We start from the raw sequence: 56,593 nt of genomic DNA, 5'->3' as shown, positions 1-56,593 counted from the left end.
ATGCCGTCGATGATGGCCTGCACCGCTTCGGGCGTCGAGCGTTCCACGTCCGTATCCTCAATGCGCAGCACGAAGGTGCCGCCGAAGTGGCGCGCGAAGGCCCAGGAATACAGCGCCGTGCGGGCGCCGCCCAGGTGGAGGAAGCCGGTCGGGCTGGGCGCGAACCGGGTGCGGACGGGGGTGGCTGGTGCAGTGGTCATCTCGGTATGAAGCAATAGGGATAAAGGGCTTATTTTACCCGCAACTGGCTTATACTCGAATCGACAACAACAAAGGAGCCCCGCCTTGACCACCCGCCCTTCCTTGCCCGTTCCACTGTCCGCTGCCCTCCTCTGCCTTGCTTCCCTCACGCTTGCCCTGCCCGCGTCCGCCGCCGACGACCCTGCCCTGGCGCGCCGCATCGCCGCCGTCGAGCGGGGCCTGCTGCCGGCCGTGTCGATCGCCGGCGCGCCGCCCGCCAGGCGCGTGCTGGCCGAGGAAATGGCGCGCCTGGGCGTGCCCGGCGCCAGCATCGCCGTGATCCACGCGGGGGAGATCGAATGGGCACGGGGCTTCGGCGTGGTGACGCCGGGCGGCGCGCCGGTGACGCCGGCGACCTTGTTCCAGGCCGCGTCGATCAGCAAACCCGTGACGGCGATGGCGGCCCTGAAGATGGTGGAGAGCGGCCAGCTGGCGCTGGACCGCGACATCAACGGCTACACCACCTTGTGGAAGCTGCCGAAGGACATGGACAATTCGCCCGTAACCTTGCGCCAGCTGCTGTCGCACACGGCCGGCACCACGGTGCACGGCTTCCCCGGCTATGCCGCCGGCAGCAAGGTACCGACGCTGGTGCAGTTGCTGAACGGGGCCAAGCCGGCCAACACGCGCGGCGTGCATGTTTCCACGCGCCCCGGCACCAAATGGCGCTATTCCGGCGGCGGCTACCAGGTGGTGCAATACGTGATGACGGAGCGGGCTAAAACGCCCTTCCCGCAACTGCTGCAGGACTCCGTCCTGAAGCCATTGGGCATGAACGACAGCAGTTTCGCGCAGCCGCTGCCGCCGGCCCTGCTGTCCCGGGCCGCGCTGCCGCACGACGACCATGGCAAGCCGATAGCGGGCGGCCCGCACACCTATCCGGAGCTGGCGGCGGCGGGCCTGTGGACGACACCGTCGGACCTGGCCAGGTTCGCCATCGAGATCAAGCGCTCGGCGGCGGGCCAGTCGAACAAGGTGCTGTCGCAGTCGATGACGCAGCTGATGCTCACACCCGTGATGGACAACTATGGCCTGGGCCTGGGCATCGACGGCGAAGGCCAGGCACAAAGCTTCAGCCACGGCGGCAGCAATGCGGGCTACCAGAACACGATGGTGGCCTACACGGAACGGGGCGACGGCGTGGTGGTGATGACGAACGGCGACCGGGGCGGCGAACTGGCCAGCCAGCTGGTGCGCGCCGTGGCGGCCGAATACAAATGGCCGACGATGCAGGGCAAGGAGCGCGCCGCAGTGCCGGTCACGCCGGCGGCGCTGGCGGCCCTTCCGGGCAAGTACACGGTCGGCAACCTGGGCGACTTCACCGTCGAGCGCAGCGGCGAAGGCCTGAAGGTGGCGCTGCGTGGCGACGCCTTCGAGCCCCTGTACGCGGGCGCCGACGGCAGCTATTTCGTCACGTCGCGGGAAGCGGAGCTGCGCTTCACGGGCCGCGATGGCGGCGGGCGCCTGAAAGCCGGGTCGCTGGACGTGGAATTTGCCCGCGCAAAATAGGCAGTACCGAATAAACGGACAGACAAGAAAATGGCGGCCCGCGGGCCGCCATCGTCATTTGTTGCAAGGCCTACTTGCCCAGCTGCGGCCCCGCATATTTCAGGATCAGGCCCTTCGGCCCCACCGCCCATCCCGCCGTCGGCGACGCGAAGCCCACCGTGTTGACGGGGGTGCGGTCCAGCACCTTCCACGTCCTGCCCGCATCGAGCGAATAGCCGGAACCGGCCAGACCGGCCGCGACGAACGAATCCGGCGCGCCCGTGACGGGCACCACCACCGACATATACCCCACCGGCAGTACCTGCTGCGGCGCCCACGTGGCGCCGCCGTCCTCGCTGCGGGCACCATTGAGCGTTGCCAGGTGGCGGTCCGAATAGTCGCCGCCCACGGCCAGGCCCACCTGGCTGTCGCGGAAGCCCACCGAGAACACGCCCTTGGCGCCGGCGCCGGCGGGAATCGGCGTGTCGCTGGCCTGCCACGTGCGGCCACGGTCGGCCGAGTGGAACACGCGGGCCCTGGCGCCGCCACCGGTGGCGAACCAGGCGTCATCCGTGCCGGCCACGGAAAGGCAGGTGCCGCTGGCAGCAAACGCCGCCTCGTTCGGCAAGGCCTTCAGGCCATCCGGGTCGACGGCGGCCTGCCACGTGGCGCCGCCGTCGCCCGTGGTCAGGATCTGGTAGGCGCCGTCGACCGGATCGCCGAAGACGATGCCGTTGTCGCGGTCCCAGAAGGCCAGGCAGTCCCAGAAGCCGTTGGCGTCCGGATTGGTGACCTGCAGGGCCCAGCTGGCGCCGCCGTCAGCGGTGCGGTAGATGCGCGACGCATCGCCCGGCCCGATGGACAAGGCCACGGCGGTGTCGGCGTCGAAGGCGTGGATGTCGCGCAGGTCCAGCGCCTCGGCGCCCGGCACCGTGAAGCGCTTCCACGTCCTGCCGTCCACGGTACGCAGCACGGTGCCCTTGGCGCCGCTGGCCCAGGCCACGGTGGGGCTGACGACGGACAGGCCGCGCAGCTGGTTCTCCGTGCCGCTGGCCTGGCGCTGCCAGGGCCTGGCCGCCGTTTCCGGCTTCGGTGTGCGGGGCGTATCCCCCCATGCCGCCATGCTCGGCGGTACTGCCAATAAAGCTGCCAGCGCGGCCAGGGCGGCCGTCACCTTACGTCTTTGCATCGTCAGCGGGGGCATAGCACTCCTCAATGGTTCATGGTTAGTCGTTCTTGATCACGATGGAAGGGAACTTGCTGCTCATGTCCTTGGCCTTTTCGGCCACCTTGATGGCCACCTTCCGCGCGATCTCCTTGTACAACACGGCAATCGGGCCGTCCGGATCCGCCACCACGGTCGGCCGGCCGGAATCGGCCTGCTCGCGGATCGCCATCTTCAGGGGCAGCTTGCCCAGGAAGTCGACGCCGAAGTCCGCGCACATCTTCTCGCCGCCGCCGGCCCCGAAGATTTCCTCCGTGTGGCCGCAGTTCGAGCAGATATGGGTGCTCATGTTCTCCACCACGCCCAGGATGGGGATGCCCACCTTCTCGAACATCTTCAGGCCCTTGCGCGCGTCCAGCAGGGCGATGTCCTGCGGCGTCGTGACGATGACGGCGCCCGTGACGGGCACCTTCTGCGACAGGGTCAGCTGGATGTCGCCGGTACCGGGCGGCATGTCGACGATCAGGTAGTCCAGGTCGCGCCAGTTGGTCTGGTCCAGCAGTTGCTGGAGCGCCTGCGTGACCATCGGGCCGCGCCACACCATCGGCTCGTCCGGATCGATCAGGAAGCCGATCGACGAGACCTGGATGCCATGGCCTTCCATCGGTTCCATCGTCTTGCCGTCCTTCGACAGGGGCCGTCCCGTGACGCCCAGCATGGTCGGCTGCGACGGGCCGTAGATGTCCGCGTCCAGCACGCCCACGGTGGCGCCTTCGGCGGCCAGCGCCAGCGCCAGGTTGACGGCCGTGGTGGATTTGCCGACGCCGCCCTTGCCCGAGGCAACGGCGATGATGTTCTTCACGTTCGGCAGCGGCTTCAGGCCCCGCTGCACCGTGTGCGCGATGATCTTGCTGGTGATGGCCAGGTTGACCTTCAGGCCGAAGGGCTGCAGTGCGGCCAGCACGCTGGCGCGGATCGGCTCGATCTGGCTGTTGGCCGGGTAGCCCAGCTCGATCTCGAGGGCGATTTCGCCGTTCTCGATTTTCAGGTTGCGCACGGACTTGGTGGTGACGAAGTCCTTCGTGGTGTTCGGATCGACCACCTGGGACAGCGCGGCCTTGACGTCTTCGACTGTGATGCTCATTTGATTCTCCGTTGGTGATGCCGCAGTCTAGCGCAAAATGGCAATATTGAGGCCGATGCATGGCCGGCCCCGCATTACTTGCGGCGAGCCGGCCTGCGCGGTGGCGCCCGGCGCTGTTAAAATGCTTCTTTTACCTAACCTCGCGCTGACCATGACTCGCAAGCTGTTCGTCACCACTGCCCTGCCCTACGCTAATGCCGCCTTCCATATTGGCCACATGATGGAATACATCCAGGCCGACATCTGGGTTCGTTACCAGCGAATGCAAAGCGAAGGTGGCGTGCCGCGCGAAGTGCATTTCGTCGGCGCCGACGACACCCACGGCACGCCGATCATGATCGCGGCCGAAAAGGAAGGCATCACGCCGCAGGAATTCGTCGCCAAGATCGCCGCCGGCCGCGCCCAATACCTGGACGGTTTCCATATCGCCTTTGACAACTGGTATTCCACGGATTCGCCGGAAAACGTCGAGCTGTCGCAAGGCATCTACCGCCGCCTGCGCGACGTCGGCCTGATCCAGACGAAAACCGTCGACCGCTTCTTCGACCCCGTCAAGGGCATGTTCCTGGCCGACCGCAATATCAAGGGCGAGTGCCCGAAGTGCGGCGCCAAGGACCAGTACGGCGACAATTGCGAGGTGTGCGGCGCGGCCTACCAGCCGACCGACCTGGTCAACCCGTATTCCGTGTTCACCAACGCGACGCCCATCCTGAAGCCTTCGGAACAGTATTTCTTCAAGCTGTCGGACCCGCGCTGCTTTGAATTCCTGCGCGACTGGCTCAACACCCCGGGCCGCCTGCAGCCGGAAATGGTCAACAAGGTTTCCGAATGGCTGGGCGAGGCGGGCGAAAAGCTGGCCGACTGGGATATTTCGCGCGACGCGCCGTATTTCGGCATTCCCATTCCGGACGCGCCGGGCAAGTTCTTCTATGTGTGGCTCGACGCCCCCGTGGGCTACCTGGCTTCGCTGAAGAACTATTTCAGCAAGAAGAATATCGATTTCGACGCCTTCCTGAACGACCCGGCCGCCGAACAGATCCACTTTATCGGCAAGGACATCGTCTCCTTCCACCTGCTGTTCTGGCCCGCCATGCTCAAATTCGCCGGCCACCCGGTGATCGAGAAGCTGAAGGTCAATGTGCACGGCCACCTGACCGTCAACAACGAAAAGATGTCGAAATCGCGCGGCACGGGCATTTCGCCCCTGCGCTACCTGAACCTGGGCATGAACCCGGAATGGCTGCGCTATTACATCGCCTTCAAACTGAACTCGAAAGTCGAGGACCTCGATTTCACGGGCGAGGATTTCGTCGCCCGCGTCAATTCGGACCTGATCGGCAAATACGTCAATATCGCCAGCCGCTGCGCCGGCTTTATCGCCAAGAAGTTCGACGGCAAGCTGGCCCCGCAACTGTCGGCCACGGCGCTGGACTGGATCAGGAAGGCGCTGACGGACGCCGACGGCGCCGAGCGCCAGGCATCCATTGCGCAAAGCTTCGAGAACCGCGAGTTCGGCAAGGCCCTGCGCGAAATCATGGAAATCGCCGACGTGACGAACCAGTACGTCGACGAAAACAAGCCATGGCTGCTGGCCAAGGATGCGGACAAGACGGCCGCACTGCATGAAGTGTGCACGACGGCCCTGATCCTGTTCCGCCAGCTGACGATCCTGATGTCGCCCGTGCTGCCCGGCGTGGCCGCCAATGTACGCACCTTCCTGAACGACGAGCGCTTCACGTGGGCCGATACGGCCGTGGAAGCGGCCAGCAGCGCCATGCTGGGACGCACCATCGGCGCCTACAGCCACCTGATGACGCGGGTCGACGCCAAGATGATCGAGGAACTGTTCGACGCGCCGAAGGCAGCCCCTGCCCCTGCCGCCGCGCCGGCAGCCGTTGCCGCACCCGTGGCGGCCGCCGCGCCCGTCGACGGCATCGAGGCGCTGGCGCCGGAAATCAAGATCGACGACTTCGTCAAGATCGACCTGCGCATCGCCAGGATCGTCAACTGCGAGCATGTCGACGGTTCCGACAAGCTGCTCCGGCTGACCCTGGACGTGGGCGAAGGGCGCCACCGCAATGTGTTCTCCGGCATCAAGTCGATGTATCAGCCGGAAGACCTGGTGGGTAAACTCACGGTGCTGGTCGCCAACCTGGCGCCCCGCAAGATGAAGTTCGGCGTCTCCGAAGGCATGGTGCTGGCCGCATCCAGCGCGGACGAGAAGGCCAACCCCGGCATCTATATCCTGAACCCGTGGCCGGGCGCCGAGCCGGGCATGCGCATTCGCTAAGGATAGCGGCGCGCCGATGGCCACCTTCGCAGTCCGTCCGGCCGACGACGACGACGCTTCGTTGATCGCCGGCCTGACGCGCCGCGCCTGGGCCGGCAAGGTCAGCGTCACCTCCAGCGGACACCGGGAAACCGCTGTCCTGGTCGCGGAACATCTGCGCCAGGGCGGCGGTTTTATTTTATTCGACGGCGATACGCCCATCGGCGCCGTCCGCTGGCTGCCCCACGACACGGAGCCCGGCGTGTGGGAGATATTAAGAATGGGCGTCCTGCCCGAATACCGGGGCAATAACCTTTCCCAGCATTTACTCGAAGCCGTGATTCACCACGGCCAGGAATCAGGCATTCGCGAACTGCGCCTGGCGGTACGAAGCGACCAGCCGAAACTGATCGATTTTTATGCGGCCTATGAATTCGACCTGGCCGCCGAACTCGAATATTCCCACGCCAATCCCCTGGAACCGGCGCCGCTTGTAATGCGGCGGCAACTGCGCTGATTGCCTTTGGGCGTCAGCCGCATTGTCCCGTCGCCGACAGACCAATCCATGGCGTGATCGCGCCAAACCTTGGCTTAAACGGCACGATTGCTGCCCCCCCGTTGCCCGGTGTGCGGGCTATTTCCTCGCGTCTACTCGCACTTCAGGTGGCGGACTGCACAGCACCCGCAATGGGCTTCGGCGGCTTCGGCGGTGCATTATCGCAAGCGGCCAGGGCTAATATCGCCGCCATACCCAACAATAAACATTTACGCATGACCATTCTCCCGCTGAGTAATATCCCACGCTAGCAGAACACACCACCGCGCGGCGCGGTGTTGATTTGCCGCACTAGCCACACCTTTCCCAAGATAGCGGAACAAGCCTCCATGCGGGGCCGGATGCCGAACGCGGTGCAATCGCAGGGTACGCACACGGCAAGCTATTCCTCTGCCCCGGTGGCAGACATGGTTTAGAGAAACACTGCGAACGGATCAGGTGTCCGACGTTGAATTCGCCGGCGGTCCGGATAATGATGGGTCAGCTGGGTCGTCGGGAGGAAACGATAATGCCGCCGACGATCAGCAGGAAGGCGATACCGTGATAAAGGTGGGGCAACTCGCCCAGAAACGCGGAGGACAGCAGTGCCGCGAACAGCGGTGTCAGGTTGCTGAAGAAGGCGGCGATGGCGGGGCCGGCGCGCCGGACACCCTCGCCCCAGCAACGGAAGGCGACGACTGCGGGGCCGATGGCGACGTAGGCCAGTACGGCAGCGAGCGTCCAGTTCCAGTGGACGGTGGCGTCCGACAAAGTCCACTCCCCTGCCGCGAACAATCCTGACCACAGCACGCCGAAACCCACCTGGGCCAGCAGGAAGCCGGCCCAGTCGGCCCGCAGCCCGGCCGGCTCGTGGGTGCGCGTCAGCAGCCAGCTGTACAGCGACCAGGCAATCGTCGCCAGGATCATGAACAGGTCGCCCGCCACCAGCCGCAGCGCCAGCAGGTGGGCGACGTCGCCCCGGGCCAGCACGAGCAGCACGCCGGCGATCGACAGCACGGCGCCGACGACTTGCCGGCGCGTGACGCCGACGCCGAAGAACAGCCAGCCCGTCAGAATCATCCACACGGGCATGCCCGCCGCGACGAGGGTGACGTTGATGGGCGTGCTGCTTTGCAGCGCGAGATACTGCAGTGCGTTATACAGGCCCACGCCAAGCAGGCCCAGCAGCGCAAAGCGGCGCCAATGCCGCCACAATTCGCTGTCGCGGCGGAACACGGGGCCGGCCAGCGGCAGCAGGATGGCGAAGGCCAGGCTCCAGCGCAGCAGGTTCAGCAGGATAGGCGGCACCATCTCGTGGACGAGGCGGCCGGCGATGGCGTTGCCCGCCCACAGGATCGGCGGCAAGGTCAGCAGGAAGACCGTGTGGGGGGTCAGTCGTGTATTCATGGCAATAGAGCATACCCGAAGCGGGGCGCTGTCGCTGGGCAGCGACGGAAATTCCCTGTGGCATGCCGCAGCGCGGTAGAATAGCCGTTGGCTTTCAACTCAGCTATCAAACCTATGAAACTCCTGTTCAAGCAGCACCGCGGTTACGAATCCGATCACACCCAGTTCATCAAGAGCCTGAAGGAAAAGAATCCGGCCATCGAGCAAGGCCAGCAGCAGGGCCGTGCCCTGCTGTGGGACAAGGCGCCGCAGTCGCTGGACGAGCGCGCACGCCAGCGCGATTCCGCCATTGCCCAGCAAGCCTACGTCTATCAGAACAAACTGACGGACTGAATGCAGGGCTAGCTCGGGAACGCCAGACATGCTTCCCGCGGACGACCCGGCCGGCGCAGCAGTTGCAGCGCCGGACCCGCAGTCGACAGGCAGCGCCGTGGCACCAGCCGACGGCGCTGCTTTTGCACGCCTGTACGGCGAGCCCCTGCTGCACCTGCCCACGGACCTGTACATCCCGCCGGATGCGCTGGAAATCTTTCTCGACGCCTTCGAAGGCCCGCTCGACCTGCTGCTGTACCTGATCCGGCGACAGAACTTCAATATCCTCGACATCCCGATGGCGCAGGTCACGCTGCAATACCTGAAGTATGTGGACCAGATCCGCCTGTCGAACCTGGAGCTGGCCGCCGAATACCTGTTGATGGCGGCCATGCTGATCGAGATCAAGTCGCGCATGCTGCTGCCGCAGCGCCAGCATGAGCTGGAAGTCGATGGGGACGATCCCCGCGCGGAACTGGTGCGCCGCCTGCTCGAATACGAGCAGATCAAGCTGGCCGCCGTCGACATCAATGCCATTCCCCAGCTGGACCGGGATTTCGTGCGCAGCCAGATCTTCATCGAGCAGAGCCTGGTGCCCGTGTGGCCGGACGTGACACCCGGGGACCTGCAAGCGGCCTGGCGCGACCTGCTCAAGCGCGCCACCCTGAAGCAGCACCACAAGATCAGCCGCGAGGAACTGTCGGTGCGCGAGCACATGACGGCCATCCTGCGCCGGCTGCAATCGCAGCGTTTCGTCGAGTTCGCCGACCTGTTCGATGTGAGCGGCGGCGTACCCGTGCTGGTTGTAAATTTTGTCGCCATGCTGGAACTGGCGAAAGAAACCCTGATCGAAATAACCCAGGCCGAACCGTTCGCGCCCATTTACGTGCGCCTCGCCTATTCGCCTGCCTGAACCACCGGCCATTAGAAAAACATGAAAATCATTTCCTCCATTGAAGAGCTGCGCGACCAACTGAGCGGCCAGCTGCGTACCGCCTTCGTGCCCACCATGGGCAACCTGCACGAAGGCCACCTGTCGCTGATGCGCATCGCGCGCCGGCATGGCGACCCCGTGGTGGCGTCGATCTTCGTCAACCGCCTGCAGTTCGGCCCGAACGAGGATTTCGACAAATACCCCCGCACCTTCCAGGCCGACGTGGAAAAGCTGGAAAAAGAAGGCGTCTACGTGCTGTTCGCACCCACCGAGAAGGACCTGTATCCGGAGCCGCAGGAGTACCGCGTGCAGCCACCTGACGGCCTGGGCAATACGCTGGAGGGCGAGTTCCGTCCCGGCTTCTTCAACGGCGTATGCACCGTCGTGACGAAACTGTTCTCGTGCGTGCAACCGCGCGTGGCCGTCTTCGGCAAGAAGGACTACCAGCAGCTGATGATCGTGCGAAACATGGCGCGCCAGTTCGCGCTGCCGACGGAAATCATCGGCGCCGAAACCTACCGGGCCGAAGACGGCCTGGCGCTGTCCTCGCGCAATATGTACCTGTCCGAGCAGGAACGGGCCGAAGCACCGGCCTTGTACCAGTCGCTCAACTTCGTCGCCAGCGAAATGCGCGCCGGCCACCTGGACATCTTCCAGCTGGAACACAAGGCCATGGACGACCTCGCCAAACGAGGCTGGAAGCCGGACTACATCAGTATCCGCAAGCGCAGCGACCTGCAACCGCCCAACGCGGGCGACCTGGCCCAGGGCGCCCCGCTCGTCGTCCTCGCCGCCGCCAAGCTGGGCACCACGCGCCTGATCGACAACTTGGAAATCTGAGCCACCGCCGCTACGGCCGGGTCCGTGTCCACCGTGGGGTCAGACCCCGACATGGACACGGACTGAGCTATGTTTGCAGTCGAGCTCGTGTCTGTGTCGGGGTCTGACCCCAAGGTGGACACGGACTGAGCAATGTAGCGGTCGAGCTCGTGTCTATGTCGGGGTCTGACCCCAAGGTGGACAGAAACCCCGGCTACGCCCCCAAGGTGGACACAGGCTCGGCAGTTTGGGTGGCCGATCAGCCGGTGACGTTTTGCGTCCACGCCAGCGCGGACAGGTGGGCCTTGTTGACGTCTAGCGGGGTCAGGTTCAGCGAGGCGGCCAGCGAGGCGACGAGCGTTGAGTTCAGCTCACACGCTTCGGCCAGGGCCAGGTAGGGGCCGTAGCGCCCACCCCGCTCCAGCAGGGCTTTGACGACCTCGTCGGACAGCTGGATGGTTGCCAGCACTTCCTTCATCGGCACGCCCAGCAGCCGGTCCAGCAGCGAGAACATGCCGGCGACGAAAATGTTTTCCGCTTCCACCTTGCCCAGCGCCGTCACGCCCAGCAGTTCGGCCAGGCGGCCACGGACGACGGCCGTTTCCAGCAGCACGGGCGAAAAGCCCGTCGTGCTGGCCGTGGCCAGCAGCAGGGTCAGCCAGCGGTACAGGGGCTGGTAGCCCAGCAGGCCGATGGCCTGCTTCAGGGACTGGATCTCGCGACCCATGCCGAAACCGGCCGAGTTAATGTAGCGCAGCAGCTTGTACGACAGGGCCGCGTCGCGCTTGAGCACGCTTTCCAGCTTCGGCACGTCGGCATTGGCGCTGACCATCTGCATCAGTTGCAGGATCATCGTCTGGGCCGGATTCATGCCCTTCATTTCCAGGCCCGGCCGGGGCGTCAGGTGCAGCTTGCCGACGAAGGCATCGATGCCCAGCGCGGCGCAGGCGTCGAAATCGGCCCAGGTCGTCACGGGCCGCCCCACCATGCGCACTGTCGACTGCTTCAGCGCGGCATAGGTGCGCGCCTGCGAGGCCACGTCGGCGCCGGAGAAACGCACTTCCACATACGAACAGATGCTGGGCAGGCGGTTGCCGGCGCGGGCGATGTCGCAGTTGCGCAGCAGGATGCCGACGTCGCCGGCCCGCAGCGCGCGCACGGCCGCCAGGGTATCAGGATTGGCCAGCTCGCGCGTGGCGATCGACAGCACCGTGTGCTGCGGCGGCAGGTTGTACAGGGCGTCCGTCGACAGCATCGCCGGCACGGCTTCCAGGAACAGGGTCTTGTCGCGCAGCAGCCAGCCACGTTCGGGGTCGTTGACCTGGCCGGCGACGAAGCCGACCAGGTCCTCCAGCGCCGCCTGGGTGGGGGCGTCGCCGGCATTGTGTTGCCACGTCAGCTCATAGCCGACCACGCGCTGTTGCGGGTCAAGCAAGGGCTCGCGCACGAGGAAATGGGTCTGATGCATTGGCCGATGTGAGTGAAACGAAGCGCGCCCCGGGGCGGTAGCGCGGTCATGCAGTGGCGCGGATCGGGCGGGCCGGTGCCCGCCTCCGGTCAGAAGCCCAGGCTGTCCAGCAGGTCGTCGACCTGGCCCTGGTCGGCCACGATGCCTTCGGCGCTGGTGTCGATCTGGGGACCGTTCAACAGGCCCGTATCGATTTCCTTCTTCAGTTCTTCCGGCGCGAAGTCGATCAAGGTCTGCACCAGTTGCTTTTCCAGGTTCTGGGCGATCGACGTGACGCGCTTGATGACCTGGCCCGTCAGGTCCTGGAAATCCTGCGCCATCATGATGTCCATCAGGTGGCCCTTCGTGGCGCTCGTCGCGGCCGTGGCCGAACCGAGCGCGACGATGGTGCGCTGGGCCAGCTCGCGCCAGTCGGCTTCGCCGCCCTGGCCGTCGAGCAGGGCCTGCCACGAACTGGACAGTTCCTTCGCATCCTTGCTGATGCCGTCCTGCAGCGGGCCGGCCTCGTCGGTGGCGTTGAGCACCTTCTGGGCGGCGTCCTCGGACAGGCGGGCCACATAGTCGAGCCGGTCGCGGGCGTCGGGAATGTCGGTGGCGGCCTTTTCGATCAGCTTGTCCAGGCCCAGGCCGCGCAGGTTCTCGTGCAACGCACGGGTCATGTGCCCGATGCGCGACAGGAATTCCTCGTTGGGGTCCGTCGGGGCCGCGCTACCAGCTGCAGCTGCTTGCTCGACCATGGATCAGGCTCCGAGTTTTTCGAAAATCTTGTTCAGCTTCTCGTCCAGGGTGGCGGCCGTGAATGGCTTGACGACATAGCCGTTGGCGCCGGCCTGGGCCGCGGCAATGATGTTTTCCTTTTTCGCTTCGGCGGTGACCATCAGCACGGGCAGCTTGGCCAGCGCGGGATCGGCACGAATATTCTGCAGCATGGTCAGGCCGTCCATATTCGGCATGTTCCAGTCCGACACGACGAAGTCGAAGGATTCGGCACGCAGCTTGGCCAGCGCCATCACGCCGTCTTCCGCTTCGTCCACATTGGCATAACCCAGTTCTTTCAACAGATTCCGGACGATGCGACGCATCGTCGAGAAGTCGTCAACAACTAAAAATTTCATCTTTGGATCAGCCATGAATTACTCCGTTGATTCTTATGTAACGCGGTTATTTAAATTTGTGCTCTGCAGCTTGTACTCGATGCGCGCGCTCGATTGCGCTCCGTCAGCAAGTTGTAGGATAGCATTATCGTTACCCATAGGGAACAGAACACCTCGTCACTTACGGTAAAAAAACAGTTACCGTATCAATCGTACCCTCAGAACGTATCGATCGCGCGACGTTCTTGCCGCATTCTTCGTCCCGCGCCCGCGCCGGCCCGGCCGGCGCGCCGGGATCACACCCGCAGCGAGCGCATGCCGTGCTGCGCCAGGTAGCCCAGCACCATGCCGGGCAGCGCCTGCAACGCGCCCACCTCGTGGGTGGCGCCGACGGCGATCGCCTCGCGCGGCATGCCGAAGACAACGCAGCTGGCTTCATCCTGGGCAAAATTATACGCCCCGGCCGTTTTCATCTCCAGCATACCAGCAGCGCCGTCCTTCCCCATGCCCGTCAGGATGACGCCGACGGCATTCTTGCCGGCGAACTGCGCCGCCGAGCGGAACAGCACATCGACGGACGGACGGTGGCGGTTGACGGGCTCGCCCTGGTCCAGCTTCGTCATGTAGTTCGCACCCGAGCGGGTCAACAGCAGATGCGAGTGGCCTGGCGCGATATACGCGTGGCCCGGCAGCACCCGCTCGTTGCCCGCCGCTTCCTGCACCGAGATCTTGCACAGCGAGTCCAGGCGTTTCGCGAACGAGCGCGTGAAGCCTTCCGGCATGTGCTGCGTGATCAGGATGCCCGGACAGTCGGACGGCATTTGCATCAGGAATTCCCGGATCGCTTCGGTACCGCCCGTGGAAGCACCCACGATAATCAGTTTTTCGGATGACATCAGCGGATTGCGTAATTGTGGCAGGGGCGCGCTGCCTTCGGCGCCCGCTTGCGGCAGCGTGCGGGCGCGGATGCGGGCTTTCGAGGCTGCGCGGATCTTGTCGGCGATCAATTCGGTATATTCGCGCATGCCCGTCTGGATCGAGATCTTCGGCTTCGTGACGAAGTCGACGGCGCCCAGCTCCAGCGCGCGCATCGTGATTTCCGAGCCCCGCTCGGTCAGCGACGACACCATCACCACCGGCATCGGCCGCAGCCGCATCAGCTTTTCCAGGAAATCGAGGCCGTCCATCTTCGGCATCTCGACGTCCAGGGTCAGCACGTCCGGATTGGTCTGCTTGATCAGTTCGCGCGCGACCAGCGGGTCCGGCGCCACGCCCACGACGGTCATGTCGGGCTGGCTGTTGATAATTTCGGTCATGACGCTGCGGATCAGCGCGGAGTCATCGACCACAAGTACTTTGATAGTCATCGGGGCCTCTTAGAACAGCTCGATTTCACCAGCCACGGGCTGGACTTTCAGGCGGCTGGCGTATTCGATCTCGCGCTTGGCCAGCGTATCGTTGTGCGACTGCATCAGCTTCTTCACGAGCACCTTGCCGGTGCGGGGGAAGAAGTAGACCTTGCGCGGGTGAATGTCGTTCAGGTCCTCCGCCACGACGCGGATGCGTTCGTTGCGCAGGAAGGTCTGCACGAAGGCGGCGTTGCGTTCGCCCACGTTCATGGCCGTGAAGCCCTTCAGCACGGCGCCGCCGCCGAAGACCTTGGCCTCCAGGTTGTCGCGCCGGGCGCCGGATTTCAGCAGGCTGTTGATCAGGATCTCCATCGCGAAGGTGCCGTAGCGGGCCGACGCGGAAACAGGGCTGTCCTTGTCGGCGCCGCCGTCGGGCAGCATGAAGTGATTCATGCCCCCCAGGCCGGTCACCCTGTCACGGATGCAGGCCGACACGCAGGAGCCCAGCACGGTGACGATCAGCATGTCCTTGGCCGTGTAATAGTATTCCCCAGGCAGGATCTTGGCCGCCTGGGTATCGAACGTCCGGTCGTAGTAGACGTTCGTTGCGAGATGTTCGTTTTCCATGGTATTCGTCTCAGGCTCGTTGCGGCGCGATCCTGGCCGCGCCTGGGCGCTCGTCCAGTTCATAGACCGTTTTCCCGCGCAGTTTCAGCGAATCCGACACGTACAGGAAATTCTCGGAATGCCCCGCGAACAGCAGCGCATCCGGTTTCATCATGGGCACGAAGCGCGACAGGATCTTGCGCTGCGTGGGTTTGTCGAAATAGATCATCACGTTGCGGCAGAAGATCACGTCGAACGGGCCACGGATATCCCATTTGTCGTCCAGCAGGTTCAGCTGGCGGTACGTGATCAGCTGGCGCAGCTCGGGCCGGGCCCGCGCCATGCCGGCCTTGTCGCCCTTCCCTTTCAGGAAGAAGCGGCGCTGCTGCTCGGCCGACAGCTTGTCGATCCGTTCAAGCGGATACACGCCGTTGGCGGCCGTCGCCAGCACATTGGTGTCGATGTCGGTGGCGATGATATGGACCGGCGGGGTCAGCGAATTGAATGCCTCGCACACCGTCATCGCGATCGAATACGGCTCCTCGCCGGTGGAACTGGCGGAACACCAGATATTGAGCTGCTCGCCGCGGTGTTTCTTGACGTGTTCAGCCAGCAGGGGGAAGTGATGCGCCTCGCGGAAGAACGACGTCAGGTTGGTGGTCAGTGCGTTGGTAAACGATTCCCACTCATTGCCCAGGCGACCCGCTTCGAGGTCGTCCAGGTACTTGACGAAGGATGAAATTCCGATGGCGCGCAGGCGGCGCGCCAGCCGGCTGTACACCATCTCCTGCTTGCTGTCGGCCAGCGCGATGCCGGCCCGTTTGTAGATCATTTCGCGCACTCTCTCGAAGTCGCGCGAGTTGAAATCAAACTCCTTGACGGTGTCTTTGGACATTATGCCTATCCTTGCGTTACCGGGCACCCGGCGCGCGCGGAGCGCGGCCGGGTTATCGTCACGGGGGCCAACGGCCCGGGGGTTGCCCCGCTGACGTCAGGCTTGCGCCCTGCAGTTCGTCAGAACTCTTCCCAGTCGTCGCCAGCCGGTGCGCTGACCACTTTCTTCGACGAGGTCGACGTGGAAGCAGCAGCGGCGGCGGCAGGCTTGGCGGCCGGTGCTGGCCGCACCGTCACGGCACGCGTCGTGCTCGCGGCGCGGGCCGCCAGCGGCTTGGCCGCGGCCTTGGCCGGTGCCTTGGCCACGACAGGACGCGATACCGCCGTCGCTTCGCCGCCCAGCTTGAAGATGCTGACGGCTTCGCCCAGGCGCTGGGCCTGTTCCTGCATGCTTTCCGCGGCGGCGGCGGCTTCCTCGACGAGGGCCGCGTTACGCTGGGTCATTTCGTCCATCGTCGTGATGGCCTGGTTGACTTCCTCGATGCCGCTGCTCTGTTCCTGGGTTGCCGCCGTGATTTCGCCCATGATGTCGGCGACCTGCTTGATCGACGTGACGATCAGGCCCATGGTCTGGCCCGCTTCGTCCACCAGCTTGCCGCCGGCATCGACCTTCGTCACGGAATCGTCGATCAGCGCCTTGATTTCCTTGGCGGCGCTGGCCGAACGCTGGGCCAGGTTGCGCACTTCGGAAGCGACGACGGCGAAGCCCCGACCCTGCTCGCCTGCACGGGCCGCTTCCACGGCCGCGTTCAGGGCCAGGATATTGGTCTGGAAGGCGATGCCGTCGATGACGCCGATGATGTCGACGATCTTGCCCGAGCTTTCCTTGATCGAACCCATCGTGTCGACCACCTGCGACACCACGGTGCCGCCCTTTTCCGCCACCGACGACGCCGACACGGCCAGCTGGTTGGCCTGGCGGGCATTGTCCGCGTTCTGCTTGACGGTCGACGTCAGCTCTTCCATCGAGCTGGCCGTTTCTTCCAGCGAGCTGGCCTGCGCCTCGGTACGGGCCGACAGGTCGGCATTGCCGGAAGCGATTTCCTGCGACGCCTGCGTGATCGTCTCGGTACTGCCACGCACCTGGCTGACGGTGCGCACCAGGCTGTCGTTCATGTCCTTCAGCGCCTGCAGCAGTTCGCTCGTTTCATCCTTGCCTTCGACGCGGACCTGCGAGGTCAGTTCGCCGGCGGCGACGCGCTGCGCCACTTCGACGGCACCGGCCAGCGGCACGGTGATCGAACGGGTCGTGAAGAAGGCGCAGACCACGCCGATGGCCACGCCCAGCGCGCCCAGCACGAGGGTGAGCACCATCACGCGGCTGTCGTCCTGCAGCGAGCGTTCCTGGAAGGCCTTGGCGGCCGCGTGCTCCAGGTCGCCCAGGCGGTTCAGCGCCGCCAGGGTACGGGTATTGAGCGGATCGATGCGGCCGGCGATGATCTTCGTCGCGCCTTCGGCGTTGAACGCCAGCACCTGGGCCATCGCGTCCTTGAAGGCCGCGTCGACGTCCTTGTCCAGCGCAGCCAGTTCGGACAGCACCTTCTTCTCGCTGTCGTCCAGGCCCAGCGTTTCGAGCTTGCCGCGCGCCGCTTCGTACCGCTGGCGCTGCACCTTGACCTTCTCTTCTTCCTTCTGCATCAATTCGACGTCGGACTGCAGGCCGATATTGCGCATGGCGATACCGGACTCCAGCATTGCACTTTTCATCGTGCTGGCGTGCATGCTCTTGGCATTGGTCAGCTCCAGGCCTTCCATCAGCTTCGACTTGTTACGATAGTTCAGGCTGTTGGAAGACAGTACCAGTGCGACCAGGATCAGCAGGATGATGCCGAAGCCGAAGCCCAGTCTGGTACCGATTTTGTAATTGCGAACACTCATGATGAGTCCCCTACCTTAAAAAGATGATGAAGCAACGGCTCGCCTTCTGCGAGGCGATTGCCTCTTGTTAGTACAAAGATTTTTTTTTTGCTGCACCGCGTTTCTTGGGCGGTAATCGGTTCGATCGCCGCCGGGAAAAACCGGGGACAGTCCCCTGTTTTAAGGCAAGCTTTCTTCAAAACCAGGGTCTGTCCCCGGTTTTCTTAACGAGTGTCAGGCGGCCATCTGTTCGATCAGGCCCATTTCTGGCGAGGACATCAGCTTGTTGATGTCCACCAGGATCAGCATGCGCTCGTCGATCGTGCCCAGGCCGATCATGTATTCGGACGAGAACGCCGTGCCCATTTCCGGCGCCGGCTTGATCTGCTCCGGTTCCAGGGTCGTCACGTCCGACACGCTGTCGACCACCATGCCGACGACGCGGCCGTTGATGTTCAGGATGATGACGACGGTGAACTGGTCGTACACGGGCTCGCCCAGGTTGAACTTGATGCGCATGTCCACCACGGGAATGATGATGCCGCGCAGGTTGATCACGCCCTTGATGAACTCGGGGGCGTTGGCGATGCGGGTCACCGCTTCGTAGCCGCGGATTTCCTGCACTTTCAGGATATCGATGCCGTATTCTTCCGCGCCCAGTTTGAAGGCGAGAAATTCGTGTCCGGCGATGTCGGCATTCTGGTCTGCCATGGTCTTTCCTTATCAGCTAAGCGTATTAAAAATGGTTTCGTCGGCCAGCTGGCGCGAAGAACGGATCAGCGCCGCCACGTCCAGGATCAGCGACACGCCGCCATCGCCCAGGATGGTGGCGCCGGAGATGCCGGCCACCTTGCGGTAATTCGATTCCAGGTTCTTCACGACCACCTGCTGCTGCCCCACCAGTTCGTCCACGAACAGGCAGGCCTTGCGTCCTTCCGTTTCCAGGATCACCAGGATGCCTTCGGACGGATCGGTAAAGCGCGGCTCGATGTCGAACATCTGGTACAGGGGGATCAGGGGCAGGTATTCGCCGCGCACCTTGACCACCTTGCCCTTGCCGGTGATTTCCTTGACGTCCTCGGGGCTGGGCTGCATCGACTCGATGACGAAGCCCAGCGGCAGGATGTACACCTCCTCGCCGACCCGGATCGACATGCCGTCCAGGATCGCCAGGGTCAGCGGCAGCGAGATCGACATCGTCGTGCCGAAGCCCTTGGCCGAACGGATGTCGACGGTTCCGCCCATGGCCGTGATGTTGCGCTTGACGACATCCATGCCGACGCCGCGGCCCGACACGTCCGTCACCTGCTCGGCCGTCGAGAAGCCCGGCGCGAAGATCAGCTGCCACACGTCCGCGTCCGGCATGTTGTCGGAAACGGGCAGGCCGCTCTGGCGCGCCTTGGCCAGGATCTTGTCGCGGTTCAGGCCACCGCCGTCGTCCGACACCTCGATGATGATGTTGCCGCCCTGGTGCGTGGCCGACAGGAACAGGCGCCCCGTTTCCGTCTTGCCCGCGGCGCGGCGCACGTCCGGCATCTCGATGCCATGGTCGATGCTGTTGCGCACCAGGTGCGTCAGCGGGTCGACGATGCGCTCGATCAGGCCCTTGTCCAGTTCCGTCGCCGCGCCGTTGGTGATGAAGTCGACCTTCTTGCCCAGTTTGCCGGCCAGGTCGCGCACCATGCGCGGGAAGCGCGAGAACACGAAGTCCATCGGCATCATGCGGATCGACATCACCGCTTCCTGCAGATCGCGGGTATTGCGCGTCAGCTGGCTGACCGACGCCAGCAGGCGCTCGTGCACCATGGCGTCGAGCGTGTCGACGCGCTGCTCGATCATGGCCTGCGTGATCACCAGCTCGCCCACCAGGTTGATCAGCTGGTCGACCTTTTCGATCGACACGCGGATCGACGACGATTCGGCGCCGTGCGCGGGGGCCTTGTCGCCTTCCCGGCGCTGCGGCTTTTTCTCTTCCTCGACCACGGCGACCTTCTCGGCCGGCGTTGCTTCCTTGATGCCGGCGGCGGCGCGAATCTGCTCGACCGGCTGGAAGAAGCCGTAGCCGCGCGCGGCGTCGCTGTCCGAGCCGGCCGCATTGGCGCGGATTTCGTCCAGCGGCTGGAAGAAGCCGTAGCCCTGGCCTTCGCTGCCGGCCAGGCTGGCGGCCGTCTTGCCCGTTTCCGATTTCGGCAGCGGGTCGAAGAAGCCGTAGCCCAGGTCTTCCTCGACCTTGCTGCGCGCGGCCTGTTCCAGCGCGGCCTGTTGGGGCGTCAGCACGGGCAGTTCCGTCACCGCCATCTCGTCCGTGTTGAGCACGAACGAGCAGATGGCGATGATGTCGTCCAGGCTTTCATGGGTGGTGACGACCATCGCGTTGCGCTCGTTGTCGAGCGGCGTGACGATCACGTGGGCCAGCAGGCCCAGTTCGGCGGCCAGTGCCGTCACCTCGCGGTGTGCCATCTTCGGCAGCTCGAGACGGTAGCGGCGTCCGCCGCTGTGATCGACCGTCTCCTCGTCGCTGCTTGACGTCTGGAAGGCCGGCGCCACGTGGGCGATCGCGGCCAGCGGCACGTCCTGGGCCAGGTGCTGCAGCATCATGCGCACGTCGCCCACGGCGTCCTGGTCGACGGCACTGCCGAGGCGGTGGCCGTCCAGCTGCATCTTCAGCGCGTCCTTGGCCGCCAGGAAGGCGTCCACGTGGTCGAGCGTCAGCGCCATCTCGCCCTTGCGGATGCGGTCCAGCAGCGTTTCCAGGATGTGCGTCACTTCCGTCATGTCGGTCAGGCCGAACGTGCCCGCGCCCCCCTTCACGGAGTGCGCGGTGCGGAAGATCGCATTCAGATCCTCCTCGTCCGGCGCGCTGACGTCGACGGCAAGCAGCAGCCTTTCCATTTCAGCCAGCAGTTCCTCGGCCTCGTCGAAAAAGACCTGGAAAAACTGGCTTATGTCGATGGTCATGGCAAGACTCCGTCAAATAAGCTCAGAGAACACATGTTCAGCCGATGACCTTTTTTACGACCTCGATCAGGCGCTGCGGGTCGAACGGCTTGACCAGCCAGCCATTGGCGCCGGCGGCGCGGCCCTTGGCCTTCATCTCGTCGGACGACTCGGTGGTCAGCATCAGGATCGGGGTCTTGGCGTAGGCGGGCAGTTCGCGCAGGTGCTTGATCAGCTGCAGGCCGTCCATCTTCGGCATGTTCTGGTCCGTCAGCACCAGGTCCACGGTCTGCAGCTTGGCCTTTTCCAGGCCGTCCTGGCCGTCGACCGCTTCCACCACCTGATAGCCGGCGGCCTTCAGGGAAAACGCCACCATCTGGCGCAGGGAGCTGGAATCGTCAACTGCTAGAATCGTTTTAGCCATTTTTTTTATCTCACTTAAAAGTTTCGGGCCGCTCGCGTGTGGCCCACAGTGTTATTCGGTGTATCCGCGCCGAGCTCAGAACAGCTCGATGTCGCCGCTTTCCAGGTGCTTCTGGCTGACCGCCTTGCGCAGCACGCTGCGCAGCTCCAGGCTCTGGATCGCCAGCGCCATGCTGACCTTGCCCAGCAGCTCGACGATGGCCTCGCTGTCGCTCTCGGGGTCCATGTCGGCGCCGTAGGTGCCCAGGGTGGCGAGGAACTCGCGCAGCCCCGTCACCCGCTTCAGTGTGCGGTCGATCAGCTGGCTCGTCATGTCCTGGAACTGCATGCTCGTAATGGCCGCGTTCACATAAGTGCTGACCTGCTCGTTCATTGCTTCCAGCCGGGCCTTGTCGTCGGCCGACGGCGTGCCGCCGTCCAGCAGCAGGCGGATCGTGGCCTGCTGGGCGCTGACGGCCTCGTGGATCGCCATGAAGTTGCGCGACAGTTTCTCGATCGCCTCTTCCAGCAGCAGGTTGGTCTGCAGCAGGTCGGTCTCCACCTCGGTCAGGTGCTTCCGGCCGTGGTCCGAGACGCCGGACAGCATGCGCTTGACGTGGGAGCCGAGGATTTTTTTTCTGTTCATAACAATCTCGTCTTGGGTACTTTACTTGGGTGCCGCCGCGGGGTGCTCCGCCTGCGCCACCGCTTCCATGGTCGCTGCCGTCCCGGTGCCCACTTCCAGCTTGCCGGCGTCGCGCATCAACCCTTCTTCCGTCTTCTTGTTCATCACGATGATGCTGATGCGCCGGTTGATCGGGTTGAACGGGTCCTTGCGGTCCAGGTTGGCGGCCGATGCCAGGCCGACCACGCGAATGATCTTGCTGTCCTGCAGGCCGCCCTGCACCAGTGCCCGGCGCGAGGCATTGGCACGGTCGGCCGACAATTCCCAGTTACTGTAGCCCGTCTCGCTGAAATACGGCGTCGAATCCGTGTGGCCCGTCAGGCCGATGCGGTTCGGCACGTCGTTCAGCACCGGGCCGATCTCCTGCAGGATCTCGCGCGTGTACTGCTGCAGGTCCGCCTTCCCCGCGGGGAACATGGGGCGGTTCTGCTCGTCCACGATCTGGATGCGCAGGCCTTCGCTGGTGAAGTCGAGCAACAACTGCTCCTTGAACTTCTTCAGCGCGGGCGAATTCTCGATCTTGCTCTGGATCTTTTCCTTCAGCTGCGTCAGGCGCTGTTGCTCTTCCTTTTCCAGCGCCGCCTTGACGGCCGACAGGTTGTACGACTTCTTCACGGTATCGCTGCCGCCCGCGTTGACCTGGCCGTCCTGCCGCGTCAGGTCCTTGCCGCCCCCCTTGATGACGGAGGAGCTGTCGCCGCTGCCCGAGCCGCCCTGCATGGCCACCTTCAGCGGCGTCTTGAAGAATTCGGAGATGCCGTTCAGGTCGCCCTTGCTGGTCGAGCCCAGCAGCCACATCAGCAGGAAGAAGGCCATCATCGCCGTCACGAAGTCGGCATAGGCGATCTTCCACGCGCCGCCATGGTGGCCGGCGGCGTACTTCTTGATGCGCTTGACGACGATGGGCTTGGCGTCATCCATGCTTGGCTCCCGGCATCACTTCGACTTGGCCTTCTTGATATGGTCTTCCAGCTCGGCGAAGGTGGGGCGTTCCGTCGAGTACAGCACCTTGCGGCCGAACTCCACGGCCAGCGCCGGCGCGTAGCCGTTCAGGCTGGCCAGCAGGGTCACCTTAACGCACTGGAACATCTTGCTCGACTCCTCCAGCTTCTGTTCCAACAGGCTCGACAGCGGACCGACGAAGCCGTAGGCCAGCAGGATGCCCAGGAAGGTACCGACCAGCGCGTGCGCGATCAGCATGCCCAGCTCGGAAGGCGGCAGGCCCACCGATTCCATCGTGTGTACCACGCCCATCACGGCCGCGACGATGCCGAAGGCCGGCAGACCGTCGCCCAGCTTGGCGATCACGTGGGCCGGCACGGCACCCTCATGGTGGTGAGTTTCCAGTTCGTTGTCCATCAGGTTCTCGATCTGGAACGCGTCCATGTTGCCGGACACCATCAGGCGCAGGTAATCCGTCATGAATTCGACGATATGGTGGTCTTCCAGCACGGTGGGGTACTTTGAGAACAGGGGGCTTTCCGCCGGCGATTCGATATCGCCCTCGATCGACATCAGGCCTTCCTTGCGCACCTTGGACAGGACGTCGAACAGCAGCGACATCAGCTCCATGTACAGCTCTTTCGTGTAGCGCGAGCCCTGCAGCAGGGTCGGCAGCGCTGCGATCGTGGCCTTGATGGACTTGGCGTTATTGCCGACGAAGAAGGCGCCCAGCGCGCCGCCGCCGATCATCAGCAGTTCCAGCGGCTGGAACAGGGCCGCCAGGTGGCCGCCCGCCATCGCGAAGCCGCCGAACACGCAAACACACGTGACCACATAACCGATTATGACTAGCACTGACGAGCCTCAAAGAAAAATGCCGTACCGAAATAGATTCCACAAGGAACTACAATAACGTGAGAACGCCGTGCGGGCAAGGGAAGGACGCCTAAAAGCGCCATAAATAGAGGGGCGGAGCGCCCTCTGTGGTAAGTATGGTCTTGTCGGGAATATAAGGCGGGATGGAAAACTCGTAACTTACTAATAAACTGCCAACCTTCATTTCGCGCTTCGCCTTGTCGTATAAGGCTTGCATGGCCGCCGGAGAAAGATAGGCGAACACCAGGTCATACTCGCCGAAATGGAGTTTTTCATAATCGCCCCGAATAAACCGGGCCGGGGCGCGCAGCAGTTTTGCGCGCAGCAAGGAATAAAGCCAGGGCAACGGCGCCAGTTCAATTCCGGTACAGGCGATATCGGGGCGCAGGCGCGCCAGGTGCAGGGTCATGCCGCCCAGGCCGCTGCCGACATCGATCACGCGCAGGCCTGCACGTGCCGGCAACTGCGCCGCCACCGCATCCCACACGGGCCGGCTCGACGGAAAATACGGCACCTGGGTGCGAAAGGTCGACCAGTACCAGCCCAGCATGCCGAGGAACACGAGCAGGAACAGCACGGGCGGCAATTGCAGGGCACTGGCGGCCAGCAAGGCCAGGGGGAACAGCAACTGGATGGGGCGCCACCACGGGGCCAGCCCGACCCGCCACGTAATCAGCATGGCCAGGACACCTTGCAGGAGGACAGCCTGGAACAGCGTCAGGCCGTGGCCCGATGCGTCGGCCAGCAGCGCCAGCGCCGCACACGGCAGCACGGCCGCCAGCTGCGCCAGCAGCGCGCGCACGGCGGGCAGGCGCAACAGCGAACTCAGGAACGGCAACAGCCGGGACGGCATCACTGGCCGGCCCGGCTTGACATGGAAAGCGTCGGGGAGCGCAACGGCGGCAGGCTCAGGCCGCGGCCGCGTCTTCTTTCGCCTTGCGCGTCTTGCCGGCGCGCGAAGGCATGTGGCACAGGCCGCAATGGTAGTCGCCGTTCAGGTCCATGCCGTTAACGACGTACTTGCCCTGGCACTTGGCGCAGGTCTTCAGTTCCAGCATCTTGCTGCTGAAGAAACGCACCAGGGTCCACGCGCGCGTCAGCGACAGCAGCGGCTCCTCGCCCGGCGCGGGCGGCATCTGTTCGAGGTACAGCTTGTAGGCCTTCATGACGGCCTGGATGCCCGTGGCACCGGCGTGCTCGACGAGAAAATTGTGAATATTGATAAACAGCGAGGAGTGGATATTCGGCTGCCACGTGAGGAACCAGTCCGTCGAGAACGGCAGCATGCCTTTCGGCGGGGACACCCCCTTCAACTCCTTGTACAGCTTGAGCAGGCGCTCGCGCGACAGCGACACTTCCGATTCGAGCAGTTGCAGGCGCGCGCCGAGATTGATCAGCTCGATCGCCAGCTGGATTTCCTGGGCTTCGCTCACGACACTTTTCTTGCTCATCATCCGCTCCTTCAGTCCGCCTCGTTCGCTTTACTATACTGCTTAAGCGATTTCTTCGACGCCCTGTCCGGCCATCAGGATGGCGGCATGGGACTGGGCCAGCGAGCGGTCCTTGTTGTGGTTCGTCAGCATGCCCAGGATGGCGCTGTCGTCGAAGCGGAAACGGGCCAGCATCATGTTGCCGCCCGCCAGTTTCAGGATCTGGGCGTTGCTCATGCCTTCGATCAGGTCGGCGATATCGGCCGAGATACCCAGGCGGAAGATGGCGGTGACCTTGTCGGCGCGGATCATCTGTTGAGCCAGCATCAGGTAGCTCAGATTTGCATCGCGAATTTCAGCCATCATGTCGTTTGCGGTCATGTGAATCTCCTCGTTTGAATTCGTTTGGAAGCGAATTGCGTTTCCGTTGAGATACATAATGCTGTACGGCACGATTCACGAGAAGAGGTGAACTTCTGTATTTGGGATAGGGGAATGCACGGGTCGCCCTGTCGGCGTTTGTCTGACAAGCGCAGGGCGATCATAGGGGCGCACCAGTGTTGGTGCAGGTCGGCGGGTAGTGTGTCCACGTGGAAAATGGTGCTCCACGGAACGAAAATAACGGGTCGATGCGTAGTTGCAGTGCTGCATTTTTACGACATCTGAGACAGGTAACGTCACAGTTCGCCGGAACTTTAGGGTCAACCGCAAAAAAGTTTAAAGTTTTTTTGCCCCAACCAAAGCGTCGAACAGAGACGGTTTCCCGCGCTTCTGGAACTGGTAACGGCAGGGCCGGCGGGAACTTGAGGGCTTTTCGCAAAAAAATTTGAAAATTGTCGAAAAAACCGCGAAAGCGAGCATTCGTGCGGGTTTGCGGGTCCCCTCTCCCTGGCTGGCCCACGGCTACCCTTGCCAATTCGGCATTTCCCCCATGGTACACTCACGGTTTCGCTTGAAGCCTCAAACATTTTCGACCCAGATCGCAGGAACCGCATGACCATGACCCGTGACGATTGCCTGGCGCGCGACGCCGCCGACCCGCTGGCGCCGCTGCGCGGCCAGTTCGACCTGCCGCCCGGCGTGATTTACCTGGATGGCAACTCGCTGGGCGCCCGCCCACGCGCGGCCCTGGCCCGCGCCCAGAACGTCATCGCCCGCGAATGGGGCATCGACCTGATCAAGAGCTGGAACACGGCCGGCTGGTTCGAGCTGCCGCGCCGGCTGGGCGACCGCCTGGCCCCGCTGATCGGCGCCGCCGCCGGCGAAGTCGTCGTCACCGACAGCACTTCCGTCAACCTGTTCAAGGCGCTGGCCGGGGCCCTGCACGTGCAGGCCGCCCACGCCGAACGCAAGGTCATCGTCACGGAGCGCAGCAACTTCCCCACCGATATCTATATGGCCCAGGGCCTGTCGGGCTGGCTGGAGCGGGGCTACCAGGTGCGCCTGGTCGACCGGGTCGAGGACATTGCCGACGCAGTCGGGCCCGACACGGCCGTGCTGATGCTGACCCACGTGAACTACCGTACCGGCTACCAGCACGATATGGCCGCCCTGTCGGCGCTGGCCCGCGAGCGCGGTGCCGTCACCGTCTGGGACCTGGCCCACTCGGCCGGCGCCGTGCCGGTGGCGCTGGCGCGCGACGGCGCCGACTTCGCCGTCGGCTGCACCTACAAATACCTGAACGGCGGCCCCGGCGCGCCCGCCTTCATCTGGGTGCCCCGGCGCCACCAGGCGCAGTTCGTCCAGCCCCTGTCGGGCTGGTGGGGCCACGCGGCGCCGTTCGACATGGCGCCCCACTTCGCGCCTTGCGACGGCATCGGCCGGGCCCTGTGCGGCACCCAGCCCATCGTGTCGCTGGCCATGGTCGAATGCGGTCTGGACGTCTTCGCCCAGACCGACATGGCCGCCATCCGCGCCAAGTCGCTGGCCTTGACGTCGCTGTTCATCGACCTGGTCGAGACGCGCTGCGCCGGCCACCCGCTGGAACTGGTGACGCCACGCGAGCCGGCCCGGCGCGGCAGCCAGGTCAGCTTCACCCATCCGCACGGCTTTGCCGTCATGCAGGCCCTGATCGGGCGCGGCGTCATCGGCGACTACCGCGAGCCGGCCATCATGCGCTTCGGCTTCACCCCCTTGTATACGAGCTTCGCCGACGTGTGGGATGCGGTGGCGATCCTGAAGGACATCCTGGACCGGGAAGACTACGACGTGGCCGCCCGGCGCGGCGTCGTCACTTGAAACAGGCAGACATATGAGTATCGAAGACAAGAAGGACGGCCAGTGGCATGGCGCCCAGATGGATTTTTCCAAATCCATGAGCTATGGCGACTACCTGGGCCTGGAGCAGATCCTGAACGCCCAGCACCCGCGCTCGCCGAACCACAACGAGATGCTGTTCATCGTCCAGCACCAGACCAGCGAGCTGTGGATGAAGCTGATGCTGCACGAGATGCACGCCGTGCGCGCCCACCTGCAGGGCGACGACCTGGCGCCGGCCTTCAAGATGCTGGCCCGCGTGGCCCGCATCATGGACCAGCTGGTGCATGCGTGGGACGTGCTGGCCACGTTGACGCCGCCGGAGTACACGGCGATCCGCCCCTACCTGGGCGCCTCGTCGGGCTTCCAGTCGCACCAGTATCGCGAGATCGAATTCATCCTGGGGAACAAGAACGCGAACCTGCTGGCCGTGCACGAGGTGCGCCCCGACGTGCACGCCATCCTGCACCGGGCCCTGCACGAGCCCTCGGTCTATGACGAGGCGATCCGCGTGCTGGCCCGCGCCGGCCTGCCCGTCTCGCCGGCACGCCTGGCGGTCGACCCGACCCTGCCGACGGTGGCCGACGACTCCGTCAAGGCGGCCTGGCTGGCCGTCTACCGCGACCCTTCCCGCCATTGGGCCCTGTACGAGCTGGCCGAGAAGCTGGTGGACCTGGAGACGGCGTTCCGCTTCTGGCGCTTCCGCCACGTAACAACGGTGGAACGGGTGATCGGCTTCAAGACGGGCACCGGCGGCACGGCGGGCGTAAGCTACCTGAAAAAAATGCTGGATGTGGTGCTGTTCCCGGAATTGTTCGCGCTGAGGACCGAGCTGTAGGGAAGCGCGGGGGGCCGCCGCATTGCCGGATCGTCCCGCATGGCTTACCCTAGCGGGACTTTTCGCCGACAGGACAATGCCATGACCTTGAAGACCCGCCCATTGAACCGGAAAACACTGGTACTGCTGCCCCTGCTGGCGGCCGCCCTGCTGTGCGGCCCTGCCGAAGCGCGCAAGAAGAAGGCCGCGTCCGAGCCGGGGCAGTTCGACTACTACGCGCTGGCCATGAGCTGGTCGCCCCAGTACTGCGCCGGCAGCGGCAACCGCGATCCGCAGCAGTGCGCCGTCGGCCGCCAGCTGGGCTTCGTGCTGCACGGCCTGTGGCCCCAGTTCGAGAAGGGCTGGCCGCAGGACTGCTCGAACGAGGCGCTGCCCGACGCGGTGCGGGTCAAGTATGAAAAAATGTTCGCTTCGCCCAAGCTGATCGGCCACGAGTGGTCCAAGCACGGCACCTGCTCCGGCCTGTCCGCCGAGGACTACATGGCCCTGTCGGCCCGGCTGAAGGAAGGGCTGGCCATTCCCGCCGCCTACCGCAAGCCGGCCGAGCCGATCCGCGTGACGGCGAGCCAGTTCAAGGAGCAGTTCCGCAAGGCCAATCCGGCCCTGGCCGACGAATCCGTGCTGCCCTTCTGCACGGGCGGCGGGCGCTTCCTGCGCGAGATCCGCGCCTGCTACGACAAGGACGGCCATTCGCGCAGCTGCGCCGCCGGCGAAGCGAAGAGCGCCGCGAAAAGCTGCGGCCTGGGCTCCTTCCTGGTCCAGAGCGTACGGTAAACCGCCCAGGCAAACGGTCCGCTTGCACCGGCGGCCCCGTTTGCCGTTAAAATCGCCCCATGACACAGGACGGCACCTCCCTCGACCTCACCGGCTGCGACCGCGAACCGATCCGCACGCCCGGCAGCATCCAGCCACACGGCTTCGTGCTGGCGCTGGGCCCGGACGGCACCATCGTCCAGGCCAGCGACAATCTGCCCCAGTGGCTGGGCGTGACGCCGGAAGCGGTGCTGGGCCGGCCGCTGACGGACGCCATCGGCGCCAGGGCGGCAACCTTGCTGCAGCCGGAACTTGGCGACGACCGCGTGCGCGCCCTGCCCGGCTTTGCCGCCACCATCCGCATGGGCGCGGACGGCCAGGAACGCTTCGACGTGCTGGCGCACCGCCACGATGCGCTGCTGATGCTGGAATTCGAGTCGGTGGCGCGGGCCGGCGCGGCCGACTTCCGCCACCTGTATCCGCTGGTGGGCGACTTCCTGCAGCAGCTTTCCGACAACGACACGGTCGAACGGATGAGCGAAACGGCCGCACGCGAAATCCGCGCCGTGACGGGCTTCGGCCGTGTGCTGGTGTACAAGTTCGACGAGGACGGCCACGGCCACGTGCTGGCCGAGAGCAATGACGGCTCGCTGCCATCCTACCTGGGCCAGCGCTTCCCCGCCTCGGACGTGCCGAAGCAGGCGCGCGAGCTGTACATGGCCAACCGCATCCGGCTGATCAGCAATGCCGACTACACGCCGTCGCGCCTGGTGCCCGCCGCCAATCCGCTGACGGGCGCGGCCAACGACCTGTCCTTTGCCGCGCTGCGCAGCGTCTCGCCCATCCACCTGCAGTACATGCGCAATATGGGCACGTATGCGTCGATGTCCGTGTCGCTGATGGTCAAGGGCCGGCTGTGGGGCCTGATCTCCTGCCATAACGGCGCGCCCTGCCACGTGCCGTTCGAGAAGCGCACCGCCTGCGAGCAGCTGGGCCAGATCCTGGCGCTGCGCATCACCAGCCGCGAGGATGCCGACGAGCTGCAGTTCCGGCTCGACGTGCGCCGCGTGATGGTCACCGTGCTGGGCGGCCTGACCCAGGGCGCGGACTTCATCGAGAACGTCGGCGGCGTCTTCCCCGAGCTGCTGCAGTTCGCCCGCGCCGGCGGCGCCGCCATCGTCGTCGACGAGCGCATCGTCACCTACGGCGACACGCCGGGGCACGAGCAGATACGCGCCCTGGTGGCGTGGCTGGTGCAGTCCACTCACGGCGACCTGTACCAGACCGACCGCCTGGGCGAGCAGTATGCGCCCGCGCGCGAGTTCCAGCGCAGCGCCAGCGGCCTGCTGGCGATGCCGATCTCGCGCATCCACCAGCACTACCTGCTGTGGTTCCGCCCCGAATTCGTCCACACGGTGGACTGGGCCGGCCCGCCCCAGGACAAGACCCGTACCGACCTGCCGCTGAGCCCGCGCACCAGCTTCGCCACGTGGCGCGAGACCATCCACGGCCGCAGCGCGCCGTGGCATCCGGGCGAGATCGAGATGGCGCTGGAGTTCCGCACGGCCCTGCTGGGCATCGTGCTGGAACGGGCCGAACAGATGGCCGAACTGGCCGAGGAGCTGGGCCGCGCCAACAAGGAACTGGAAGCGTTCTCGTATTCCGTGTCGCACGACCTGCGCGCGCCGCTGCGCCATATCGTCGGCTTTTCCGACCTGCTGCTGGAGGCGGCCGGCAACGACACCCTGGAGAAGCGCCAGCGCTTCCTGAAGAACATCAAGGAATCGGCCCACCTGGCCGGCAAGCTGGTGGACGACCTGCTGAGCTTCTCGCAGATGGGGCGGGCCTCGCTGCGCCCCGTGCAGGTGGACATGAACGAGCTGGTACGCTCCTGCATCGCCAAGCTGGCGATGGACACGCGCGGCCGCGACGTGCAATGGCGGGTCACGGAATTGCCCGGCATCGTGGCTGACCCGGCCTTCATCCAGCTGGCCTTGTATAATCTGCTGTCGAACGCCGTAAAATTCACCGGCCAGCGCGACCAGGCCGTGATCTGCGTGGACGGCCGCCGCGACGGCAACGAGACCATTTTTGAAGTACGCGACAACGGCGTGGGCTTCAACATGGACTACGTGCACAAGCTGTTCGGTGTATTCCAGCGCCTGCACCGGATGGAGGATTTCCAGGGCACGGGCATCGGGCTGGCCAATGTGCGCCGCATTATCGAACGGCACGGTGGCCGGGTCGAAGCCCGCTCGGTGCCGGGCGAGGGCGCGACGTTCACCTTTACGATTCCGAATTCATTACCGCCTGTATAGCATGATCAAACCCATCCTCCTCGTGGAAGACAACCCCCACGACCTCGAACTGACCCTGATCGCTCTGGAGAAGAGTCAGCTCGCCAACGAAGTCATCATCGTGCGCGACGGCGCCGAGGCGCTCGACTACCTGAACTGCCGCGGCGAGTTCACGGGCCGGCAAAAGGGCAATCCGGCCGTTGTGCTGCTCGATTTGAAACTGCCGAAGGTGGACGGGCTGGAAGTGCTCCGCGAAATCCGCGGCGCAACTGAGTTGCGCAGCCTGCCGGTGGTGATGCTGACGTCCTCGCGCGAGGAGCAGGACCTGGTACGCAGCTATGAACTGGGCGTGAACGCCTATGTCGTCAAGCCGGTCGACTTCCAGGAATTCGTCCGCGCCATTTCCGACCTGGGCATCTTCTGGGCCGTGCTGAACGAACCGCCACCGGGGTCGCAGCGCTACGTGCGCCCGCAGCAATAAGCCTCGTCAGGCGGCCTTGCGCCGCCGCAGCAGGTGGCGGATGCGGGCGCTCAGCACGTCCGCGTTGTACGGCTTCTGCAGCAGGCTGATGGTGGGGTCCAGTTTCCCTTCGTGGGCCAGCACCCCTTCCGCATACCCCGACGTAAACAGGATCTGCGCCTTCGGCAGCTTGCGCCGCACCAGTTCCGACAGTTCCAGGCTGCTCATGCGGCCGGGCATGATCACGTCCGTGAACAGCAGGTCGATGTCGGCGCCGTCCTCGATCTGGCGCGCGGCGTGGTCGGCATCCTCGGCCTGCAGCACCTGGTAGCCCAGTGCCGACAGCAGTTCGGCCGTCGCTTCGCGCACGGCCGTCTCGTCTTCCACCACGAGGATGGTCTCGATGCCGCCGAACAGGGGCGCCGATTGCGTTTCTTCCTCGTGGGCCGGGGCCTGCTCGCTGCGGCGCAGGAAAATGCGCACGCTGGTGCCCTGGCCCGGGGTACTTTTCAGGGAAATCTCGCCGCCGGACTGCTTGACGAAGCCGTACGCCATCGACAGGCCCAGGCCCGTGCCCTGGCCGGTGGGCTTGGTCGTGAAGAAAGGCTCGAAGGCGCGGTGCAGCACGTCGGGCGCCATGCCCTTGCCCGTGTCGGCCACTTCGATCATCAGGTAGTCGCCATTGCCCGTTTCCGACAGCTCCGGCGCGCCGCTGGGGATGTTGCGCGCGCGCAGGGTCAAAGTGCCGCCGCCCGGCATGGCGTCGCGCGCGTTGATGGCCAGGTTCAGGATGACGTTGTGCAGCTGGCTGGGGTCGACCGCCGTGCTCCACAGCGCGGGCGCGATATCGGTGACGATGGCGGCCTGCGGCCCCAGCACGCGGCGCAGCATGTCCTCCATGTCGGCCAGCACGGCCGACGGGTCGATGACGACGGCCTGCAGCGGCTGGCGCCGGGCAAAAGCCAGCAGGTGGGCCGCCAGGCGCGCGCCCCGCTCGACGCCGGCCAGTGCCGTATCGATGCGGGTGCGGGCATTGTCGTTGACGCCGCCGATCAGTTTCAGCAATTGCAGGTTGCCGCCGATGATCTGCAGCACGTTGTTGAAGTCATGCGCCACGCCGCCCGTCAACTGGCCGATGGCTTCCATCTTCTGGGCCTGGTGCAGCGCGGCCTGGCTGGCCCGCAGCGCTTCCTGGCTGCGCGCCAGCGACGCAAACGCCTCGTCGCGCTGGCGCGCGGCCACGCAGGCACCGCTGTGATAGCGCACCCGCGCCACCAGCTCGCGCGGGTCGGGCCACTTCACCAGGTAATCGTTGGCACCGGCCGCAAATGCCTGCACCTTGATCTCCGCATCCTGCTCGGATGACAGCAGCACGACGGGAATACTGGCGGTACGGGGATCGGCGCGCAGGTTGCGCACGACGGTAAAGCCGTCCGTGCCGGGCATGCGCAGGTCGACCAGCACGACCGTGGCCTCGACCCGCAGGGCCAGCTCCACGGCCCGTTCGGCGCAATGTTCGTAACAGAGCGCGATGTCGGCGTGGTCTTCCAGACTGTGCTGCAGGTAATCCCGCGCCAGCGCTTCGTCGTCGATCAGGAGGACGGAACAGATACTGTGTTGCATGGAGCGAGACGGCCCGAATGTTTATGGATGAACAGCAATATTGTATTTTACTTTAGAACCCGCCCCACAGACAGCAGCCGCGTTCAACCGTGCGCGCTCCGGCAAAGTTGCCTGAAAACCAGGGACAGTCCCTGGTTTTCAGGCAACTTTGTCGATGGATTTGACAGTTCAGTGAGGAAAATCGGCCAAGTCCTTGATTTTTCACCTTGTGCGCGCCGGGCGCGCCATTTGCTTGCACGATGATTTCTTATTACGCCGAGGAGATCGAGTCATGTCCAATATCGTCACAACGGGAATCAAGGCGACCGCCGCGCTGGCCTTCATGCTGGTCGGATTAAGTGCCCAGGCCGCCATCTTCACGACCACCCTGAGCGGCGCGGCCGAAGCGCCGCCGAACGGGTCACCGGGGACGGGCACGGCCACGGTCGAGCTGGATCTGACGGCCCACACCTTGTCCGTGGACGTGACGTTTTCCGGTTTGCTTGGAACGACCACCGCCACCCACATCCACTGCTGCACAGCCGTGCCGGGCGAAGGCACGGCCGGCGTGGCCTCGCAGACACCCACCTTCATCGACTTCCCCGCCGGCGTGACGTCGGGCAGCTACTTCCACGTGTTCGACACCACCGATCCGGCCACGTGGAACCAGGCTTTCATCAACGCCAACGGCGGCACCACGGCAGGCGCCGAGGCGGCCCTGCTGGCCGGGCTCAATGGCGGCCAGGCCTACCTGAACGTGCACAGCACTTTCGCGCCGGGCGGAGAGATCCGCGGCTTCCTGCAGCCGGTGCCGGAGCCGGCCACCGTGGCGATGCTGGCGGCCGGCGCGCCCCTGTTGCTGGTGCTGGCGCGGCGGCGCAGGCAGGGTGCCCGGTAGACCAGACCAGGGGGCCTGCCCTCCCCTTGGCCATCAGGCCTGGGGAATCGGGTTGGCCACCATCGCCGTGTTGAAGGCGTTGACGAGCGCATGCTCGCCGGCGCCGGGATTGTCGCGCAGCGGCCGCACGCTGTCGACCAGCACCTCCTCGGCATCCGTCGCAAGGCCCCGCATCGTTTCGGCGATAAGGCGTCCAGCGGCATGGCGCGCGGGACTAAAACCCCTCCTTTCAGGACATCCATGGCCAATCGCATCGCCCTTGTCGTCTTCCCCGGTTTCCAGATCCGGGACCTGCCCGCCCTGATCGTCTTCGAAGTGGCCAACCTGATACAGGGCGAGGCACGCCATGAAGTCGAGACGGTGTCGCCCGACGGCCGCCCCGTGAGGAAAGGATGCGCCGCGCGTTCGTGCGCACCCTGGGCAAGCCGCCGCGCGCCGTGCTGCGCGAGGCCCGCGTGCGGGGCGGCTACGATTTGCCGGACCTGGCAGGCGCTTGAGGGAAGGGCCGGCCCGGCCCCGGCAATTCGGGGCGAGTACTACACCTCCGGCGGCGGCGCCACCACTTCGTCGACGCGGCCGTCGCAATGCTCGGTCCATTCCTGCTGCTCGTTCATGACGACATGCAGGCGCAGCACGCGCCCCATGTGCCGGGCCATCGCCTGCTTGCGTTCGGGCGTGTCGTCGATCATGCGGCGCAGCCGCCACAGGGCATCGCCGTAAGGAGCCAGCCGGGCGGCGATGGTGCCCATGCAGTCGCCGGCGTGCGTCAGCATTGCCAGTGCATGGCGCGAATCCTCGTCGTTGGTGGCGAGGATGCCGTACTGGCTGGCGATCACGGCATTCTCGACGGCCCGCACCACCCGCCTGTCGCTGCCGAAGTGGCGGGCGATATGGCGCTCCAGGTCGTCGCGCAGGCCGTTGTCGTTCGTGTCGATGCCGGCCAGGGTCTCGCGTCCCGCCTCGCCCGGGTCGGGCGGCAGTTCCGCGCCCTGGACAATTGCGTCGGGTGGATTGGCCGCGGCCAGGGTGCCCGGCAAACCCGGCGACAGGACGGCGGCGGCAAGCATGAACAGACCGCCGGCAGTGGTGTACATGGCGCTTCCCCGTGAAAGTGGAAGCCCAGCATAGCGGCGCACTGGCACGCCGAAGTTGCCATGCATCAATACCTGCGTGGCTCGCGCAAATTTCCAACGAAAAAAGGCCCGGTCGATTGCCGACCGGGCCGCTGCTGTGGTGCTCGTATTGCTGCCGCGTGAGTTACTTCAGCAGCATCTCGTTGATGCGCTTCACGAACGCGGCCGGGTCCGTCAGCGTACCGCCTTCGGCCAGCAGCGCCTGGTCGAACAGGATATGGGTCCAGTCGGCGAACTTGCCGTCTTCCGCGTTCTCATACTTCAGGCGCGTGACCAGGGGGTGGTTCGGATTGATTTCCAGGATGGGCTTCGATTCCGGCGCATTCTGGCCGGCCGCCTTCAGCATGCGCAGCAGGTTGCCCGACAGCTCGTGCTCGTCCGCCACCAGGCAGGCAGGCGAATCGGTCAGGCGGAACGTCACGCGCACTTCCTTGGCCTTGTCGGCCAGCGCCTCGCCCATCTTCGTCACCAGCTCCTTGTACTGGTTTTCCGTTTCCTCGTGTTCCTTCTTCTCGGCCTCGTCTTCCAGCTGGCCCAGGTCCAGGCCGCCCTTGGCGACGGACACCAGCTCCTTGCCTTCGAACTCGGTCAGGAAGGACAGCATCCATTCGTCGACGCGGTCCGTCAGCAGCAGTACTTCGACGCCTTTTTTCCGGAAGATCTCCAGGTGCGGGCTGTTCTTCGCGGCCGTGAAGCTGTCGGCGGTCACGTAATAGATCTTCTCCTGGCCTTCCTTCATGCGCGCCACGTAGTCGGCCAGCGCCACGTTCTGGTCAGCCGTGTCGGCGTGGGTCGAGGCGAAGCGCAGCAGCTTGGCCAGGCGGTCCTTGTTGCCCATGTCCTCGCCGATGCCTTCCTTCAGCACCTGGCCGAATTCGGTCCAGAAGGTGGCGTACTTGTCCTTCTTGTCCTGCTCTTCGGCGTTCGCCAGCTCTTCCAGCATGCCGATGACACGCTTGGTCGAGCCTTCGCGGATGGCCTTGACGTCGCGCGACTCCTGCAGGATTTCACGCGACACGTTCAGCGGCAGGTCGGCCGAGTCGATCACGCCCTTGACGAAGCGCAGGTAGGTCGGCATCAGCTGCTCGGCGTCGTCCATGATGAAGACGCGCTTGACGTACAGCTTCAGGCCGCCGCGCTTGTTGCGGTCCCACAGGTCGAACGGGGCCTTGGCCGGCACGTACAGCAGCTGCGTGTACTCGCTGCGCCCTTCCACGCGGTTGTGCGTGTAGGTCAGCGGCGCGGCGAAGTCGTGCGACACGTGCTTGTAGAACTCCTCGTACTGCTCGGGCGTGATGTCGCTCTTCGAACGGGCCCACAGGGCGCTGGCCTGGTTGATGGTTTCCAGCTCGTCCTTCGTGACGGTTTCCTTCTTCTCCTCGTCCCATTCCTCTTTCGCCATCTGGATCGGCAGCGAGATATGGTCGGAGTACTTGCGGATGATGGACTTGAGCTTCCATGCCGACAGCAGCTCGTCCTCGCCTTCGCGCAGGTGCAGGGTGATATCGGTGCCGCGGCCCGTCTTCTCGATGGCCTCGACGCTGTAGTCGCCCTCGCCGCTCGATTCCCAGCGCACGGCGTCAGTCGCTTCGAGCCCCGCCCGGCGCGTCTCGACGGTGATCTTGTCGGCGACGATGAAGCCGGAGTAGAAGCCGACGCCGAACTGGCCGATCAGGGCCGCGTCCTTCTGCTGGTCGCCGGACAATTTGCCGAAGAATTCCTTGGTGCCGGACTTGGCGATCGTGCCCAGGTGCGAGATGACCTCGTCCCGGCTCATGCCGATGCCGTTGTCCGAAATGGTGATGGTGCGGGCGGCCTTGTCGAAGCTGACCTTGATGGCCAGTTCGTGGTCGTTGCCGTACAGGGCGTCGTTGTTGATCGCCTCGAAGCGCAGCTTGTCGGCCGCATCCGATGCATTCGAGATCAGCTCGCGCAGGAAGATTTCCTTGTTCGAGTACAGCGAGTGGATCATCAACTGCAGCAGTTGTTTCACTTCGGCCTGGAAGCCCAGAGTTTCTTTGTTATCAGCCATTTCTACCTCAATAATATTGTTGAGCAGGGGTTCAGGGATTGCCGGGATATGGATGTCTTTTGAGCGATTTCAAGACCCCGCCTGCGGCACCTGCCCACGGGATGCCAATCATATAACTTTTCAGCCCACACGGACAGCCGTGAAATATTGCCAAAAAAATGGGGACAGACCCCATTTTTGCAGCAACATTGCCTGAAAACAGGGGACTGTCCCCGGTTTTGGGCCGCGGTCGGGCGGGCTTCAGGTGAGCTCGCGCTCGAGGAAGCGCCACACGGCCGGGTCCTGCATGGCGGCGATGTTCAGGCGCATGTAGTTCGACGGCAGCTGGGTGGGCGAGAACAGGCTGCCCGGGGCCAGCAGCAGGCCCGCGGCCATGGCCCGTTCGGCCAGCACGTTCGTGTCGCGGCCGGCGTCTGCCCAGACGAACAGCCCGGCCGGCGGCGCCGTGTCGATTGTCAAGCCGACCCGCTCCATCTGTCGCACGGTGCGGGCGCGCAGCCCGTCCAGGCGGTGGCGCATGCGCTCGGCGTGCTTGCGATACGAGCCTTCGACGAGGATCTGGTGCACCACCCGCTCGCCGATATCGGACGTGGTCAAGGTCTGCAGCATCTTGCGGTCCGACAGGCGCCGCGCCAGCTCGGGCGACGTGGCGATGAAGCCCACGCGCAGGTTTGCCGCCATCGTCTTCGAAAAGCCGCCCAGGTAGATCACGTTGCGCAGCTGGTCCAGCGCGGCCAGGCGCGTGACGGGCTGGATCGCCGCGCCGGGGTGCAGGTCGCAATAGATGTCGTCCTCCACCACCGTGATGCCGTGCTGCTCGGCGATGCGCAGCACCTGGAAGGCCTTGGCGGCCGACAGCGAGGCCGACGTCGGGTTGTGCAGTACCGAGTTGATGACGTACAGCTTCGGCTTGTGCAGCGCCGCCAGCTCGGCCAGGCGGGCCAGGTCGGGGCCGTCGGCCTGGCGCGGGATGCCGATGACGCGCGCGCCCAGCGCGGCGAACGACGCGAACATCAGGAACCAGGCCGGGTCGTCGACGAAGATGGTGTCGCCCGGGCGGGTGAATTCGCGCGCCACCATGTCCAGCGCCTGCGTCACGCCGGCCGTCGTGACGATCTGCTCCGGCCCGGCGCCAATTTCCAGCGCCGCCAGCTTGTGCTGCAACTGCTGGCGCAGCGGCAGGTAGCCTTGCGGCACGCCGTAGTTCAGCAGGATATCCTCGCGCCGGCGCGTCACGTGGCGCAGGGCCTGCGCGATGGCAGCGCCGTCCAGCCACTCGCTGGGCAGGACGCCCGTGCCCGGCATCTGCTGGTGCGGCAGCTGGCGGAACATATTGCGCACCAGCCAGACCACGTCCAGTTGCTGCTGCACGGGTTCGGCAGCGGCGGACGGCGCACGGGGCGGCGCGCTGCGGGCCCGGACGAAAAAGCCGGCGCCCCGGCGCGATTCCAGGTAGCCACGGGCCACCAGCTTGTCGTAGGCCGCCACCACCGTAAACGGCGACACGCCGTGGCTGGCGGCGAAGGCGCGGATCGACGGCATGCGGGCGCCGGCGCGCAGCATGCCGTCGTCGACGCGCCCGGCCACGGTGGCGACGATCTGGTCCGTCAGCGACGCCGCCCCTGCGCGGCTGAGCGCGCCCACGGCAGAAGCGGGGGCCGGGATTGCTGTATTGGTCATATTCCCATCACAGTGTTTGGTTTGCGCCGGGAAAGTGTATAGGCACTGTACTGGCGAACTGTCTTACGATACCTGCAACGTCACTAAAAATCCACTACCGCCATGACCAGCCGCCCGATCGCCGCGCCACTGCCCCGCCCCGCCGCGGCCACCGAACTGGCCGGCATGCTGCTGGGCCTGGTCGGGGTCGCCATCTTCAGCCTGACCTTGCCGTTCACCCGGCTGGCCGTGTCCGAACTGGACGCCATCTTCGTGGCGATGGGCCGGGCCGTCGTCGCCGCGCTGCTGGCCGGCCTGTGGCTGTGGTCGCGCCGTGCACCGCTACCGCCCAGGCGGGCCTGGCCCGCGCTGGCGGCCGTGGCGGCCGGCTGCGTCATCGGCTTCCCCCTGCTGACGTCGCTGGCGATGCGCTCCTTGCCCGCCGCGCACGGCGCCGTGCTGGTCGGCATCCTGCCCCTGGCCACGGCCCTGTTCGCCGCATTGCGGGGCCATGAGCGGCCGTCGCCCGCCTTCTGGTGCAGCGCGCTGCTGGGGTCGAGCCTCGTCATCGGCTTCGCCTTGTACCAGGGCGGCGGCAGCCTGCATGCGGCCGACCTGGCCATCTTCGCCGCCGTGCTGGCCGCCGCCTTCGGCTACGCGGAAGGCGGCCGGCTGGCGCAGACCCTGGGCGGCGAAGCCGTGATCTGCTGGGCCCTGCTGCTGTCGCTGCCCGTGGCCGTGCCGCTGACGGTGTGGCAGTGCTGGCAGCACGGCGGCGCCATCGCGCAGGCTGGCCTGCCGGCCTGGCTGGGCTTCGGCTACACCTGCCTGTTCTCGATGTTCCTGGGGTTCTTCTTCTGGTACCGGGGCATGGCGCTGGGCGGCGTGGCCCGCGTCGGCCAGGTGCAGCTGGTCCAGCCTTTCCTGACCCTGCTCGGCGCTGCCCTCGTGCTGGGCGAAGCGCTGCAGACGGGGCATGTCGTGTTCGCGCTCGCCGTCATCGCGGTGGTCGCCATCGGCCGCCGGACCGCCGTACAGCGGCGTCCCGCCTAGTGCCATGTTGTGCCCGCAACGGCCCAAAATGCCGGAGTTAATTCGGCGGCAAGATGTGGGCAGGCTTGCCGCCAAGTCGTACAATACCGTTCTTACAGCCATGGCTGTCACCGACCAACCCGCCAGGCCGGGCCCCGCGCCCGCCGGCATTGACCAAGAGTTCACATGTCCGTATACGAAAAACTGAAATCGCTCGATATCACGCTGGCCGCGCCGGCCGCTCCCGTTGCCGCCTATGTCATGTGGGCCAGAACGGGCAACCTCGTGTTCCTGTCCGGCCATATCGCCAAGAAGCCGGACGGCAGCGTGTGGGCCGGCCAGCTGGGCAAGAATATCGACACGGCCGAAGGCCAGCAGGCCGCGCGCGCCATCGCCATCGACCTGATCGGCACCCTGCAGGAAGCGGCCGGCGGCGACCTGAACAAGGTCACGCGCATCGTCAAGGTGATGAGCCTGGTCAATTCCACGTCCGACTATACCGACCAGCACCTGGTCACGAACGGCTGCTCCGAGCTGCTGGGCGAAGTGTTCGGCGAAGCCGGCAAGCATGCCCGCTCGGCCTTCGGCGTGGCGCAGATTCCCCGCGGCGCCTGCGTCGAGATCGAACTGATCGCCGAAATCGGCTGATCATCCAGCATTCCGGACGGCGCTTTACCCGGCGCTGCCCGAACCGAGGCTGTTTCGCCATGGTGCCCACCGCGCCATGGCGAAGCGGCCTCCCAGACGCCGCCACAAGCGCGCTTGTCCGCCCGGGTCCGCCCCGGCAAAAATCCTTCTGAGAGTTTGTATGAAAATCGAAAACCCCAACCCGATCCAGTGGCGCTTCTCCGAGCGCGCCAGCCAGCTGCAAAGCTCCTTCATCCGCGAGATCCTGAAGATCACGCAGCAGCCGGAAATCATCTCCTTCGCCGGCGGCCTGCCGTCGCCGCTGACCTTCCCCGTCGAAGCGATGAAGAGCGCCTACGACAAGGTACTGACGACCCACGGCAAGACGGCCCTGCAGTACGGCCCGACGGACGGCTACATGCCGCTGCGCCAGTGGATCGCCGACATGCTGTCCAAGGATGGCGCCAAGATCGTGCCGGAACAGGTGCTGATGGTGTCGGGTTCGCAGCAGGCACTGGACCTGCTGGGCAAGGTGCTGATCGACGAAGGCAGCCGCGTGCTGGTCGAGACCCCCAGCTACCTGGGCGCCCTGCAGGCGTTTTCCGTGTACCGCCCCGAATTCAAGTCCGTCGCCACCGATGAAGACGGCCTGGTGCCGTCGTCGCTGGACGCCGTCGCCGAAGGCGCGCGCCTGCTGTACGCACTGCCGAACTTCCAGAACCCGACCGGCCGCACCCTGACCGTGGCGCGCCGCCAGGAGCTGGTGGAAACCTGCGCCCGCCTGGGCCTGCCGCTGATCGAGGACGACCCGTACGGCGCCCTGTCGTACAAGGGCGACCCGCTGCCGAAGATGGTGGCGATGAACCCGGAAGGCGTGATCTACATGGGCTCCTTCTCGAAGGTGCTGACCCCCGGCATCCGCCTGGGCTACGTGGTGGCGCCGCTGCCGCTGGTGCGCCGCCTGGAACTGGCCAAGCAGGCCGCCGACCTGCACACGGCCCAGCTGACGCAGATGGTCGTGCACGAAGTGATCAAGGACGGCTTCCTGGACCAGCACATCCCCACCATCCGCGAACTGTACGGCAACCAGTGCCAGGCCATGCTCGACGCGATGGCCGAGCACTTCCCCGCCAGCGCCACGTGGACCAAGCCCGAAGGCGGCATGTTCATCTGGGTCACCCTGCCCAAGCACATCAACGCGATGGAGCTGCTGGACGAAGCCATCAAGGAAAAAGTCGCCTTCGTGCCCGGTTCGCCGTTCTACGCCAACGAGCCGGAAACGAATACCTTGCGCCTGTCCTTTGTGACGGTGCCGCCGGAACGCATCCGCCAGGGCATCGCCATCCTGGGCAAGCTGATCGCTGCCCGCCTGTAAGCAACGGCACGCAGCCGACAGCCCGCCCGGCCCCGTGCCCGGCGGGCTTTTTTGTGTCCTGGACAACACCCATTAAACAGGCGACAACGAGAGCTGATCAACAGTTACAGCGAGCGTCGCTTTTCGTCCAAAAAATAATGATATTCGACAATTTAAATTAGCTTGCGGGTATCATCGAGGCAGACTCTACAAGGAAGCCAGATGAACCCAGGCAGTACCGGTTTCTCCGCGCGCCGCGATGCCGCGATCCTCATCGTCGACGATGCGCCGGACAACCTTTTGGCGCTGCGCCAGCAGATGGCCGACCAGGGGTACCAGACTTTCGTCGCCAATTCCGGCGAACGAGCCTTGCAAGTGGCGCGGCGCGTGCACCCCGACCTGATCCTGCTCGACATCATGATGCCCGGCATGGACGGCTTCGCCACATGCCGCGAACTGAAGGCACATCCCGTCACGCAGCGCATCCCCGTGATCTTCATCAGCGGCCGCACCGAGACCGATGCCGTCGTGGCCGGGTTCGACCTGGGCGCCGTCGACTATATCGGCAAGCCCTTGCGCATGCCCGAGGTGTGCGCCCGCGTGCGCACGCAGCTGTCGATCCGCGCCGACAGCGAGACCCAGTTCGAACAGGCCGAACGCCTGCGCACGATCGTCAACAGCATGGCCGAGGGCCTGTTGATCATCGAGGCCAACGGCCGCATCCAGTTCACCAATCCGGCCTGCGACGGCTACCTGGGCTACGCGCCCGAGGAACTGGCCGGGCGCCATATCGCCGACCTGCTCAATCCCCTGGTGGCACAGGAATACCTGGACTACTTCGCCCGCTATGCGGCCAGCCCGGACACGGCGCACAGCCACGGCACGCGCGAAGTCATCATCCGCCACAAGCAGGGCAAGTCGGTGTGCATGGACCTGACGTTGACGCCGATGTTCCTGCGCCAGCCCCTCTTCATCGGCCTGCTGCACGACATCACCCACCATAAACTTTCCGAGGATGCGCTGCAGCGTGCGGCGATGGTCGACCCGCTGACGCAGCTGGCCAACCGCCGCCACTTCGACAGCTTCCTGGAAAAGGAGTGGCAGCGCGCCACCCGCACGGGCGCGCCCCTGTCGCTGATGGTGCTCGACGTCGACCACTTCAAGCTCTACAACGACAACCTGGGCCACGCCGCCGGCGACGTCTGCCTGCAGCAGGTGGCCCGCGCCATCGCCGACCATGCGCTGCGCGGCACCGACCTGGCCGCCCGCTACGGCGGCGAGGAATTCGTGCTGCTGTTCGCAGAAACGGACGCCGCCGCTGCCAGTGCGCTGGCCGAATCCGTGCGTGCCCACATCGAGGCGCTGCAACTGCCGCACCCGAAGTCGCCCACGTCGCCATGGATCACCGTCAGCATCGGCGTCGCCACCATGCAGCCGCAGCAGGGCGACGCCATCGAGGCCCTGTTCGTCGTCGCCGACCGCGCCATGTACGTCGCCAAGGAGGAGGGCCGCAACCAGGTCCGTACCACCCGCGCCGGCGGCAACGGGCTCGAAGCGGTACGGGCGCTGGCGCGGTAGCGGGGCATTCGGTGTCAGACACCTGAATCAACGCACGCAGATCCCAGCCGGTGTTGCCCAAAAACCGGTGCGGCGAACCGGCAGGTTTCGAGCAAGTGTCCCCGAGCGCCGGGGAACGGAGGCCTTTGAACAGGTGCCTGACATCGAATTGGGCGCCGGAGCCTGAACTCGCAGGACACCCGCCTCGAGGACTGCTAGCTGCCGTCGCGCCTGGGGTAGCCCGTGATGTCGGCGATCTCGCCATACAGCGGCTGCAGCTGGCGGTACATCTTCAGGTAGACGCGCCGGTACAGCTGGTCGTAGACGCGGCGGTTGGCGTCGATGGGGTGGAACTGGCGGCCCGGGCGCGTCATCGCGGCCAGCGCCGTGGCGAAGTCCGGATGCAGCCTGGCGCCGACGGCGCCGGCGATGGCCGCGCCCAATCCAGAGGTTTCGTAGACGTGGGCGCGCACCGCGGGCAGGCCGAAGATATCGGCCGTCAGCTGCATGGCCGCGTCGCTTTGCGAGCCGCCGCCGGCCACGCGCAGTTGCGTGATGGGCGTGCCGCCGCGCCGCTCGATGCGTTCCCTGCCCTCGCGCAGCGCGTAGGCCAGGCCTTCGAGGATGGCGCGGTAGATGTGCGCGCGCGTGTGCACGTCGCCGAAGCCGATCACGGCGCCTTTCGCTTCCGGGCCCGGCACGCGTACGCCGGGGCTCCAGTAGGGCTGCAGCATGAGGCCCATCGAACCGGGCGGTACCGCGTCGACCAGCGCGTCGAACAGTGCTTCCGGCGCCAGCCCCTGCTCGCCCGCCAGCGCCTGTTCGCGGTCGCCGAACTGCTCCTTGAACCAGTTCACCATCCAGTAGCCCCGGAAGATCTGCACCTCGGTGCTGTAGGCATCCGGTACGGCGGCGGGATACGGCGGGATGAACGGCGTCACCTCAACGTACTTGCTCCCCGTCGTGCTGATGGTGGCCGTGGTGCCGTAGCTGAGGCATGCCACGTGCGGCGCCAGGCAGCCGGCCCCCAGCGCCTCGCAGGCCTTGTCCGCCGCCGCCGCGATGACGGGCAGCCCGGCGGGAATGCCGGTGGCCCCGGCCGCCGCCGCCGTCACGGTGCCGATCGGCGTGCCCGGCGCCACCAGCTCGGGCAGCATGTCCGGCCGGATCGCCAGCGCCTGCCATTTCCAGTCGCGCGCGCCGGCCCACCGGTGGCGCCGGTAGTCGAACGGCACATAGGCCACCTGCGAACCGGTCGAGTCGGCGTAGCGTCCCGTCAGGCAGAAGTTCAGGTAGCCCGACAGCAGCAGGAACTTGTGCGTGCGCCGCCAGACGTCGGGCTGGCGCGCGGCGATCCAGTTGATCTCGGCCTCGCGCTGGAAGTAGGCGATGGTGCCGGCCACCCGCGCCAGCCGGAACGCGGCGCGCCACCATGGCGTCAGCGGCGGCACCTGGTCCGTTCTGCGCTGGTCCAGCCACGTGATGGCCGGGCGCAGCGGCTTGCCGTTGTCGTCGACATTGACGACGGTGCCCCGCTGCGTCGTCACGGCCACGGCGGCCACGCGTTGGCGCAGCGCGGGCTCGCCGGACCACAGCCTTTGGCACGCGATGCCGACGGCCTGCCAGTAGCCTTCGGCGCTGTGCTCGGCCCAGCCGGGATGGTCGGAATAATAGGCCTGCAGGTGCACCTGCGCTTTCGCCACCAGTTCGCCGCGCAGGTCGAACAGCAGCGCGCGCACGCTCTGGGTGCCGTTGTCGATGGACAGGATCAGCGCTTCAGGCACTGGCACGCTCCCCGCCGTCCCGACCCGGCAGGCTGTAATGGCGGGCGACCAGGGCCAGGTAGGCGGCCGCTTCGGCGCGCCAGCGCGTGTCGTCCCACCCCAGTTCGTGCTGGCACACGGCGCGCACCTTGGGCAGCAGGTGGGCGCCGCCATCGGCCACCAGGATGCCGATGCGGGTTCGGCGCAGCAGCAGGTCGTCCAGGCGCTGCACGGCTTCGTGCCGGGCGGCCCAGCGCAGTTCGGCCCAGCAGGTCAGGGTGCCGGGAACAAGGGCCAGTTCGCCCGGCAGCGCCGCGTCGACCAGTGCCTTCGCCCGCGCGCCATGGCGGCCTTGCAGCCGGCGCGCCTGGCCCGGCGCCAGCCGCCGGTCGAACGGCAGGGGCGGCGGCGGCGCGAACACGGGGAGCGGCGCCAGCGTGTCCTGCCATTTCGGCAGCAGCGGGCGCGCCGCCTTCAGGGCGTCCAGCGCGATGACGCGAAACGTCGTCAGCTTGCCGCCCGTGACGGTCAGCAGGCCGTCCTCCAGCCACAGCGCATGATCGCGCGCCTCCTTCGACGGGTCGGCCTGGCCGGAATCGAGCACGGGCCGCACGCCGGCAAAGGTGGCGACGATATCGTCCTGGCCCAGCGCCAGTGCCGGGAACTGGCAATGCAGGGCCGCCAGCAGGTAGTCCACCTCGGCTTGCGTGATGGACGCCTCGGCCGCCATGTCGCCGGCGTGATCCAGGTCGGTGGTGCCAACAAGGGTGGCGCCCTCCCACGGGAAGGCGAACACGGGCCGGCCGTCGTGCGGGTGCATCAGGCTCACGGCCTGCGCCAGCGGCAGGCGCCAGGCCGGCAGCACCAGGTGGCTGCCGCGCAGGGGCCGCAGCCGGCGCCCGGGTGCCGCCGGCGCACCGGCGCGCAAGCCGTCGGCCCAGGCGCCCGTGGCGTTGATGGTCACGCGCGCCGTCACCGCGTGCTCGCTGCCAGTCAGTGCATCGCGCAGCAGCGCCCCGCTGACCCGCCCGTCGGCATGCCGCAAGGCCTGCACGCGCAGGTAGTTGACTGCCACGCCACCGTGGGCCTGGGCTTCGGCCAGCACGCGCAGCACCAGCCGGGCGTCGTCCGTCTGGGCATCCGTGTAGCAGATGCCGCCGCGCAGGCGGGTGTCATCGATATGGGGCGCCAGCGCGAGGAAGGCGTCGCGCTCGAAATAATGCCGTGGCGGCTTTCGCTGCCCCGCCATGCGGTCGTAGATGGCAAGACCCAGCAGGAAGGAGCGCCGGCTTGGCTTCCTGCCGGCATAGTCGCCGAAGGCAAAGCTTTGCGGCTCGACCAGCCCGGGTGCGTCGCGCAGCAGGCTTTCCCGTTCGCGCACGGATTCGCGCGTCAGCGCGAAGTGGCCTTCCTTCAGGTAGCGCAGGCCGCCGTGCACCAGCTTCGACGAGCGGCTCGACGTGCCCCAGGCGAAGTCGCGCTGCTCCACCAGCAGCGCCGACAGGCCCCGCCGCGCCGCCTCCAGCAGGATACCGGCCCCGGTGATGCCGCCGCCCACGACCAGCACGTCCCACGGACGCGCCAACAGCGCCGCCATGCCGGCGCGCCCGTCCGGCTGCCAGTGTGTCGTCATCGGACCGCCTCGCCGTCGGCCACCAGCTTGCCGGGATTGAGCAGGCCGTCCGGATCGAAATGGCGCAGCACGGCGCGAATGGCGGCCATGCCTCCGGCGCCCTTTTCCGCTTCCAGCCAGGGCGCGTGATCGAGCCCGACGCCATGCTGGTGGCTGATGGTGCCGCCACTGGCGACGATGGCCTGGCTGACGGCGTTTTTCAAGGTGCGCCAGCGCGCCAGGTCTTCCTCGTAATCGCCCGCCAGCCGGTAGACGAAGGTGCTGTACACGCTGGCCCCCTGCGGATACAGGTGCGACAGGTGGGTGTAGGCGTGCACCCTCTCGCCGTATTGCGCCAGTGCGTCGGCCGCCGCCGCCTCGACGGCATCCATGGTGGCGCCGACCCGGGGCCAGTCCACCGCCGTCTCCACCGTATCGATGGCATAGCCGTGCTGCCATGCGGCGTTGCGCAGGTAGACATTGCGAAAGCGTCCCTGACGCCACTTCTCGCCCAGCTTGCGCCCCACGTGCACGCCGCGATACTGCCGGCACGTGCCCAGCGCCGTGCGCATGGCGGCCCGGGCCCCGTCGCGCGTGCCGCTGGCGCCCAGCAGCAGCATGCACTTGCCGTCGCCGCAGCCGCGCAGGCGCAGCCACCGTTCCAGCAGTGCCACCAGCCTGCGGTGGCCGGCCAGGGCCAGCATCGTCACCGTCTCGACCGGGTTGGACAGGCGCAGCAGCGACAGCCCGGGACGCGACTGCGCCAGCGCGCGGGCGGCGCGGGCGCCGTCCGCCCAACTGGCGAAGAACACGGCGTGGAAGGCTTCATACTCGGGCGCCATCGTCACGCGCACGGTGGCTTGCGTGATGATGCCGACCCGCCCCTCCGAGCCCAGCACGATCTCGCGCAGGTCGGTACCGGCCGCCGAGGCGGGGAACGGCGGGATCTCCAGGGTGCCGCGCGGCGTTTCCACCCTGCCGCCGGCGAACAGCTGCTCGATGCGGCCGTAGCGCAACGACTGCTGGCCGGAGGACCGGGTGGCGATCCAGCCACCCAGGGTCGAGTACTCGAAGGACTGGGGATAGTGGCCCAGCACATAGCCGTGGGCGCGCAGCTGCGCTTCCAGGTCCGGCCCGAACACGCCGGCGCCGAAGGTGGCCAGCTGGGCCTCGCGGTCCAGGTGCAGCATGCCGGCCAGCCGCGCCAGCGATACCGTCAGCACGGGCCGGGGCGAGGCCTGCGCCGTCACGTGGCCGGCCACGCTGGTGCCGCCGCCGTGGGCGATCAGGCTCACGCCCCGCGCTGCGGCCCAGTCCAGCAGGATGCGCACGTCCTCGCCGCTTTCCGGAAAGGCCACGCCGTCCGGCGCCGTGCCGATGCGCCCGTAACGCAGCCGCAGCCAGTCCGGCAGGCTCTGGCCCAGCGCGTGGCGCAGCCGCGTCGGCGCGTCCGTGGCAAGCGCGATATGCGCCGGCAGGCCGGTCGCTTGCAGGCGCGAAGGGGCCAGGCTGGCGCAGGCGGCGTCAAACGGGGCATCGGCGAACGGCGCCCCGCTGCCGATGCGCCCCGCCAGGAAGCCCAGCGCGTCGTCGTGCAGCGCATATGCGACGCTTTCGTCGCCCCAGCCATTCCACCTTCGCATTGCTACGCTCCCCACCGTGACCCGGCGCTATACTGGCGTTCATCGCCGATGTCGGCAGATTACGTTGACGCCCTCGCCCGGTCTTGCGCTTTCATGACAACTGCCTTGCTCGATCATGCCATCTGCATTCCCGCCCGCCCGAATCATCCGGGCCGGGTCGCCGGTTCCTACCTGCAGCCCTTGCTGGAAGCGGCCGCCGCGCGCGGCGTCGGCGCCGCCGCCCTGGCCCGTGGTGCAGGGCTGGCCGCCGATGCCCTCGACCCGCTGCCGGCGCGCCTGCCCGCCGCCGACTACGTTCGCCTGCTCGATGCGGGCGCCGAGCTGGGGAACGATCCCCACTTCGGCCTGCACGTGGGCGAGCGGGTCAAGCTGGGCACCTTCAGCGCCTATGGGCTGATCCTGCTCAGTTGCCGGGATTTCGGCCAGGCCTTCGCCCAGACCCTGCGCTACGAAGCGCTGGCGCACGACCTGGGCCGTTCGACCCTGACGGTGCAGGGCGACGTGGCCGCGTACAGCTGGCACAGCCACTATCCGCCGCGCCACCGGCACCTGGCCGACAGCGTGTTCGCCGGCATCCGCGTGTTCGGCAACTGGCTGGCCGGCACCAGCCTGCCGGCGCCCAGCCTGGCGCTGATGCACGACGGCGGCGACCCGGCCGGCCACGAGGAATACCGCCGCGTGTTCGGCAGTGTGCCGGCCTTCGGCGCGGCCACCAACACGGCCTGCTTCGACGCTGCCCTGCTGGCCTGCCCGGTGCCGAATGCCGACGTCAGCCTGTATCCCGTATTGCAGACGCATGCCGAGCGGCTGCTGCGCCAGCACACGCCCGAGCCGGACCTGGCCGCGCAGGTGCATGCGGCCATCGTTGCCGGCCTGCCCCATGGCGAAGCGCGGCTGGCAGCGGTGGCGCGGCAGTTGCGCATGACGCCGCGCACCTTGCAGCGCAAGCTGGCCGGTGCCGGCGCCAGCTTCCAGCAGATCCTGGACCAGGCCCGCTTCGCGCTGGCGCGCGACTACCTGGCGCGCGGCCTGTCGCTGCTGGAAATCACCTCGCTTTTGGGCTACCAGGAACAGAGCGCCTTCAACCACGCTTTCCGCGACTGGGCCGGCATCAATCCCGGCGCGTGGCGCGAACGGTCGGCGCCCGGCACGCGCGGGCTGTAGGCGTCAGATCCAGTCGCCCTTGACCCGCACGAGCGGGCCGATGCAGGCGCGCGTGTCGGCCCGCTGGCACATGAGGAACTGGTCGCCAGACGGGTGGAACAGGATGAAGGTGGCGATGGCGTGGCCCGGCGCCGTGACCTGGCCCGAGCAATCGCGCTTGCCGTTGTCCTTGACGATGCGGTTGACGGTGCGATAAAAGCCTGCTGCGTCGGGCTGGTCGGCGATCTCGAAGCGGGTCTCGGCCACTTCCTCGGCGCTGGTGATCAATGCCGTGCCGTCGGCGCGGATACGGTAGGTTTCGGCGCAGGCCTGCTCCGGCAGTTCCAGGCGCCACACGCCGACGATGGGGTGGTCGGCCCGCAGCGGCGCGGCCAGCGCAAGCGCCGGCACCATTGCCGCGACGGCGAGCATGCCGGCCAGGCGGCGCGGCGTCATGCCGGCGCTCCCACCGGCGCCGGCTTGCCCTCGGCCGCCGCCTTCAACTGGCGCAGGCCTGTGTCGAAGTCCTTGCCCACCATCCGGTCCATGCTGACGAATACGCCCAGCAGCTTCGTGATGAAGGGCGACGGCCCGGACATGGTCCAAGTCACCGTTGTGCCGTTCGGCCCCGGCTCCAGCTCGAACACGGTGCGGCTGCGCGAGGCGAAGGGCTTGATGAAATCCAGTTCGATCTCGATCCGGCCCGGTGCGCGGTCTTCCACGATCTCCATGCGCCCTTCGCCCACCTCGTCGTTGCCGGCCCACGCGTAGACGGCGCCCTTGCCGCGCGGCGCGCCGGAGTAGGTGCGGCGCATGGCCGGATCGAGCCGCTCCCATGGCGACCAGGCGGACCACTGGTGGAAGTCGTTGAGGTAGCTGGAAATCTTCTCGGGGGGCGCGTCGATGACGACGCTGCGCCGTACTTCGAAGGCATTCGGCTGCATCAGCGCGAGCGCGACGATGACGGCGGCAATCACGACAAAACCCAACAGGACTTTTTTCAGCATGGTGGTTTCCTCATTCGTTTTCCCGGCCGGCGCGCCACGGTGACTTACCTGGCCGGCCCGTCATGGCTGCGGATCGACACATGCTGCCACAGCAGGTCTTCGCCACCCGCGACGGGGTGGAGCACGTCGTAATTCGACCAGTCGGTGCCGCGCTGGTGCAGGGCGACCCTCTTCAGTGGCCGGCCCTGGTAGTGGAGCGCAGTGCCGCCCTCCTCTAGCAGGGCATTGAACGCGAGCCCGCCGGGAAAGCCGGCTGGCACGGCCACGCACCCTTGCGCACCCACGGATGCATCGGCGGCATGCTGCGCCAGGACGGCCTGCGCCTGGTCGGCCACTTCGCCGCCGGCGCCGGCCAGGGATTCCAGCGCCGCGCGCGGTATCAAGAGCGTGGCCCGCAGGTGGCTGTCGGTGACGGCGATGCACGGTGCCTCGGCCTGTACCGGCAGCTGGTATTGAAAGTGCTGCGCCTCGGCCGCCAGGGCGGGCCAGGCACAGGCGAGCAACAAAGTCATGAGCAATGAACGCATTCCCTCCCCTTTCACCGCGGCCGCAGCAGAACGGGCAGCACGCTGGGCGTCATCGTGAACGTGAAGCGTTCTTCCACCGGCGGGGCGGCCGTGTCGAGCTCGAGCCGGAAGCCCTTTGCCAGCATCGACAACACCATCTTCATCTCCGCCATGGCCAGGTAGCGCCCCGGGCAGAACCGGGGACCGCCGCCGAAAGGGAACAGCTTGCGGGCCGGGTCGTCGGCGCCGGCCGTGTCCGGGGCCAGCCACCGTTCGGGCTGGAACAGGCCCGGCTCCGTCAAGGTATTGTCGCGTTCGAAACTGTGGCGCAGCAGGGTGAAGATGGCCGTGCCGGCCGGAATCAGCACGTCGTCGATGACGATATCGGCGGTGGGCTCCAGGATCATGAACGGCGCCACGGGTTTCAGGCGCATGGCTTCGCGCAGCGCCGCGTCCAGGTAGGGCATGCTGTCGAGCTGGCGGTAGTCGCGCAGCACGGCGTCCTGTCCCAGCACCGTATCGGCCTCGCGCGCCACGGCTTGCGCCTGCTCCGGGTGGCGCACGAGGAAGTCCAGCAGCCAGGCAATGGTGTTCGACGTCGTGTCCTCGCCGGCAAAGACCGTCGTGATGGCGTTGCCGATCACGGCTTCGTCGGACAGGCCGGAATCGGGTTCGTCGCGCGCCGCCACCAGGGCTTCGAGCATGTTCGTCGGCTTGCGGCGCAGCTCCGGATTGGCCGCCATGCGTTCGCGCGCGCCGGCAATGAAGCCTGCGATCGCATCGCTGATGCGCTGGGCGGCAGCATCGGCCTCGCGGTCCACCGCCAGCCGGAACAGGCGCCAGTATGGCAACGCCGACGTGACCCGTTGCGAGATACGCAGGAACACCGTTTCGATATCGCGCTGCAGGGGATTATGCTCGTTCTGCAGGGTGTCGATATCGTAGCCCATCGCCAGGCCGATCGTCACATCCAGGGTCCAGGCCTTCAGGTCGCGCGCCACGTCGATCTTCTGCCCCCGCGCCGCGGCCTTGGCCCAGCGCTGGCGCAGCCGCTCCGTCAGTTCGACCAGGCGTGGGAAGAAGTTGTGCACCACTTCGGGCGTCAGCGCCCGCATCACCAGCTTGCGCTGCTGGCGCCAGTCGTCGCCCTCGGCACTGAAGATGCCCGGCGTGATGGTTTCTTCCAGGATGGCCGATGCGCGCGCGCCGCGCCGCACCAGGTCGGGCCGCTCGCGCATCAGCGCCGTCACGGCGGCCCGCTCCGAGGACACCACCAGGGAGCGGCCCAGGACCGTGAAACGGAACAGGGGGCCCAGTTCGCGCGCCCAGTTCTCCAGCGTGCGGTGGAAGTGGTCGCCGTCGAGCTGGCGCATATTGCCGATAATAGGTGCCCCCTTCGGCATCGGCAGTTCGTGCATGCTGCGCGTGGGCGGGCCGTCCAGGGTGGCCAGGCGCACGGCGGCGACGGGAAGATTTGCGCGGTCCATTATTTCGCCTCCGGATTCATCACGACCTGGACATAATTATTGAAATCGAAGTAACGCTGCGCCGCCGCCTTGACGTCGGCCGCGCTCAGGGTGGCCAGGCGCTTCTCGTAGTCGAGGATATTCGACAGCTCGTGGCCATACAGGACGGCGCCCTGCAATTGCGTCAGCCAGTAGCCGTTCTCGCCCAGCGCGCGGCGGTGGTTGTTGTCCCAGTTCTGCCTGACCTTGGCCAGGTCGCCCGGTTCGGGTCCGTTCTGCTGCAGCTTGCGCATTTCCGCGAACGTTGCGTCGATCACCTTCTGCACGTTCTCCGGCCCGCACGGCATGTTCAAGGTGATGTTGTAGTTCCCGTAGGGGATCTTGCCCAGGTTGCCGCTGGCGCCACCGCCATAGATCAGGCCCATCTTCTCGCGCAGCACTTCGGTCAGCTTGATATTGAGCACCTCGATGGCGGCGGCAAGGCGCATCTGTTCCATCTGCGAGTACGCTGCCTCGCCCGTGAACGTGATGGCGACGGCGCTCTTGGCCTCCTTGCCGCGCCTGACCTCCTTGCGTACGACGCCGCGTACGGGCCGGATGCCCAGGTCGCGGTAGCTCACGGCGATGTCCGGCGCCGGCAGGCTGGCCACGTAGGTCGCCAGCAGCGGCTTGATCTTCTCCACGTCGAAGCTGCCGACGAAGAAGAAGGTCCAGCCCTTGGCGCTGCCGAAACGCTCGCGGTAGAGCTGCTGGACCCGGTCCAGGCTGACCTGGTCGAAGTCCTCCGGACGCGGCAGGCCTGCCACGCGGGGGTGGTTGCCGTACAGCGCCAGCCGGATCGCGTTGGCATACTCCGCTTCGGGGCGGGCCTGGTTGTTGCGCGCCATGTCGCGCTGGCGGCCCACGAAAGAGCGGAACAGCACCTCGTCCCGGCGCGGGCTGGTCAGCTTCGCGTAGGTCAGCTGCAGCAGCGTTTCCAGGTCGTTGCTGCCGGCGTTGCCCGACACGTTTTCCGTCAGTTCGCCCATCGTCGCCGAGATGACGGCGCTGCGTCCGGCCAGCACCTTCTGCAGATCCGCCGGCGCGTAGTCCAGTATGCCCATCTGCGCCGTCAGCGCGCTGGCATAGCGCGCATTGAAGATATCGTCGTCGCCGAACAGGGACTGGCCGCCGAAGCGCGCGGCGCTCATCAGGATCTGGTCGTTACGGAAGTCGGTGGGTTTCAACATCACCTTCACGCCATTCGACAAGGTCAGCTCCGTCACGCCCAGCGCCTTGTGCTGCACTTCGGCGACGATGCTGCCGGCCACCGGCACCTGCGGCAGCAGCGTGGCAGCATAGGTTTTCCCTTCGCGCGCCGTGACGGCCGTGGTGCGGGCCTTGTCGACGGCGGCCAGCAGCTGGGCCGGTTCCGGCGCCGGCGGCTCCTTCAGGGCACCCATCAGGATTACCAGCTTCTTTTCGTCGGCCGGCAGGGCCGCGCGCACGGCCGCGTTGACTTCTTCCAGCGTGATGCCGGGCACCATGGCGTTGGCGTAATGGTATTCGTTCTCGATGCCGGGCATGGCCTCGCCCTGCAGGAAGTTGCGCAGGTACTCGGCGACGAAGCCGGCCGAATCGGACTTGTCCCGTTCGTTGTACATGCGCTCGTAGTTGCGCAGCATGGTCTTCTTGGCCCGTTCCAGTTCCGGCGCCGTGAAGCCGAACTGGCGCGCCCGCTCGCCTTCCTGCACCAGCGCATCGATGGCCGGCATGGCACCGCCCTTGCCCAACAGGGCCGACACGGCAAACGACCGGTAGCCCCGCACCACCTTGCCCATGCCGCTGCCGCCCTGGATGAACGGCGGGTCGGCCTGCTGCGTCAGCTCCATCATGCGCTGGCTCAGCATGCCGCCATACAGCTTCTCGACCAGTTCGGCGCGGTAGCCGCCCAAGGTGGTCGCTTCCACGTAGGGCTGGATCGGATAGCGGATATACAGCACGTCGGCCGGCGCCTCGGCGTCGCGCACCACCAGGCTTTCGTTCTGCTTGCGCTCGGGGATGGTGGCGTAGGTGCGCGGGCGCGCGTACTGCGGATTGGCCAGCTTGCCGAAATGGGACTTGACCAGTTTTTCCGCCTCGTTCGGGTCGATGTCGCCCACCACGATGACGGCCATCAGGTCGGGCCGGTACCAGTCGCGGTAGAAGCGGCGGATCGCATCGGGATGGAAGGTGCGCAGCACGTCAGCCTTGCCGATCGGCAGGCGCTCGGCGTAGCGCGAGCCGTTGAACAGTTTCGGATACAGTATCTTGTTCATGCGGTCGCTGGCGCCCTTGCCCAGGCGCAGTTCCTCCAGCACGATGCCACGCTCGCTGTCGATGTCGGCGTCATTGAACTTCAGGCCATGGGCCCAGTCTTCCAGCACCAGGAAGCCTTTTTCCACGACTTCCTTCTTGTCCGTCGGGATGGGCAGCACGTACACGGTTTCATCGAAGCTGGTATAGGCATTCAGGTCGCGCCCGAACTTGACGCCGGCCGACTGCAGGTAGTCGATCAGTTCATGGCGCTTGAAATGGGTGGAACCGTTGAAGGCCATGTGCTCGGTGAAGTGCGCCAGTCCGAGCTGGTCTTCGTCTTCCAGGATCGAGCCGGCCTTGACGACGAGGCGCAATTCCAGCTTCTTGGCGGGCCGGCCGTTCTTCTGGATATAGTAGGTCAACCCGTTCGGCAGCTTGCCCACCTTGACCAGCGGCGACAGCGGCAACGGTTGCTCGAGCGCCGGCAGTTCCGCGCCACGCGCCAGCAAGGTGCAGCTGAACAGGGTGACGAGCGCCGGCAGGCGCAGGGATGCGAATTTCATGAAATGGGGACGTAATGCGCCAGGTTGAAGGACAAGCCATGACGATACACCAGAAATTGTCACCTCTGCTACCTTCCCGCCGGCCCCGGAATGCGAAGGATCGCGTCGACGACCGGCTTGCACATTGCAAGCCTGATCGATACCGCAGGCCCGGCCTAGTCGGCCACGGGGCGCGCGGCCGGGCGGGTCGCCGCGCGGCCCACGTTGAAGAACACCAGCAGCCACGCCAGCGGCCCGGGCATCGCCGAGCTGCCCGGTGCACATGGTGGCGGGCGATCCATGCCTGGTGCGCGTCCTGCCCGAGCGCGAGCACTACTGCGAGATGTTCCTCGTCATGCACGGCGACCTGGCGCACGGCGCGCGAGCGCGCGCCGTGGCCGACGCCATCGTCGCTGCCGTGCTGTGATCAGGTCCCTAGGGAACCGCTGATTTATTCATGGCGGCGATCTGCGCCATGAGAAAACGCGCCCAGCTGCGCCACAAATGCCCCGCCATACCCCGGTATGACAGGGCATTTACGTCTTGCTGGACACGTTTTTCAAGACGAATCTCATCCACCAGCAATAAATCAGCGATTCCCCAGTGCCAGTGGCACGGCGCGCGCCCACCGGTTCGAGGACAGCGAGAACGTCAGCGAGCGCACCTGGTGGTACCAGCCGGCCGGCACGTACAGCATGTCGCCCGGCCCGACGGTGCAGTCGATGACGGCGGCCTGCCGCGCCAGCGGGAAGCGTTCGTAGTCCGGCGCTTCGGGATCGAACGGCGAGCCGAACAGGATGGCGTTCGCTTCGCTGGGGTACAGGAACTCGTCGTGGTGGGGCGGGGCCAGGCAGATGCGCTTGCTGCCCCACAGCTGGGCGAAGATGTTGTCGTCATAGTCGCAGTGCAGGGGCGTGACGGTCCCTGCGGGGCCCAGCCAGAAACGGGGCGGGCCCATCTTGTCGAAGAAATTCGGCCAGTGACACAGGCGGTTCAAGGCGCGCAGTTCCAGGTTGCCCAGGTACGGCGGCAGGCCTTGCGTGCCGGCGGCGACAAGGTCGAGGTAGGCCAGCAGCGACATGTCCTGCATGGCGCGGTCCGGCGCGAAGGCCGTACCAACGTAGTCGCCCACTCTCGCCCGCACGGGCAGGTCGCTGTAGTGCTCGCGCAGGCTTTGCACCGTCAGCGCCGCCAGCGGCCAGCGCGCCGCCGCGCCCCGCATCAGGAACGGCAGGCCTTGCGCCGCACGCGCGCGGAAGGCGGCCGCATCGAGCGCCCCGGTG

Annotated in this window: 52 protein-coding genes (1 of these 52 cut by a window edge); 17 read left to right on the top strand and 35 right to left on the bottom strand. The window is 66.1% G+C overall.

Annotated elements, in window-relative coordinates:
• Positions 1 to 200 carry the beginning of a glutamate--tRNA ligase gene (gene gltX, locus GM672_RS11420; RefSeq protein WP_155470657.1) on the bottom strand. It extends 1,210 nt beyond the left edge of the window, so only the first 200 of its 1,410 coding nucleotides appear in the window; its start codon is at positions 198 to 200; its stop codon lies off the left edge, out of view.
• 85 nt (positions 201 to 285) lie between these two features.
• Between gltX and GM672_RS11415 the strand changes: the two genes are divergently transcribed.
• Positions 286 to 1,749, top strand: a complete 1,464-nt coding sequence (locus tag GM672_RS11415; RefSeq protein ID WP_155470656.1) for a serine hydrolase domain-containing protein — start codon at positions 286 to 288, stop codon at positions 1,747 to 1,749.
• A gap of 70 nt (positions 1,750 to 1,819) precedes the next feature.
• Here the strand turns inward: GM672_RS11415 and GM672_RS11410 are convergent, their stop codons facing one another.
• Positions 1,820 to 2,917, bottom strand: a complete 1,098-nt coding sequence (locus GM672_RS11410) for a WD40/YVTN/BNR-like repeat-containing protein (protein ID WP_211517352.1) — start codon at positions 2,915 to 2,917, stop codon at positions 1,820 to 1,822.
• A gap of 37 nt (positions 2,918 to 2,954) precedes the next feature.
• Entirely contained in the window at positions 2,955 to 4,037 is a 1,083-nt protein-coding gene (gene apbC, locus GM672_RS11405; RefSeq protein WP_155470655.1) for an iron-sulfur cluster carrier protein ApbC, read from the bottom strand.
• A gap of 151 nt (positions 4,038 to 4,188) precedes the next feature.
• On the opposite strand from apbC, the gene metG reads away from it, so the two are divergent.
• Both metG and GM672_RS11395 read left to right on the top strand, forming a co-directional pair.
• Positions 4,189 to 6,327: a methionine--tRNA ligase gene (gene metG / locus GM672_RS11400; RefSeq protein ID WP_155470654.1), complete on the top strand. Its 2,139-nt coding sequence runs from the start codon at positions 4,189 to 4,191 to the stop codon at positions 6,325 to 6,327.
• 16 nt (positions 6,328 to 6,343) lie between these two features.
• The gene (locus GM672_RS11395) at positions 6,344 to 6,823 is read left to right on the top strand and encodes a GNAT family N-acetyltransferase (RefSeq protein ID WP_155470653.1); all 480 of its coding nucleotides are present in this window, start codon (positions 6,344 to 6,346) and stop codon (positions 6,821 to 6,823) included.
• A gap of 519 nt (positions 6,824 to 7,342) precedes the next feature.
• Here GM672_RS11395 and GM672_RS11390 read toward each other — a convergent pair.
• On the bottom strand, positions 7,343 to 8,248 hold the full coding sequence (locus GM672_RS11390) for a DMT family transporter (protein ID WP_155470652.1): 906 nt from the start codon (positions 8,246 to 8,248) through the stop codon (positions 7,343 to 7,345).
• A 114-nt stretch (positions 8,249 to 8,362) separates the two neighbouring features.
• Between GM672_RS11390 and GM672_RS11385 the strand changes: the two genes are divergently transcribed.
• The 3 genes from GM672_RS11385 to panC are packed head-to-tail and all read left to right on the top strand — an operon-like array spanning position 8,363 to position 10,334.
• Positions 8,363 to 8,581, top strand: coding sequence for a DUF3460 family protein (locus GM672_RS11385; protein ID WP_155470651.1), 219 nt, complete (start codon positions 8,363 to 8,365; stop codon positions 8,579 to 8,581).
• Between the two features lie 28 nt (positions 8,582 to 8,609).
• Complete coding sequence (locus tag GM672_RS11380; protein WP_155470650.1) at positions 8,610 to 9,473, top strand: segregation and condensation protein A; 864 nt, start codon at positions 8,610 to 8,612, stop codon at positions 9,471 to 9,473.
• A 21-nt stretch (positions 9,474 to 9,494) separates the two neighbouring features.
• Positions 9,495 to 10,334, top strand: coding sequence for a pantoate--beta-alanine ligase (gene panC / locus GM672_RS11375; RefSeq protein WP_155470649.1), 840 nt, complete (start codon positions 9,495 to 9,497; stop codon positions 10,332 to 10,334).
• A gap of 238 nt (positions 10,335 to 10,572) precedes the next feature.
• Here the strand turns inward: panC and GM672_RS11370 are convergent, their stop codons facing one another.
• The 16 genes from GM672_RS11370 to flhD all read right to left on the bottom strand — a co-directional run bounded on the left by GM672_RS11370 (position 10,573) and on the right by flhD (position 25,234).
• The gene (locus GM672_RS11370) at positions 10,573 to 11,781 is read right to left on the bottom strand and encodes an EAL and HDOD domain-containing protein (protein ID WP_155470648.1); all 1,209 of its coding nucleotides are present in this window, start codon (positions 11,779 to 11,781) and stop codon (positions 10,573 to 10,575) included.
• A gap of 89 nt (positions 11,782 to 11,870) precedes the next feature.
• Positions 11,871 to 12,518: a protein phosphatase CheZ gene (gene cheZ / locus GM672_RS11365; RefSeq protein WP_155470647.1), complete on the bottom strand. Its 648-nt coding sequence runs from the start codon at positions 12,516 to 12,518 to the stop codon at positions 11,871 to 11,873.
• Positions 12,519 to 12,521: 3 nt separating this feature from the next.
• Positions 12,522 to 12,911: a chemotaxis response regulator CheY gene (gene cheY, locus GM672_RS11360; protein WP_008450066.1), complete on the bottom strand. Its 390-nt coding sequence runs from the start codon at positions 12,909 to 12,911 to the stop codon at positions 12,522 to 12,524.
• A gap of 260 nt (positions 12,912 to 13,171) precedes the next feature.
• Positions 13,172 to 14,242, bottom strand: a complete 1,071-nt coding sequence (locus GM672_RS11355) for a protein-glutamate methylesterase/protein-glutamine glutaminase (protein ID WP_155470646.1) — start codon at positions 14,240 to 14,242, stop codon at positions 13,172 to 13,174.
• A gap of 9 nt (positions 14,243 to 14,251) precedes the next feature.
• Entirely contained in the window at positions 14,252 to 14,851 is a 600-nt protein-coding gene (cheD, locus tag GM672_RS11350) for a chemoreceptor glutamine deamidase CheD (protein WP_155470645.1), read from the bottom strand.
• A gap of 10 nt (positions 14,852 to 14,861) precedes the next feature.
• Complete coding sequence (locus tag GM672_RS11345) at positions 14,862 to 15,725, bottom strand: CheR family methyltransferase (protein WP_155470644.1); 864 nt, start codon at positions 15,723 to 15,725, stop codon at positions 14,862 to 14,864.
• Positions 15,726 to 15,844: 119 nt separating this feature from the next.
• Positions 15,845 to 17,602 carry a methyl-accepting chemotaxis protein gene (locus tag GM672_RS11340; protein ID WP_155470643.1) on the bottom strand — a complete coding sequence of 586 codons (1,758 nt, stop codon included), beginning with the start codon at positions 17,600 to 17,602 and terminating at the stop codon, positions 15,845 to 15,847.
• Between the two features lie 213 nt (positions 17,603 to 17,815).
• Positions 17,816 to 18,292, bottom strand: coding sequence for a chemotaxis protein CheW (locus tag GM672_RS11335; protein ID WP_155470642.1), 477 nt, complete (start codon positions 18,290 to 18,292; stop codon positions 17,816 to 17,818).
• A 12-nt stretch (positions 18,293 to 18,304) separates the two neighbouring features.
• Positions 18,305 to 20,539, bottom strand: coding sequence for a chemotaxis protein CheA (gene cheA, locus GM672_RS11330; protein WP_155470641.1), 2,235 nt, complete (start codon positions 20,537 to 20,539; stop codon positions 18,305 to 18,307).
• Between the two features lie 37 nt (positions 20,540 to 20,576).
• Positions 20,577 to 20,942, bottom strand: a complete 366-nt coding sequence (locus GM672_RS11325) for a response regulator (protein ID WP_155470640.1) — start codon at positions 20,940 to 20,942, stop codon at positions 20,577 to 20,579.
• A gap of 75 nt (positions 20,943 to 21,017) precedes the next feature.
• Positions 21,018 to 21,566: a chemotaxis protein gene (locus GM672_RS11320; protein WP_155470639.1), complete on the bottom strand. Its 549-nt coding sequence runs from the start codon at positions 21,564 to 21,566 to the stop codon at positions 21,018 to 21,020.
• A 21-nt stretch (positions 21,567 to 21,587) separates the two neighbouring features.
• Positions 21,588 to 22,526: a flagellar motor protein MotB gene (gene motB / locus GM672_RS11315; protein WP_155470638.1), complete on the bottom strand. Its 939-nt coding sequence runs from the start codon at positions 22,524 to 22,526 to the stop codon at positions 21,588 to 21,590.
• A gap of 15 nt (positions 22,527 to 22,541) precedes the next feature.
• Positions 22,542 to 23,402 carry a flagellar motor stator protein MotA gene (gene motA / locus GM672_RS11310; protein WP_170300020.1) on the bottom strand — a complete coding sequence of 287 codons (861 nt, stop codon included), beginning with the start codon at positions 23,400 to 23,402 and terminating at the stop codon, positions 22,542 to 22,544.
• Positions 23,403 to 23,493: 91 nt separating this feature from the next.
• Entirely contained in the window at positions 23,494 to 24,276 is a 783-nt protein-coding gene (locus GM672_RS11305) for an SAM-dependent methyltransferase (RefSeq protein ID WP_155470637.1), read from the bottom strand.
• A gap of 55 nt (positions 24,277 to 24,331) precedes the next feature.
• The gene (gene flhC, locus GM672_RS11300) at positions 24,332 to 24,874 is read right to left on the bottom strand and encodes a flagellar transcriptional regulator FlhC (RefSeq protein ID WP_155470636.1); all 543 of its coding nucleotides are present in this window, start codon (positions 24,872 to 24,874) and stop codon (positions 24,332 to 24,334) included.
• 42 nt (positions 24,875 to 24,916) lie between these two features.
• Positions 24,917 to 25,234, bottom strand: coding sequence for a flagellar transcriptional regulator FlhD (gene flhD / locus GM672_RS11295; protein WP_155470635.1), 318 nt, complete (start codon positions 25,232 to 25,234; stop codon positions 24,917 to 24,919).
• 618 nt (positions 25,235 to 25,852) lie between these two features.
• Between flhD and kynU the strand changes: the two genes are divergently transcribed.
• From kynU to GM672_RS11270, 5 genes are all read left to right on the top strand, one after another.
• The gene (gene kynU, locus GM672_RS11290) at positions 25,853 to 27,091 is read left to right on the top strand and encodes a kynureninase (protein WP_371867058.1); all 1,239 of its coding nucleotides are present in this window, start codon (positions 25,853 to 25,855) and stop codon (positions 27,089 to 27,091) included.
• Positions 27,092 to 27,104: 13 nt separating this feature from the next.
• The gene (gene kynA / locus GM672_RS11285) at positions 27,105 to 27,947 is read left to right on the top strand and encodes a tryptophan 2,3-dioxygenase (RefSeq protein WP_155470633.1); all 843 of its coding nucleotides are present in this window, start codon (positions 27,105 to 27,107) and stop codon (positions 27,945 to 27,947) included.
• Between the two features lie 81 nt (positions 27,948 to 28,028).
• On the top strand, positions 28,029 to 28,721 hold the full coding sequence (locus GM672_RS11280) for a ribonuclease T2 family protein (protein WP_155470632.1): 693 nt from the start codon (positions 28,029 to 28,031) through the stop codon (positions 28,719 to 28,721).
• 59 nt (positions 28,722 to 28,780) lie between these two features.
• Complete coding sequence (locus GM672_RS11275; RefSeq protein WP_155470631.1) at positions 28,781 to 31,018, top strand: ATP-binding protein; 2,238 nt, start codon at positions 28,781 to 28,783, stop codon at positions 31,016 to 31,018.
• A gap of 1 nt (position 31,019) precedes the next feature.
• Entirely contained in the window at positions 31,020 to 31,478 is a 459-nt protein-coding gene (locus tag GM672_RS11270; protein WP_155470630.1) for a response regulator, read from the top strand.
• A 6-nt stretch (positions 31,479 to 31,484) separates the two neighbouring features.
• Here the strand turns inward: GM672_RS11270 and GM672_RS11265 are convergent, their stop codons facing one another.
• Entirely contained in the window at positions 31,485 to 33,080 is a 1,596-nt protein-coding gene (locus GM672_RS11265) for a response regulator (RefSeq protein WP_155470629.1), read from the bottom strand.
• Positions 33,081 to 33,351: 271 nt separating this feature from the next.
• Here GM672_RS11265 and GM672_RS11260 point away from each other — a divergent pair, with 271 nt between their 5' ends.
• Positions 33,352 to 33,957: a CHRD domain-containing protein gene (locus GM672_RS11260; protein WP_155470628.1), complete on the top strand. Its 606-nt coding sequence runs from the start codon at positions 33,352 to 33,354 to the stop codon at positions 33,955 to 33,957.
• 33 nt (positions 33,958 to 33,990) lie between these two features.
• Here GM672_RS11260 and GM672_RS11255 read toward each other — a convergent pair whose 3' ends face one another.
• From GM672_RS11255 to GM672_RS11240, 4 genes are all read right to left on the bottom strand, one after another.
• The gene (locus GM672_RS11255) at positions 33,991 to 34,131 is read right to left on the bottom strand and encodes a hypothetical protein (RefSeq protein ID WP_371867057.1); all 141 of its coding nucleotides are present in this window, start codon (positions 34,129 to 34,131) and stop codon (positions 33,991 to 33,993) included.
• A 362-nt stretch (positions 34,132 to 34,493) separates the two neighbouring features.
• Positions 34,494 to 35,051, bottom strand: coding sequence for a hypothetical protein (locus GM672_RS11250; RefSeq protein WP_155470627.1), 558 nt, complete (start codon positions 35,049 to 35,051; stop codon positions 34,494 to 34,496).
• Between the two features lie 163 nt (positions 35,052 to 35,214).
• Positions 35,215 to 37,122, bottom strand: a complete 1,908-nt coding sequence (htpG, locus tag GM672_RS11245; protein WP_155470626.1) for a molecular chaperone HtpG — start codon at positions 37,120 to 37,122, stop codon at positions 35,215 to 35,217.
• Between the two features lie 240 nt (positions 37,123 to 37,362).
• Positions 37,363 to 38,802 carry an aminotransferase-like domain-containing protein gene (locus GM672_RS11240; protein WP_155470625.1) on the bottom strand — a complete coding sequence of 480 codons (1,440 nt, stop codon included), beginning with the start codon at positions 38,800 to 38,802 and terminating at the stop codon, positions 37,363 to 37,365.
• 102 nt (positions 38,803 to 38,904) lie between these two features.
• On the opposite strand from GM672_RS11240, the gene GM672_RS11235 reads away from it, so the two are divergent.
• The 4 genes from GM672_RS11235 to GM672_RS11220 all read left to right on the top strand — a co-directional run bounded on the left by GM672_RS11235 (position 38,905) and on the right by GM672_RS11220 (position 43,372).
• Entirely contained in the window at positions 38,905 to 39,834 is a 930-nt protein-coding gene (locus tag GM672_RS11235; RefSeq protein ID WP_229417684.1) for a DMT family transporter, read from the top strand.
• 165 nt (positions 39,835 to 39,999) lie between these two features.
• Entirely contained in the window at positions 40,000 to 40,461 is a 462-nt protein-coding gene (locus tag GM672_RS11230) for a RidA family protein (protein WP_155470624.1), read from the top strand.
• A 160-nt stretch (positions 40,462 to 40,621) separates the two neighbouring features.
• A complete protein-coding gene (locus GM672_RS11225) occupies positions 40,622 to 41,815 on the top strand; it encodes an aminotransferase-like domain-containing protein (protein WP_155470623.1) in 1,194 nt (397 codons plus the stop codon).
• Positions 41,816 to 42,016: 201 nt separating this feature from the next.
• Positions 42,017 to 43,372, top strand: coding sequence for a diguanylate cyclase domain-containing protein (locus tag GM672_RS11220; protein ID WP_155470622.1), 1,356 nt, complete (start codon positions 42,017 to 42,019; stop codon positions 43,370 to 43,372).
• Positions 43,373 to 43,566: 194 nt separating this feature from the next.
• Here the strand turns inward: GM672_RS11220 and GM672_RS11215 are convergent, their stop codons facing one another.
• From GM672_RS11215 to GM672_RS11205, 3 genes are read right to left on the bottom strand one after another with little or no spacing between them, the layout of a single operon-like run.
• Complete coding sequence (locus GM672_RS11215; RefSeq protein ID WP_170300021.1) at positions 43,567 to 45,135, bottom strand: FGGY-family carbohydrate kinase; 1,569 nt, start codon at positions 45,133 to 45,135, stop codon at positions 43,567 to 43,569.
• A complete protein-coding gene (locus tag GM672_RS11210; protein WP_155470621.1) occupies positions 45,128 to 46,747 on the bottom strand; it encodes a glycerol-3-phosphate dehydrogenase/oxidase in 1,620 nt (539 codons plus the stop codon). Before GM672_RS11210 ends, GM672_RS11215 begins: the two co-directional genes overlap by 8 nt.
• Positions 46,744 to 48,369, bottom strand: a complete 1,626-nt coding sequence (locus GM672_RS11205; RefSeq protein ID WP_155470620.1) for an FAD-binding oxidoreductase — start codon at positions 48,367 to 48,369, stop codon at positions 46,744 to 46,746. Before GM672_RS11205 ends, GM672_RS11210 begins: the two co-directional genes overlap by 4 nt.
• Before the next feature lie 93 nt (positions 48,370 to 48,462).
• On the opposite strand from GM672_RS11205, the gene GM672_RS11200 reads away from it, so the two are divergent.
• Positions 48,463 to 49,533, top strand: a complete 1,071-nt coding sequence (locus tag GM672_RS11200; protein ID WP_155470619.1) for an AraC family transcriptional regulator — start codon at positions 48,463 to 48,465, stop codon at positions 49,531 to 49,533.
• Positions 49,534 to 49,536: 3 nt separating this feature from the next.
• On the opposite strand, the gene GM672_RS11195 is transcribed toward GM672_RS11200, so the two are convergent.
• The 7 genes from GM672_RS11195 to GM672_RS11170 form a co-directional block, all read right to left on the bottom strand.
• Complete coding sequence (locus tag GM672_RS11195; protein WP_155470618.1) at positions 49,537 to 49,968, bottom strand: hypothetical protein; 432 nt, start codon at positions 49,966 to 49,968, stop codon at positions 49,537 to 49,539.
• Positions 49,965 to 50,519, bottom strand: coding sequence for an SRPBCC family protein (locus GM672_RS11190; RefSeq protein ID WP_155470617.1), 555 nt, complete (start codon positions 50,517 to 50,519; stop codon positions 49,965 to 49,967). The genes GM672_RS11195 and GM672_RS11190 overlap by 4 nt, the downstream gene beginning before the upstream one ends.
• Before the next feature lie 44 nt (positions 50,520 to 50,563).
• Positions 50,564 to 51,031, bottom strand: a complete 468-nt coding sequence (locus tag GM672_RS11185) for a hypothetical protein (RefSeq protein WP_155470616.1) — start codon at positions 51,029 to 51,031, stop codon at positions 50,564 to 50,566.
• Between the two features lie 26 nt (positions 51,032 to 51,057).
• Entirely contained in the window at positions 51,058 to 52,512 is a 1,455-nt protein-coding gene (locus GM672_RS11180; protein WP_155470615.1) for a cytochrome P450, read from the bottom strand.
• The gene (locus GM672_RS11175) at positions 52,512 to 55,331 is read right to left on the bottom strand and encodes a M16 family metallopeptidase (RefSeq protein ID WP_155470614.1); all 2,820 of its coding nucleotides are present in this window, start codon (positions 55,329 to 55,331) and stop codon (positions 52,512 to 52,514) included. Before GM672_RS11175 ends, GM672_RS11180 begins: the two co-directional genes overlap by 1 nt.
• Positions 55,332 to 55,486: 155 nt before the next feature.
• Positions 55,487 to 55,612: a hypothetical protein gene (locus tag GM672_RS29550; protein ID WP_260098569.1), complete on the bottom strand. Its 126-nt coding sequence runs from the start codon at positions 55,610 to 55,612 to the stop codon at positions 55,487 to 55,489.
• A 287-nt stretch (positions 55,613 to 55,899) separates the two neighbouring features.
• Positions 55,900 to 56,593, bottom strand: a 694-nt coding sequence (locus GM672_RS11170) for a cupin-like domain-containing protein (protein WP_155470613.1), incomplete at its 5' end; no start/stop codon positions are given.

The sequence above is a fragment of the Pseudoduganella buxea genome (genome assembly GCF_009720835.1).
Taxonomy (GTDB): Bacteria; Pseudomonadota; Gammaproteobacteria; order Burkholderiales; family Burkholderiaceae_D; genus Rugamonas; species Rugamonas buxea.
Note: the sequence above shows the minus strand (reverse complement) of the source record. Positions and strands in the feature narration are given on the sequence as shown.

Excerpts from the sequence above, each read along its gene's own strand:
- GM672_RS11190 (WP_155470617.1), bottom strand. The coding sequence starts at position 50,519 with ATGCTGAAAAAAGTCCTGTTGGGTTTTGTCGTGATTGCCGCCGTCATC.
- flhC (WP_155470636.1), bottom strand. The coding sequence starts at position 24,874 with ATGAGCAAGAAAAGTGTCGTGAGCGAAGCCCAGGAAATCCAGCTGGCG.
- GM672_RS11180 (WP_155470615.1), bottom strand. The coding sequence starts at position 52,512 with ATGGACCGCGCAAATCTTCCCGTCGCCGCCGTGCGCCTGGCCACCCTG.
- GM672_RS11230 (WP_155470624.1), top strand. The coding sequence starts at position 40,000 with ATGTCCGTATACGAAAAACTGAAATCGCTCGATATCACGCTGGCCGCG.
- GM672_RS11265 (WP_155470629.1), bottom strand. The coding sequence starts at position 33,080 with ATGCAACACAGTATCTGTTCCGTCCTCCTGATCGACGACGAAGCGCTG.
- GM672_RS11355 (WP_155470646.1), bottom strand. The coding sequence starts at position 14,242 with ATGACTATCAAAGTACTTGTGGTCGATGACTCCGCGCTGATCCGCAGC.
- GM672_RS11200 (WP_155470619.1), top strand. The coding sequence starts at position 48,463 with ATGACAACTGCCTTGCTCGATCATGCCATCTGCATTCCCGCCCGCCCG.
- GM672_RS11210 (WP_155470621.1), bottom strand. The coding sequence starts at position 46,747 with ATGACGACACACTGGCAGCCGGACGGGCGCGCCGGCATGGCGGCGCTG.
- htpG (WP_155470626.1), bottom strand. The coding sequence starts at position 37,122 with ATGGCTGATAACAAAGAAACTCTGGGCTTCCAGGCCGAAGTGAAACAA.
- GM672_RS11260 (WP_155470628.1), top strand. The coding sequence starts at position 33,352 with ATGTCCAATATCGTCACAACGGGAATCAAGGCGACCGCCGCGCTGGCC.
- GM672_RS11275 (WP_155470631.1), top strand. The coding sequence starts at position 28,781 with ATGACACAGGACGGCACCTCCCTCGACCTCACCGGCTGCGACCGCGAA.
- GM672_RS11270 (WP_155470630.1), top strand. The coding sequence starts at position 31,020 with ATGATCAAACCCATCCTCCTCGTGGAAGACAACCCCCACGACCTCGAA.
- GM672_RS11205 (WP_155470620.1), bottom strand. The coding sequence starts at position 48,369 with ATGCGAAGGTGGAATGGCTGGGGCGACGAAAGCGTCGCATATGCGCTG.
- GM672_RS11195 (WP_155470618.1), bottom strand. The coding sequence starts at position 49,968 with ATGACGCCGCGCCGCCTGGCCGGCATGCTCGCCGTCGCGGCAATGGTG.
- GM672_RS11385 (WP_155470651.1), top strand. The coding sequence starts at position 8,363 with ATGAAACTCCTGTTCAAGCAGCACCGCGGTTACGAATCCGATCACACC.
- GM672_RS11305 (WP_155470637.1), bottom strand. The coding sequence starts at position 24,276 with ATGCCGTCCCGGCTGTTGCCGTTCCTGAGTTCGCTGTTGCGCCTGCCC.
- panC (WP_155470649.1), top strand. The coding sequence starts at position 9,495 with ATGAAAATCATTTCCTCCATTGAAGAGCTGCGCGACCAACTGAGCGGC.
- motB (WP_155470638.1), bottom strand. The coding sequence starts at position 22,526 with ATGGATGACGCCAAGCCCATCGTCGTCAAGCGCATCAAGAAGTACGCC.
- GM672_RS11225 (WP_155470623.1), top strand. The coding sequence starts at position 40,622 with ATGAAAATCGAAAACCCCAACCCGATCCAGTGGCGCTTCTCCGAGCGC.
- GM672_RS11380 (WP_155470650.1), top strand. The coding sequence starts at position 8,610 with ATGCTTCCCGCGGACGACCCGGCCGGCGCAGCAGTTGCAGCGCCGGAC.
- GM672_RS11345 (WP_155470644.1), bottom strand. The coding sequence starts at position 15,725 with ATGTCCAAAGACACCGTCAAGGAGTTTGATTTCAACTCGCGCGACTTC.
- GM672_RS11220 (WP_155470622.1), top strand. The coding sequence starts at position 42,017 with ATGAACCCAGGCAGTACCGGTTTCTCCGCGCGCCGCGATGCCGCGATC.
- flhD (WP_155470635.1), bottom strand. The coding sequence starts at position 25,234 with ATGACCGCAAACGACATGATGGCTGAAATTCGCGATGCAAATCTGAGC.
- GM672_RS11240 (WP_155470625.1), bottom strand. The coding sequence starts at position 38,802 with ATGACCAATACAGCAATCCCGGCCCCCGCTTCTGCCGTGGGCGCGCTC.
- GM672_RS11340 (WP_155470643.1), bottom strand. The coding sequence starts at position 17,602 with ATGAGTGTTCGCAATTACAAAATCGGTACCAGACTGGGCTTCGGCTTC.
- GM672_RS11250 (WP_155470627.1), bottom strand. The coding sequence starts at position 35,051 with ATGTACACCACTGCCGGCGGTCTGTTCATGCTTGCCGCCGCCGTCCTG.
- cheY (WP_008450066.1), bottom strand. The coding sequence starts at position 12,911 with ATGGCTGATCCAAAGATGAAATTTTTAGTTGTTGACGACTTCTCGACG.
- GM672_RS11370 (WP_155470648.1), bottom strand. The coding sequence starts at position 11,781 with ATGCATCAGACCCATTTCCTCGTGCGCGAGCCCTTGCTTGACCCGCAA.
- GM672_RS11325 (WP_155470640.1), bottom strand. The coding sequence starts at position 20,942 with ATGGCTAAAACGATTCTAGCAGTTGACGATTCCAGCTCCCTGCGCCAG.
- cheA (WP_155470641.1), bottom strand. The coding sequence starts at position 20,539 with ATGACCATCGACATAAGCCAGTTTTTCCAGGTCTTTTTCGACGAGGCC.
- cheD (WP_155470645.1), bottom strand. The coding sequence starts at position 14,851 with ATGGAAAACGAACATCTCGCAACGAACGTCTACTACGACCGGACGTTC.
- GM672_RS11320 (WP_155470639.1), bottom strand. The coding sequence starts at position 21,566 with ATGAACAGAAAAAAAATCCTCGGCTCCCACGTCAAGCGCATGCTGTCC.
- GM672_RS11390 (WP_155470652.1), bottom strand. The coding sequence starts at position 8,248 with ATGAATACACGACTGACCCCCCACACGGTCTTCCTGCTGACCTTGCCG.
- kynU (WP_371867058.1), top strand. The coding sequence starts at position 25,853 with ATGACCCGTGACGATTGCCTGGCGCGCGACGCCGCCGACCCGCTGGCG.
- GM672_RS11185 (WP_155470616.1), bottom strand. The coding sequence starts at position 51,031 with ATGACTTTGTTGCTCGCCTGTGCCTGGCCCGCCCTGGCGGCCGAGGCG.
- GM672_RS11335 (WP_155470642.1), bottom strand. The coding sequence starts at position 18,292 with ATGGCAGACCAGAATGCCGACATCGCCGGACACGAATTTCTCGCCTTC.
- GM672_RS11175 (WP_155470614.1), bottom strand. The coding sequence starts at position 55,331 with ATGAAATTCGCATCCCTGCGCCTGCCGGCGCTCGTCACCCTGTTCAGC.
- GM672_RS11395 (WP_155470653.1), top strand. The coding sequence starts at position 6,344 with ATGGCCACCTTCGCAGTCCGTCCGGCCGACGACGACGACGCTTCGTTG.
- GM672_RS11410 (WP_211517352.1), bottom strand. The coding sequence starts at position 2,917 with ATGCAAAGACGTAAGGTGACGGCCGCCCTGGCCGCGCTGGCAGCTTTA.
- GM672_RS11280 (WP_155470632.1), top strand. The coding sequence starts at position 28,029 with ATGACCTTGAAGACCCGCCCATTGAACCGGAAAACACTGGTACTGCTG.
- GM672_RS29550 (WP_260098569.1), bottom strand. The coding sequence starts at position 55,612 with ATGGATCGCCCGCCACCATGTGCACCGGGCAGCTCGGCGATGCCCGGG.
- GM672_RS11235 (WP_229417684.1), top strand. The coding sequence starts at position 38,905 with ATGACCAGCCGCCCGATCGCCGCGCCACTGCCCCGCCCCGCCGCGGCC.
- cheZ (WP_155470647.1), bottom strand. The coding sequence starts at position 12,518 with ATGGTCGAGCAAGCAGCTGCAGCTGGTAGCGCGGCCCCGACGGACCCC.
- apbC (WP_155470655.1), bottom strand. The coding sequence starts at position 4,037 with ATGAGCATCACAGTCGAAGACGTCAAGGCCGCGCTGTCCCAGGTGGTC.
- kynA (WP_155470633.1), top strand. The coding sequence starts at position 27,105 with ATGAGTATCGAAGACAAGAAGGACGGCCAGTGGCATGGCGCCCAGATG.
- metG (WP_155470654.1), top strand. The coding sequence starts at position 4,189 with ATGACTCGCAAGCTGTTCGTCACCACTGCCCTGCCCTACGCTAATGCC.
- GM672_RS11255 (WP_371867057.1), bottom strand. The coding sequence starts at position 34,131 with ATGCGGGGCCTTGCGACGGATGCCGAGGAGGTGCTGGTCGACAGCGTG.